The 41,785-nt window shown below is 69.7% G+C and carries 50 protein-coding genes (1 of these 50 only partly in view); 10 read left to right on the top strand and 40 right to left on the bottom strand.

Annotation, left to right across the window (positions count from 1 at the left end):
- Positions 1-193: 193 nt before the first annotated feature.
- On the bottom strand, positions 194-1,816 hold the full coding sequence (locus KV205_RS11590) for an ABC-F family ATP-binding cassette domain-containing protein (RefSeq protein ID WP_265864061.1): 1,623 nt from the start codon (positions 1,814-1,816) through the stop codon (positions 194-196).
- A gap of 56 nt (positions 1,817-1,872) precedes the next feature.
- Between KV205_RS11590 and KV205_RS11585 the strand changes: the two genes are divergently transcribed.
- Positions 1,873-2,880 carry a hypothetical protein gene (locus tag KV205_RS11585; protein WP_265864060.1) on the top strand — a complete coding sequence of 336 codons (1,008 nt, stop codon included), beginning with the start codon at positions 1,873-1,875 and terminating at the stop codon, positions 2,878-2,880.
- A 128-nt stretch (positions 2,881-3,008) separates the two neighbouring features.
- On the opposite strand, the gene truA is transcribed toward KV205_RS11585, so the two are convergent.
- The 31 genes from truA to rpsJ all read right to left on the bottom strand — a co-directional run bounded on the left by truA (position 3,009) and on the right by rpsJ (position 20,266).
- Positions 3,009-3,866, bottom strand: a complete 858-nt coding sequence (gene truA, locus KV205_RS11580) for a tRNA pseudouridine(38-40) synthase TruA (protein WP_265864058.1) — start codon at positions 3,864-3,866, stop codon at positions 3,009-3,011.
- 82 nt (positions 3,867-3,948) lie between these two features.
- Positions 3,949-4,419, bottom strand: a complete 471-nt coding sequence (gene rplQ / locus KV205_RS11575; protein ID WP_265864057.1) for a 50S ribosomal protein L17 — start codon at positions 4,417-4,419, stop codon at positions 3,949-3,951.
- A gap of 79 nt (positions 4,420-4,498) precedes the next feature.
- Positions 4,499-5,521 (bottom strand): DNA-directed RNA polymerase subunit alpha, encoded by a 1,023-nt coding sequence (locus KV205_RS11570; protein ID WP_265864056.1) that lies wholly within the window; start codon positions 5,519-5,521, stop codon positions 4,499-4,501.
- Positions 5,522-5,751: 230 nt separating this feature from the next.
- Positions 5,752-6,156, bottom strand: a complete 405-nt coding sequence (gene rpsK, locus KV205_RS11565; RefSeq protein WP_003956432.1) for a 30S ribosomal protein S11 — start codon at positions 6,154-6,156, stop codon at positions 5,752-5,754.
- Between the two features lie 66 nt (positions 6,157-6,222).
- Entirely contained in the window at positions 6,223-6,603 is a 381-nt protein-coding gene (gene rpsM, locus KV205_RS11560) for a 30S ribosomal protein S13 (RefSeq protein ID WP_015035595.1), read from the bottom strand.
- Positions 6,604-6,808: 205 nt separating this feature from the next.
- Positions 6,809-6,922 (bottom strand): 50S ribosomal protein L36, encoded by a 114-nt coding sequence (gene rpmJ, locus KV205_RS11555; RefSeq protein WP_003956441.1) that lies wholly within the window; start codon positions 6,920-6,922, stop codon positions 6,809-6,811.
- A 63-nt stretch (positions 6,923-6,985) separates the two neighbouring features.
- On the bottom strand, positions 6,986-7,207 hold the full coding sequence (gene infA / locus KV205_RS11550; protein WP_003956442.1) for a translation initiation factor IF-1: 222 nt from the start codon (positions 7,205-7,207) through the stop codon (positions 6,986-6,988).
- A 315-nt stretch (positions 7,208-7,522) separates the two neighbouring features.
- Positions 7,523-8,374 carry a type I methionyl aminopeptidase gene (gene map / locus KV205_RS11545; RefSeq protein ID WP_265864055.1) on the bottom strand — a complete coding sequence of 284 codons (852 nt, stop codon included), beginning with the start codon at positions 8,372-8,374 and terminating at the stop codon, positions 7,523-7,525.
- Positions 8,375-8,485: 111 nt separating this feature from the next.
- Positions 8,486-9,133, bottom strand: a complete 648-nt coding sequence (locus KV205_RS11540; protein ID WP_265864053.1) for an adenylate kinase — start codon at positions 9,131-9,133, stop codon at positions 8,486-8,488.
- Complete coding sequence (gene secY, locus KV205_RS11535) at positions 9,133-10,452, bottom strand: preprotein translocase subunit SecY (RefSeq protein ID WP_265864052.1); 1,320 nt, start codon at positions 10,450-10,452, stop codon at positions 9,133-9,135. Before secY ends, KV205_RS11540 begins: the two co-directional genes overlap by 1 nt.
- Positions 10,453-10,619: 167 nt before the next feature.
- Positions 10,620-11,075 carry a 50S ribosomal protein L15 gene (gene rplO, locus KV205_RS11530; protein WP_265864051.1) on the bottom strand — a complete coding sequence of 152 codons (456 nt, stop codon included), beginning with the start codon at positions 11,073-11,075 and terminating at the stop codon, positions 10,620-10,622.
- 1 nt (position 11,076) lies between these two features.
- Positions 11,077-11,259 (bottom strand): 50S ribosomal protein L30, encoded by a 183-nt coding sequence (gene rpmD / locus KV205_RS11525; protein ID WP_005313525.1) that lies wholly within the window; start codon positions 11,257-11,259, stop codon positions 11,077-11,079.
- Positions 11,259-11,864 carry a 30S ribosomal protein S5 gene (rpsE, locus tag KV205_RS11520; protein ID WP_030201551.1) on the bottom strand — a complete coding sequence of 202 codons (606 nt, stop codon included), beginning with the start codon at positions 11,862-11,864 and terminating at the stop codon, positions 11,259-11,261. Before rpsE ends, rpmD begins: the two co-directional genes overlap by 1 nt.
- A 45-nt stretch (positions 11,865-11,909) precedes the next feature.
- Entirely contained in the window at positions 11,910-12,293 is a 384-nt protein-coding gene (gene rplR / locus KV205_RS11515) for a 50S ribosomal protein L18 (RefSeq protein WP_169088486.1), read from the bottom strand.
- Between the two features lie 3 nt (positions 12,294-12,296).
- Positions 12,297-12,836: a 50S ribosomal protein L6 gene (gene rplF / locus KV205_RS11510; protein WP_265864050.1), complete on the bottom strand. Its 540-nt coding sequence runs from the start codon at positions 12,834-12,836 to the stop codon at positions 12,297-12,299.
- 20 nt (positions 12,837-12,856) lie between these two features.
- Complete coding sequence (gene rpsH, locus KV205_RS11505; RefSeq protein WP_041130779.1) at positions 12,857-13,255, bottom strand: 30S ribosomal protein S8; 399 nt, start codon at positions 13,253-13,255, stop codon at positions 12,857-12,859.
- 222 nt (positions 13,256-13,477) lie between these two features.
- Positions 13,478-13,663 carry a type Z 30S ribosomal protein S14 gene (locus KV205_RS11500; protein ID WP_003956452.1) on the bottom strand — a complete coding sequence of 62 codons (186 nt, stop codon included), beginning with the start codon at positions 13,661-13,663 and terminating at the stop codon, positions 13,478-13,480.
- Positions 13,664-13,668: 5 nt separating this feature from the next.
- Positions 13,669-14,226 (bottom strand): 50S ribosomal protein L5, encoded by a 558-nt coding sequence (gene rplE, locus KV205_RS11495; RefSeq protein ID WP_265864084.1) that lies wholly within the window; start codon positions 14,224-14,226, stop codon positions 13,669-13,671.
- Positions 14,223-14,534 (bottom strand): 50S ribosomal protein L24, encoded by a 312-nt coding sequence (rplX, locus tag KV205_RS11490; protein ID WP_030494259.1) that lies wholly within the window; start codon positions 14,532-14,534, stop codon positions 14,223-14,225. Before rplX ends, rplE begins: the two co-directional genes overlap by 4 nt.
- Positions 14,535-14,536: 2 nt before the next feature.
- Positions 14,537-14,905 carry a 50S ribosomal protein L14 gene (gene rplN / locus KV205_RS11485; protein WP_003956455.1) on the bottom strand — a complete coding sequence of 123 codons (369 nt, stop codon included), beginning with the start codon at positions 14,903-14,905 and terminating at the stop codon, positions 14,537-14,539.
- A 103-nt stretch (positions 14,906-15,008) separates the two neighbouring features.
- Positions 15,009-15,284: a 30S ribosomal protein S17 gene (gene rpsQ, locus KV205_RS11480; protein WP_265864048.1), complete on the bottom strand. Its 276-nt coding sequence runs from the start codon at positions 15,282-15,284 to the stop codon at positions 15,009-15,011.
- On the bottom strand, positions 15,284-15,508 hold the full coding sequence (gene rpmC, locus KV205_RS11475; protein ID WP_265864047.1) for a 50S ribosomal protein L29: 225 nt from the start codon (positions 15,506-15,508) through the stop codon (positions 15,284-15,286). Before rpmC ends, rpsQ begins: the two co-directional genes overlap by 1 nt.
- Complete coding sequence (gene rplP / locus KV205_RS11470; protein ID WP_030494257.1) at positions 15,508-15,927, bottom strand: 50S ribosomal protein L16; 420 nt, start codon at positions 15,925-15,927, stop codon at positions 15,508-15,510. Before rplP ends, rpmC begins: the two co-directional genes overlap by 1 nt.
- A gap of 5 nt (positions 15,928-15,932) precedes the next feature.
- Positions 15,933-16,760 carry a 30S ribosomal protein S3 gene (rpsC, locus tag KV205_RS11465; protein ID WP_128985132.1) on the bottom strand — a complete coding sequence of 276 codons (828 nt, stop codon included), beginning with the start codon at positions 16,758-16,760 and terminating at the stop codon, positions 15,933-15,935.
- Positions 16,760-17,107: a 50S ribosomal protein L22 gene (rplV, locus tag KV205_RS11460; RefSeq protein WP_030359020.1), complete on the bottom strand. Its 348-nt coding sequence runs from the start codon at positions 17,105-17,107 to the stop codon at positions 16,760-16,762. The genes rpsC and rplV overlap by 1 nt, the downstream gene beginning before the upstream one ends.
- A 44-nt stretch (positions 17,108-17,151) precedes the next feature.
- Positions 17,152-17,433, bottom strand: coding sequence for a 30S ribosomal protein S19 (gene rpsS / locus KV205_RS11455; protein WP_265864046.1), 282 nt, complete (start codon positions 17,431-17,433; stop codon positions 17,152-17,154).
- A 12-nt stretch (positions 17,434-17,445) separates the two neighbouring features.
- Entirely contained in the window at positions 17,446-18,282 is an 837-nt protein-coding gene (gene rplB / locus KV205_RS11450) for a 50S ribosomal protein L2 (RefSeq protein ID WP_030494254.1), read from the bottom strand.
- Positions 18,283-18,321: 39 nt separating this feature from the next.
- Positions 18,322-18,645: a 50S ribosomal protein L23 gene (rplW, locus tag KV205_RS11445; protein ID WP_265864044.1), complete on the bottom strand. Its 324-nt coding sequence runs from the start codon at positions 18,643-18,645 to the stop codon at positions 18,322-18,324.
- Entirely contained in the window at positions 18,645-19,295 is a 651-nt protein-coding gene (rplD, locus tag KV205_RS11440; RefSeq protein WP_265864043.1) for a 50S ribosomal protein L4, read from the bottom strand. Before rplD ends, rplW begins: the two co-directional genes overlap by 1 nt.
- A gap of 4 nt (positions 19,296-19,299) precedes the next feature.
- On the bottom strand, positions 19,300-19,944 hold the full coding sequence (gene rplC, locus KV205_RS11435) for a 50S ribosomal protein L3 (protein ID WP_265864042.1): 645 nt from the start codon (positions 19,942-19,944) through the stop codon (positions 19,300-19,302).
- A 13-nt stretch (positions 19,945-19,957) separates the two neighbouring features.
- On the bottom strand, positions 19,958-20,266 hold the full coding sequence (gene rpsJ, locus KV205_RS11430) for a 30S ribosomal protein S10 (protein ID WP_003948644.1): 309 nt from the start codon (positions 20,264-20,266) through the stop codon (positions 19,958-19,960).
- 496 nt (positions 20,267-20,762) lie between these two features.
- On the opposite strand from rpsJ, the gene KV205_RS11425 reads away from it, so the two are divergent.
- The 4 genes from KV205_RS11425 to KV205_RS11410 all read left to right on the top strand — a co-directional run bounded on the left by KV205_RS11425 (position 20,763) and on the right by KV205_RS11410 (position 25,448).
- Positions 20,763-21,200 carry a hypothetical protein gene (locus KV205_RS11425; RefSeq protein ID WP_265864041.1) on the top strand — a complete coding sequence of 146 codons (438 nt, stop codon included), beginning with the start codon at positions 20,763-20,765 and terminating at the stop codon, positions 21,198-21,200.
- Complete coding sequence (locus KV205_RS11420; protein WP_265864040.1) at positions 21,197-21,892, top strand: hypothetical protein; 696 nt, start codon at positions 21,197-21,199, stop codon at positions 21,890-21,892. Before KV205_RS11425 ends, KV205_RS11420 begins: the two co-directional genes overlap by 4 nt.
- Positions 21,892-23,976, top strand: a complete 2,085-nt coding sequence (locus KV205_RS11415) for a putative T7SS-secreted protein (protein WP_265864039.1) — start codon at positions 21,892-21,894, stop codon at positions 23,974-23,976. Before KV205_RS11420 ends, KV205_RS11415 begins: the two co-directional genes overlap by 1 nt.
- A 320-nt stretch (positions 23,977-24,296) precedes the next feature.
- A complete protein-coding gene (locus KV205_RS11410) occupies positions 24,297-25,448 on the top strand; it encodes an ADP-ribosylglycohydrolase family protein (RefSeq protein WP_265864038.1) in 1,152 nt (383 codons plus the stop codon).
- A gap of 8 nt (positions 25,449-25,456) precedes the next feature.
- On the opposite strand, the gene KV205_RS11405 is transcribed toward KV205_RS11410, so the two are convergent.
- Both KV205_RS11405 and KV205_RS11400 read right to left on the bottom strand, forming a co-directional pair.
- A complete protein-coding gene (locus tag KV205_RS11405) occupies positions 25,457-26,410 on the bottom strand; it encodes a hypothetical protein (RefSeq protein ID WP_265864037.1) in 954 nt (317 codons plus the stop codon).
- A gap of 11 nt (positions 26,411-26,421) precedes the next feature.
- The gene (locus tag KV205_RS11400) at positions 26,422-27,600 is read right to left on the bottom strand and encodes a hypothetical protein (RefSeq protein WP_265864036.1); all 1,179 of its coding nucleotides are present in this window, start codon (positions 27,598-27,600) and stop codon (positions 26,422-26,424) included.
- A gap of 133 nt (positions 27,601-27,733) precedes the next feature.
- Between KV205_RS11400 and KV205_RS11395 the strand changes: the two genes are divergently transcribed.
- Entirely contained in the window at positions 27,734-28,543 is an 810-nt protein-coding gene (locus tag KV205_RS11395) for an RNA repair domain-containing protein (RefSeq protein ID WP_374214657.1), read from the top strand.
- Positions 28,544-28,661: 118 nt separating this feature from the next.
- The gene (locus KV205_RS11390) at positions 28,662-30,623 is read left to right on the top strand and encodes a PIG-L family deacetylase (RefSeq protein ID WP_265864083.1); all 1,962 of its coding nucleotides are present in this window, start codon (positions 28,662-28,664) and stop codon (positions 30,621-30,623) included.
- A gap of 105 nt (positions 30,624-30,728) precedes the next feature.
- Here the strand turns inward: KV205_RS11390 and KV205_RS11385 are convergent, their stop codons facing one another.
- The 3 genes from KV205_RS11385 to KV205_RS11375 all read right to left on the bottom strand — a co-directional run bounded on the left by KV205_RS11385 (position 30,729) and on the right by KV205_RS11375 (position 34,718).
- Positions 30,729-33,413 carry an N-acetylmuramoyl-L-alanine amidase gene (locus KV205_RS11385; protein ID WP_265864035.1) on the bottom strand — a complete coding sequence of 895 codons (2,685 nt, stop codon included), beginning with the start codon at positions 33,411-33,413 and terminating at the stop codon, positions 30,729-30,731.
- A 132-nt stretch (positions 33,414-33,545) separates the two neighbouring features.
- On the bottom strand, positions 33,546-34,349 hold the full coding sequence (nshR, locus tag KV205_RS11380) for an NshR/TsnR family 23S rRNA methyltransferase (protein WP_265864034.1): 804 nt from the start codon (positions 34,347-34,349) through the stop codon (positions 33,546-33,548).
- Positions 34,350-34,373: 24 nt separating this feature from the next.
- Positions 34,374-34,718: a hypothetical protein gene (locus tag KV205_RS11375; RefSeq protein ID WP_265864033.1), complete on the bottom strand. Its 345-nt coding sequence runs from the start codon at positions 34,716-34,718 to the stop codon at positions 34,374-34,376.
- Between the two features lie 154 nt (positions 34,719-34,872).
- Between KV205_RS11375 and KV205_RS11370 the strand changes: the two genes are divergently transcribed.
- Positions 34,873-36,084: a cytochrome P450 gene (locus KV205_RS11370; protein ID WP_265864032.1), complete on the top strand. Its 1,212-nt coding sequence runs from the start codon at positions 34,873-34,875 to the stop codon at positions 36,082-36,084.
- Between the two features lie 20 nt (positions 36,085-36,104).
- On the opposite strand, the gene KV205_RS11365 is transcribed toward KV205_RS11370, so the two are convergent.
- The 3 genes from KV205_RS11365 to KV205_RS11355 all read right to left on the bottom strand — a co-directional run bounded on the left by KV205_RS11365 (position 36,105) and on the right by KV205_RS11355 (position 40,130).
- Complete coding sequence (locus KV205_RS11365) at positions 36,105-37,052, bottom strand: lantibiotic dehydratase C-terminal domain-containing protein (protein WP_265864031.1); 948 nt, start codon at positions 37,050-37,052, stop codon at positions 36,105-36,107.
- Between the two features lie 94 nt (positions 37,053-37,146).
- On the bottom strand, positions 37,147-39,834 hold the full coding sequence (locus KV205_RS11360) for a lantibiotic dehydratase (RefSeq protein WP_265864030.1): 2,688 nt from the start codon (positions 39,832-39,834) through the stop codon (positions 37,147-37,149).
- Between the two features lie 152 nt (positions 39,835-39,986).
- Positions 39,987-40,130, bottom strand: a complete 144-nt coding sequence (locus KV205_RS11355; protein WP_265864029.1) for a thiocillin/thiostrepton family thiazolyl peptide — start codon at positions 40,128-40,130, stop codon at positions 39,987-39,989.
- Positions 40,131-40,317: 187 nt separating this feature from the next.
- Between KV205_RS11355 and KV205_RS11350 the strand changes: the two genes are divergently transcribed.
- Both KV205_RS11350 and KV205_RS11345 read left to right on the top strand, forming a co-directional pair.
- A complete protein-coding gene (locus KV205_RS11350) occupies positions 40,318-41,406 on the top strand; it encodes a hypothetical protein (protein WP_265864028.1) in 1,089 nt (362 codons plus the stop codon).
- A gap of 34 nt (positions 41,407-41,440) precedes the next feature.
- Positions 41,441-41,785 carry the 5' portion of a YcaO-like family protein gene (locus tag KV205_RS11345; RefSeq protein WP_265864027.1) on the top strand. 1,017 nt of this gene lie beyond the right edge of the window, so the window shows 345 of its 1,362 coding nt (coding positions 1-345); its start codon is at positions 41,441-41,443; the stop codon falls past the right edge of the window.

Here is a 41,785-nt window from a genome sequence, read left to right as displayed (position 1 = left end):
TAGGACTCCAGGCCGTCCTGGAGGGCCTCCGCGGACTCCAGGTCCAGGTTGTCGGTCGGCTCGTCGAGCAGCAGGGCGGTGGTGCCCGCCAGCTCCAGGAGGAGGATCTGGCCCCTCCTTCTGGGGGACACCCCCAGACCCCCAGGGCCTGCTGGCGGCTACCGAGCCCGCCCGTCCCGCCGACCGCCCGAGGTCACCGCGCTCGCTCGACCCGCCGCTCGTCCCACACCGGCTCCGTCGTCTCCCGCACCACGCCATCCGAGCCGAAGACCAGATAGCGATCGAAGGAGCGGGCGAACCAGCGGTCGTGGGTGACGGCCAGGACCGTGCCCTCGTAGGACTCCAGGCCGTCCTGGAGGGCCTCCGCGGACTCCAGGTCCAGGTTGTCGGTCGGCTCGTCGAGCAGCAGGGCCGTGGTGCCCGCCAGCTCCAGGAGGAGGATCTGGAAGCGGGCCTGCTGGCCGCCCGACAGCTTGTCGAAGGGCTGGTCGCCCTGGCGCTCCAGCTCGTACCGCCGCAGCATCGACATCGCCGCGCCGCGGTCCTTGGCGTGCTCCGTCCACAGGATGTCGACGAGCGGGCGGCCCTGGAGCTCGGGGTGGGCGTGGGTCTGGGCGAAGTGGCCGGGGACGACCCGGGCGCCGAGCTTCCACAGACCCGTGTGGGCCACCGACGCGTCGCCCGCGAGCAGCCGCAGGAAGTGCGACTTGCCGGAGCCGTTCGAGCCGAGGACGGCGACCCGCTCCCCGTAGAAGATCTCCAGGGAGAAGGGCTTCATCAGCCCGGTGAGCTCCAGGTTCTCCGCCGTCACCGCCCGCACACCGGTCCGGCCGCCGCGCAGCCGCATCCGGATGTCCTGCTCGCGCGGCGGCTCCGGCGGCGGGCCCGCCTCCTCGAACTTCCTCAGCCGGGTCTGCGCCGCCGCGTACCGCGAGGCCATCTCGTGGCTGACCGCGGCCGCCTGCCGCAGGTTGACCACCAGCTTCTTCAGCTGCGCGTGCTTCTCCTCCCAGCGCCGCTTCAGCTCCTCGAAGCGCGCGAAACGCTCCCGCCGCGCGTCGTGGAAGGTGTCGAAGCCGCCGCCGTGCACCCACACGTCCGACCCGGCCGGACCCGGCTCCACCGCGACGATCTTCTGCGCCGCCCGGGAGAGCAGCTCCCGGTCGTGGGAGATGAAGAGCACGGTCTTACGGGTCTCCCGCAGCCGCTCCTCCAGCCAGCGCTTGCCCGGCACGTCCAGATAGTTGTCCGGCTCGTCGAGCAGCAGCACCTCGTCGCCGCCCCGCAGCAGGTACTCCAGGACCAGCCGCTTCTGCTCGCCGCCGCTGAGCGTGCGCACCTGCCGGAACTGCGCCTTGTCGTACGGCACGCCCATCGCGGCCATGGTGCAGATGTCCCACAGGGTCTCGAACTCGTACCCCTGCACCTCGGCCCAGTCGCTGAGCGCCTGCGCGTACGCCATCTGCGCGGCCTCGTCGTCGACCGTCATGATCCGGTGCTCGGCCTCGTCGACCGCCTTCGCGGCCGTACGGATCCGGGCCGGCGCCACCGAGACCAGCAGGTCACGGACGGTGGACTCGTCCCGCACGGAGCCCACGAACTGCGGCATCACGCCGAGCCCGCCGCTGACGGTGACGGTGCCGCCGTGCGGCTGCAGCTCCCCGGAGATCAGCCGGAGCAGGGTCGTCTTCCCCGCGCCGTTGGCGCCGACGAGCGCGACGACGCTGCCCTCGCCGACCCGGAAGGAGACATCCCCGAGGAGGACCCTCCCGTCGGGCAGGTAGTACTCAAGATGCGCGGCTTCGACGTGTCCCATGAGGGGCATTGTCACCGCCGCACCCCCCGTATCCCAAGCGGATTAGGATGCGCGGCATGAGCTTTGGGGGACCGCAGCCGGGCGGCGAGCAGCCGGGACAGCAGCACGGACAGCAGGGTTACGGGTACGGGTACGGGTACCCGCAGCAGCCGCAGGGCCAGCCGGGATACGGATACCCGCAGCCGCCGGTCCAGGGCGGGCAGGGGTACGGCTACCCGCAGCAGCCCGCGCAGCCGAACCCCTTCCCGGGCGCCCAGGACACCGGCACCCCCGACTGGGGCGCCCTCGCCGACGCCTCCGCCGCCCGCAACAAGCGCAAGCGCTGGCTCGTCGTCGGCGGCGGCGCGGTCGCCGCGCTCGCCGTGGGCGCGGTGGTCGCCACCGCGATCGTCTCCACCAACAAGGACAACGAGCAGGCGAAGAACGGCGGCGGCACGCCGACCGGCTCGGCCGCCCCCACGGACACCGCGAGCCCGGCCCCGACCTTCTCCTCGGTGGCCCCGCCGCCCCCGCCGAACCCGAAGGACTACATCTCCGACCCGAAGAAGGACAAGGCCCCGCTGACCCCCGAGGGCCTCTTCCCGGGCAAGAAGCTCACCATGAGCGGCCGGGTGTACGCCAAGGGCGCCACGTCCTCCACGACGAACTGCGCCGCACCCACCGAGAACGGCCTCGGCACCGTCCTCAAGGCCCAGGGCTGCCAGCGGGTGCTGCGCGCCACCTACGTCAAGGACGGCGTGGCGATCACCGTCGGCGTGGCGGTCTTCCCGTCCGAGCCGGCCGCGATCAAGGCCAAGAACCAGGCCCAGGGCAACATCGCCCCGCTCGCCGGCGCCGGCGTGACGGACTTCTGCCACGGCAAGACGGTCTGCCTGCGCCGCACCAATTCCATCGGCCGGTACGTGTACTTCACCTACGCCGGCTTCACCAACGGCAAGAAGGTCACCAAGTCCGACCAGCCCGTCTTCAAGGCCTCCGACGACCTGGGCACCTTCGCCTTCAACCAGATCTACGCCCGCGGCCGCACCCAGGCGTCGGCAGCAGCCGCCGCTCCCCGGCAGTGACACCCGGCCCACCGCCCGGCGGACGGAGTCCGGCGCAGCAGCCCGAAGCCTGCGAGGCGCCCCAGGCGCCGAGCCCGCGAGGGCAGCGTCAAAGAGAACAGCTCTACACCCGCGGCCGCACCCAGGCCTCAGCAGCAGCCGCCGCTCCCGGGGAGTGACCGCTTGTTGCGGGCCTCGCGGCTGCGGGCGGCGAGCTGGTCGTCGGCCGGGTAGCCGACCTCTTCCAGGGTGAGGCCGTGCGGCCGTACGACGTGCACGGCCGAGTCCCGCACACCGGCGGCGAGCACCTTGCCGGGCCACTCGACCGGGCGGTGCCCGTCGCCGACGAACAGCAGCGCGCCGACCAGCGAGCGCACCATGTTGTGGCAGAAGGCGTCGGCCTTGACGGTGGCCTCCAGGATCCCGTCGGGGCGGCGCTCCCAGCGCAGCTCCTGCAGGGTCCGGATGGTCGTCGCGCCCTCGCGCTTCTTGCAGTACGCCGCGAAGTCGTGCTCGCCGACGAGCCGCTCGGCGGCGGCGTTCATGGCGTCCATGTCGAGCGTCCAGTCGTGCCACAGGACGTGGCCGCGCAGCAGCGGGTCGACGCCGCCGGGGTGGTCGGTGACGCGGTAGGCGTAGCGCCGCCAGATCGCCGAGAAACGCGCGTTGAAGCCGGCCGGGGCCTCGGCGACCTTCCAGATCCGCACGTCGTGCGAGAGGCGCCCGGCGAGCCGCCTGAGCAGCTTCTCGCGGTGCTCCTCCCACAGCGCGACCGGCAGGTCGACGTGCGCCACCTGGCCGCGCGCGTGCACCCCGGCGTCGGTGCGGCCGGCGACGGTCAGCTCGTACGTCTCCGAGGACCGGGTCACGGTCTTCAGCGCGTCCTCGATCTCAGCCTGGACGGTCCGCTGCCCGCGGGCCTGCTTGGCCCAGCCGGAGAAGTCCTTGCCGTCGTACGAAAGGTCGAGCCGTACCCGTACGAACCCGGGCTGCACGTCATCACTCACCTGGAAATCCTCTCAGACACACGGGAGCGGGCCCGCACCCCAGGGGGTACGGGCCCGCTCTCGAGAAACGTCGGCAGAACGCTTACGCGTCCTTCGCCTCGTCCTCGGTCGCCTCGACCGCGGCGGCCTCGTCGGCCTCCTTGACGGCGCGCTTGGTGGCGGCCTCGGCCTCGGCAACGGTCGCCTTCTTGGCGATCTCGCCCTCGACCAGCTCGATCACGGCCATCGGGGCGTTGTCGCCACGACGGTTGCCGATCTTGGTGATACGGGTGTAACCACCCGGACGCTCCGAGTAGCGCGGGGCGATCTCGGTGAAGAGGGTGTGGACGACGCCCTTGTCGGTGATCGTCTGCAGCACCAGGCGACGGTTGTGGATGTCGCCCTTCTTCGCCTTGGTGATCAGGCGCTCGGCGACCGGACGCAGGCGGCGGGCCTTGGCCTCGGTCGTCGTGATGCGGCCGTGCTCGAAGAGCGACTTCGCCAGGTTGGCGAGGAGCAGCTTCTCGTGCGCGGCGGAGCCGCCGAGGCGGGCGCCCTTGGTGGGACGCGGCATGGTGTTTCTCCTTGGATCTGCACCGGCCGTATCAGGTACCGGTGTCAGGGCCCCGCAGGCGGATGCCTACGGGCAGCTATCAGTACTGCTCGGTCTCGACGAAGCCGGCGTCGGCGTCGTCATCCGCGCCGAACGCGTCGGCGGCGGCGGTCGGGTCGAATCCGGGCGGGCTGTCCTTGAGGGCCAGGCCCATGCCGGCCAGCTTCGCCTTGACCTCGTCGATCGACTTCGCACCGAAGTTGCGGATGTCGAGCAGGTCCGCCTCGGAGCGGGCGACGAGCTCACCCACGGAGTGGATGCCCTCGCGCTTGAGGCAGTTGTACGACCGAACGGTGAGCTCGAGCTCCTCGATCGGCAGCGCCAGGTCGGCGGCCAGGGCGGCGTCCGTCGGGGACGGGCCCATGTCGATGCCCTCGGCGTCGATGTTGAGCTCGCGGGCCAGACCGAACAGCTCGACCAGGGTCTTGCCGGCGGACGCCATGGCGTCACGCGGGCGCATGGCCTGCTTGGTCTCGACGTCGACGATGAGCTTGTCGAAGTCGGTGCGCTGCTCGACTCGGGTCGCCTCGACCTTGTAGGTGACCTTCAGCACGGGGCTGTAGATGGAGTCGACCGGGATACGGCCGATCTCCTGGCCCACCTGCTTGTTCTGGACGGCGGAGACGTAGCCGCGACCGCGCTCGACGGTCAGCTCCATCTCCAGCTTGCCCTTGCCGTTGAGCGTGGCGAGGACCAGGTCGGGGTTGTGCACCTCGACACCGGCCGGCGGCGCGATGTCGGCGGCGGTGACGACACCCGGGCCCTGCTTGCGCAGGTACATCACGACCGGCTCGTCGTGCTCCGAGGAGACGACCAGCTGCTTGATGTTCAGGATGAGGTCGGTGACGTCCTCCTTGACGCCCGGCACGGTGGTGAACTCGTGCAGGACACCGTCGATGCGGATGCTGGTGACAGCAGCGCCGGGGATCGACGAGAGGAGGGTGCGGCGGAGCGAGTTGCCGAGGGTGTAGCCGAAGCCCGGCTCCAGCGGCTCGATGACGAACCGGGAGCGGAACTCGTCGACGACCTCTTCGGTCAGCGAAGGACGCTGAGCGATAAGCATGTCTGTGATTCCTTCAGTCGTGGACGCCCACTATTTGACGCCCGACGGGTACTGCGTACTGCAAGGGTACGGGCGGTACGCCCCGAAAAGGGGCGCACCGCCCGGAAACCCAGGTCAACGACCGTGCGTCAGACGCGGCGGCGCTTCGGCGGACGGCAGCCGTGCTGCGAATTCCCGGGGGATAACCCCCGGACCCCCAGCAGACCGCCGGTCCGTGGCCTAGCCGTGCGTCAGACGCGGCGGCGCTTCGGCGGACGGCAGCCGTTGTGCGGGGTGGGGGTGACGTCCTGGATCGAGCCGACCTCGAGACCGGTGGCCTGGAGGGAGCGGATCGCGGTCTCACGGCCGGAGCCGGGACCCTTGACGAAGACGTCGACCTTGCGCATGCCGTGCTCCTGCGCGCGGCGGGCGGCCGACTCGGCGGCCATCTGCGCGGCGAAGGGGGTGGACTTGCGCGAGCCCTTGAAGCCGACGTGGCCGGCGGAGGCCCAGGAGATCACGTTGCCGGACGGGTCCGTGATCGAGACGATCGTGTTGTTGAACGTGCTCTTGATGTGCGCGTGGCCGTGAGCGACGTTCTTCTTTTCCTTGCGGCGCACCTTCTTGGCAGCGCCCTGACGACCCTTGGGGGGCATCTATAACTCCTACGGGAGGTGGTCGGTCCTACAGCGAAGACCGTGTGGTCAAGCGTCCGCTGAGGACTACTTCTTGCCCGGCTTCTTCTTGCCGGCGATGGCGCGACGCGGGCCCTTGCGGGTACGAGCGTTCGTGCTGGTGCGCTGACCGCGGACGGGCAGGCCACGACGGTGGCGCAGACCCTGGTAGCAGCCGATCTCGACCTTGCGGCGGATGTCGGCGGCGATCTCGCGGCGGAGGTCACCCTCGGTCTGGAGGTTGGCGTCCACGTACTCGCGGATCTTGACGAGGTCTTCCTCGGCAAGGTCGCGGACACGGGTGGACGGGTTCACGCCGGTCGCGGCGAGGATCTCCTCGGACCGGGTACGCCCGATGCCGAAGACGTAGGTGAGTGCGACCACCACACGCTTTTCGCGCGGGATGTCAACACCGGAAACGCGTGCCATTCAATGGCTCCTGTGTTCTCGGGGGTCTGCTGCAGAACCGCTCCCGGCTGCCGACCCCTCTGTTGCCAGAAGAGTGGTACAGCCGGGTCCCCGGCCCCCGCCGGAGGTGTCGTCAACCGTGCATCACGGCCGGACGGGCCCTGCTTATGTACGTATTGCTATGCGTCGCGCGAAGAACTGCGAAATGCAGGTCGGTCGGCGTGCGTCAGCCCTGGCGCTGCTTGTGGCGCAGGTTGTCGCAGATGACCATGACCCGACCGTGGCGGCGGATCACCTTGCACTTGTCGCAGATCTTCTTGACGCTCGGCTTGACCTTCATGGGATGTGAGGTTCTCCGGGTCAGTGCCACCACCCGCGCGGAGTGCGGGGGTGCAGGCAAGATCTACTTGTACCGGTAGACGATCCGGCCACGCGTCAGGTCGTACGGAGACAGCTCCACGACGACCCGGTCGTCCGGGAGGATTCGGATGTAGTGCATCCGCATCTTGCCGGAGATGTGCGCGAGGACCTTGTGACCGTTCTGGAGCTCCACCTTGAACATGGCGTTCGGCAGGGACTCGATCACGGTGCCCTCGATTTCGATGGCACCTTGCTTCTTGGCCACGCTTCGCCCTTCGAATCGGCTACCTTGATCGACTCTCGCCTCCGGGTGCAGACACACGGGTACACGAGAGCCGACGCATCAGTCTACGTCAGGCCCCTGGAAAAGACGAATCCGGGGAGTTTGCCCACCGCAGAAGATCGTTACGCTACGACTCAGGCGAGCGGGGCTGTCCCCTCGACCGCAGCCCTCGCGGGCTCGGCGCCCGGGGCGCCTCACAAGCTTCGGGCTGCTGCGGCGGACTCCGTCCGCCGGGCAGTGGGCCGGGGGGCAGGGGCCGAAGGCCCCGCCCAACGGCGCCGGCCTCCGGGGCAGCGGCTACGCCAGCGGATCCGGCGCCGCCACGATGCCCATCTCCGCCAGCTTCGCCTTGCCGCCGTCGACCGCCGTGAGGACCAGCGGGCCCTCCTCGGTCAGCGCCACGCTGTGCTCCCAGTGGGAGGACCAGGTGCCGTCCGTCGTGATGACGGTCCAGTCGTCGGCGAGGACCTCCGTCTTCGGCGTACCGAGGGAGACCATGGGCTCAATGGCCAGGCAGAAGCCGGGGACCAGCTTCGGGCCCTTGCCGCGCTTGCGGGAGACGTAGTTCAGGAGGTGCGGGTCCATGTGCATCTCGGTGCCGATGCCGTGGCCGCCGTAGTCCTCGATGATGCCGTAGCGGCCCAGGCTGTGGTCGCCCACGGCCGGCCGCGGCTGGCGCTTGATGTACGTCTCGATCGCCTTGGAGATGTCGACGAGCCGCGCGCCGAGCTTCATGGCCGCGATACCGGCCCACATCGACTCCTCGGTCACCCGGGAGAGCTCGATCAGCTCCGGCGCGTGGCCGGTGCCCACGAAGCAGGTGTACGCGGCGTCGCCGTGCCAGCCGTCGACGATCGCGCCCGCGTCGATCGAGATGATGTCGCCGTCCTTGAGGACGGTCTTCTCGTCCGGGATGCCGTGGACCACGACCTCGTTGGCCGAGGTGCAGATGGTCGCGGGGAAGCCGCCGTACCCGAGGAAGTTCGACTTCGCGCCGTGGTCGGCGATCACCTTGCGCGCGACCTCGTCCAGGTCCCGCGTCGTGGCGCCCGGCACGGCCGCCTCGCGGGTGGCCGCGTGGATGGCCGCGACGACCAGCCCCGCCTCACGCATCTTCGCGATCTGCTCGGGGGTCTTGAGCTGCACCATCGTGGTCGGGGCCTTTCCTCTACGCGTACCGGGGACAGAACAACGATACGGCCGCGGCGCCCTCACCGGGCACCGCGGCCGTGTCGTACGAAACCGTGGTTACTGCTTCGGTTACTTCTTCAGCGCGGCCATGGCCTTCGCCGTGACCTCGTCCACCTTGCCGAGCGCCGAGATCGTCTCCACCAGGTTCTGCGCCCGGTAGTAGTCGATGATCGGCTCGGTCTCCGCGTGGTAGACCGCCAGACGCTTGCGGACGGTCTCCTCGTTGTCGTCCTCGCGCTGGTACAGCTCGCCGCCGCAGGCGTCGCAGACGCCCTCGGTCTTCGGGGCGTTGTACGTCACGTGGAAGACGTGCGCGGAGTCGTTGCGGCAGATGCGGCGACCCGCGATCCGCTTCACGACCTCGTCCTCGGGGACCTCCAGGTCCAGGACCGCGTCCAGCTTGATGTCCTCGCCCTTGAGGAAGGCGTCCAGGGCCTCGGCCTGGGCCACGTTCCGCGGGAACCCGTCGAGCAGGAAGCCGCCCTCGGCGTCCGCCTGGCGCATGCGGTCCTCGGCCATCCCGATCGTCACGGAGTCCGGCACCAGCTGGCCGGCCTTCATGTACGACTGCGCCTCCACACCCAGCGGCGTGCCCTGCGAGATGTTGGCACGGAACAGGTCGCCGGTGGAGATGTGCGGGATACCCAGGTTCTTGGCGAGGTACGCGGCCTGCGTGCCCTTGCCCGCACCGGGCGGTCCGACGAGGACGATTCGCATCAGCGGAGGAACCCTTCGTAATTGCGCTGCTGGAGCTGGCTCTCGATCTGCTTCACGGTCTCGAGACCGACACCCACGATGATGAGGATGCTGGTGCCACCGAACGGGAAGTTCGCGTTCGCACCACCGAAGCCCGCCAACGCCATCGTCGGCACAAGAGCGATCAGACCCAGATACAGCGAGCCCGGCCAAGTGATCCGGTTGAGCACGTAGCTCAGGTACTCGGCAGTAGGTCGACCAGCCCGGATACCCGGGATGAAGCCACCATACTTCTTCATGTTGTCGGCGACTTCCTCGGGGTTGAACGAGATCGCCACGTAGAAGAAGGCGAAGAACACGATCAGAAGGAAGTACGCGGCGATGTAATACGGGTGGTCACCCTTGACGAAGTGGGCTTCGATCCAGGTCTTCCAGCCGGCCGTGGAGTTCGAGAACTGCGCGACGAGCGCCGGAATGTAGAGCAGCGACGAGGCGAAGATGACAGGAATCACACCTGCCTGGTTCACCTTCAAAGGGATGTAAGTGGACGTACCGCCGTACGACCGCCGGCCGATCATCCGCTTCGCGTACTGCACCGGAATGCGGCGCTGGGCCTGCTCGACGAAGACGACGAGGCCGACCATCACGAAGCCGATGAGGATGACGGTGCCGAACTCGATCCAGCCCCCGGCGAGGTCGCCGCTCTTCTTGATGGCCCAGAGAGCGCCCGGGAAGCCGGCGGCGATCGAGATGAACATGAGGATCGACATGCCGTTGCCGATGCCGCGGTCGGTGATGAGCTCGCCGAGCCACATCACGACGCCGGTGCCCGCGGTCATGGTGATGACCATGGTGGCGGTGGTGAAGATCGACTGGTCGGGAACGACCTGGCTCGCGACGGTGCAGCCGCTGAACAGCGCGCCGGTACGGGCGGTGGCGACGAGGCCGGTGCCCTGGAGGATGGCGAGGGCGACCGTCAGATAACGCGTGTACTGCGTGATCTTCGTGGTGCCCGACTGCCCCTCCTTCTTGAGGGCTTCCAGGCGCGGGATCACCACGGTCAGCAGCTGCAGGATGATGCTCGCCGTGATGTACGGCATGATGCCGAGCGCGAAGATGGTGATCTGCAGCAGCGCCCCGCCACTGAACATGTTGACCAGGCCGAACAGGCTGTTGTTGCCCTGGCTCGCCTGATCCACACACTGCTGGACGGCTTCGTAGCTGACGCCGGGGACGGGGATGTGTGCCCCGAGCCGGTACAGCACGATGATGCCGAGCGTGAAGAGCAGCTTCTTGCGCAGGTCGGGCGTCTTGAACGCCCGGGCGAACGCGGTGAGCACGGTGCCTCCTGCGACCCCCGCGCACGTGCGTCAGAGGTGACGGTCTTGAGGTAAAGGACAGAGTTGCAGGCCACCTTACCGGCGAGCATGCCCCCCTAGGAACGACCAACCGGGGATGCCCCTTTTGAGAGGCATCCCCGGTCGGATGTTCAGGCCATCGAGTCGTCTCAGACGAGCTCGGTGACGGTGCCGCCGGCGGCGGCGATCTTCTCCTTGGCGGAGCCGGAGACGGCGTCGACCGTCACCTGCAGCGCCACGGAGACCTCGCCGGTGCCGAGCACCTTGACGAGCTGGTTCTTGCGAACCGCACCCTTGGCGACCAGGTCGGCCACCGTGACCTCGCCACCCTGCGGGTAGAGCGCGGCCAGCTTGTCCAGGTTCACGACCTGGAACTCGGTGCGGAAGGGGTTCTTGAAGCCCTTCAGCTTCGGGAGGCGCATGTGGAGGGGCATCTGGCCACCCTCGAAGCGCTCCGGAACCTGGTAACGGGCCTTCGTGCCCTTCGTACCACGACCGGCCGTCTTACCCTTCGACGCCTCACCACGACCCACACGGGTCTTGGCGGTCTTGGCGCCCGGGGCGGGACGGAGGTTGTGGACCTTCAGCGGGTTGGTCTCCGCCATGTCAGTCGACCTCCTCGACCGTCACGAGGTGGCGGACGGTGTGCACCATGCCGCGGAACTCGGGGCGGTCCTCCTTGACGACCACGTCGTTCAGGCGCTTGAGCCCGAGCGAACGCAGGGTGTCGCGGTGGTTCTGCTTGCTGCCGATGTACGACTTCGTCTGCGTGATCTTGAGGCGAGCCATTACGCACCCGCCCCGGCACGCGCACGAAGCAGAGCCGCGGGGGCGACGTCCTCGAGGGGCAGACCGCGGCGGGCCGCGATCTCCTCGGGACGCTGCAGGCCCTTCAGGGCCTCCACGGTCGCGTGCACGATGTTGATCGCGTTGTCGGAGCCGAGGGACTTCGACAGGATGTCGTGAACGCCGGCGCACTCGAGCACGGCGCGCACCGGGCCACCGGCGATAACACCGGTACCGGGGGAAGCCGGCTTGAGCAGGACGACGCCCGCGGCCTTCTCACCCTGGATCGGGTGCGGGATGGTGCCCTGGATACGGGGGACCTTGAAGAAGTGCTTCTTGGCCTCCTCAACACCCTTGGCGATGGCGGCCGGCACCTCCTTGGCCTTGCCGTAACCGACACCCACGGTGCCGTCACCGTCGCCCACCACGACCAGCGCGGTGAAGCTGAAACGACGACCACCCTTGACAACCTTGGCGACGCGGTTGATCGCGACTACGCGCTCAACGTACGCGGTCTTCTCGGCGGCGGCAGCGCCACCGTCGCGGCCCTTCCGGTCCCGCCGCTCGCCGCCACCGGCACCGCTTCCGCGGCGCTGGGGTCCAGCCATTGGAATACCTCTCTCTGTTACGTCCGTTAGTCCCGGAACCGGGGCTTAGAACTTCAGCCCGGCTTCGCGGGCGGCGTCAGCCAGAGCGGCAATGCGCCCGGCGTACCTGTTGCCACCACGGTCGAACACGACGGCCTCGACACCGGCGGCCTTGGCGCGCTCGGCGACCAGGGCGCCGACCTGCTGGGCCTGCGAGGACTTCGAGCCCTCGCCACCGCGGACGGAGGCGTCCAGGTGGGACGCCGACGCCAGGGTGTGACCCTTGAGGTCGTCGATGACCTGCGCGGTGATGCCGCGGTTCGAACGCGTCACGACGAGGCGCGGACGCTCCGCCGTACCCGACACGTTCTTGCGGATGCGCAGGTGACGGCGCGCCTTCGCAGCGCGCTTGTAAGCGTCGCCCTTGGCGATCTTGACACCGTATGCCATGGCTTACTTACCAGCCTTTCCGACCTTGCGGCGGATGACCTCGCCCGCGTACTTGACACCCTTGGCCTTGTACGGGTCGGGCTTGCGCAGCTTGCGGATGTTGGCGGCGACCTCGCCGACCTTCTGCTTGTCGATGCCCTCGACCGAGAACTTGGTCGGCGACTCGACCTTGAAGGAGATGCCCTCGGGGGCCTCCACCAGGATCGGGTGGCTGTAGCCGAGCTGGAACTCCAGGTTGGAGCCCTTCGCGGCAACGCGGTAACCGACACCGCTGATCTCGAGCGCCTTCGTGTACCCCTGGGTCACACCGGTGATCATGTTGGCCACCAGCGTGCGGGACAGGCCGTGCAGGGCCTTGTTCTGACGCTCGTCGTTCGGACGGGTGACGTTGAGAACGCCGTCCTCGCCCTTAACGATCTCGATCGGAGCGGCGACGGTGTGCGTCAGGGAGCCCTTGGAGCCCTTGACGGTGACCGTGCGGCCCTCGATGGTGACGTCCACGCCGGCGGGAACCGGGATGGGGAGCTTGCCAATGCGAGACATAGCTTTTCCTCCGTTCCCGACTACCAGACGTAGGCGAGGACTTCCCCACCCACGCCCTTCTTCTGCGCCTGCTGGCCGGTCAGGAGACCGTGGGACGTGGAGATGATCGCCACGCCCAGGCCGCCGAGGACCTTCGGCAGGTTGGTGGACTTCGCGTAAACCCGGAGGCCCGGCTTCGAGATCCGCTTGATGCCCGCGATGGAGCGCTCACGGTTCGGACCGAACTTGAGGTCGAGCACGAGGTTCTTGCCGACCTCGGCGTCCTCGACCTTCCAGCCGGTGATGAAGCCCTCCTGCTGGAGGATTTCCGCGATGTGCGACTTGATCTTGCTGTGCGGCATCGTCACGGAGTCGTGGTACGCCGAGTTCGCGTTACGCAGACGCGTGAGCATGTCTGCGATCGGATCAGTCATGGTCATGAATTGGCCTTCGGCCTCTCTCGCCGGGGTTTCCTGGTGCACCATCCCTCTCCCCGATCCGAGACGGGGCGGGTGCGGTGCGGTGGACCTACGGCGTAGTAAGTCGTACGGGCGGCGGACGCCCAACCCTTCAAGCCTACGGCATGAAGAGAAGGGCCTCCGCCAGCCCAATGCTTACCGAGAGACTCCGGTGTTCTCCAACGCCCAGTGGGCGAAGGGGAATTACCAGGAGCTCTTGGTCACGCCCGGCAGCTCGCCACGGTGAGCCATCTCACGAAGGCACACGCGGCAGAGGCCGAACTTGCGGTACACGGAGTGAGGGCGGCCGCAGCGCTGGCAGCGGGTGTACGCACGCACACCGAACTTGGGCTTGCGGGCAGCCTTCGCGATGAGAGCCTTCTTCGCCATCTCGCTTACGCCTCCTTGAACGGGAAGCCGAGGTGACGCAGAAGGGCACGGCCCTCGTCGTCGTTGGTCGCCGTGGTGACCACGGTGATGTCCATACCCCGGACGCGGTCGATCTTGTCCTGGTCGATCTCGTGGAACATGACCTGCTCCGTGAGACCGAAGGTGTAGTTGCCACGGCCGTCGAACTGCTTCGGGGACAGGCCGCGGAAGTCGCGGATGCGCGGCAGCGCGAGCGACAGGGTGCGGTCCAGGAACTCCCACATGCGGTCGCCACGGAGCGTGACGTGGGCACCGATGGGCTGGCCCTCACGCAGCTTGAACTGCGCGATGGACTTGCGGGCCTTGGTGACGGCCGGCTTCTGGCCGGTGATCGTGGTGAGGTCGCGGATCGCGCCCTCGATCAGCTTCGAGTCACGGGCGGCGTCACCGACACCCATGTTGACCACGATCTTCACGAGGCCGGGGATCTGCATGACGTTCTCGTACTTGAACTCGTCACGCAGCTTGCCCGCGATCTCCTCGCGGTACTTCGTCTTGAGACGCGGAGTGGTGGTAGCCATCAGATGTCCTCACCCGTCCGCTTGGCAACGCGGATCTTGTTGCCCTCGTCGTCGAAGCGGTAACCGACACGCGTGACGACCTTCTTGCCGTCCTTCTCCACGACCAGCTGGACGTTGGAGACGTGGACCGGAGCCTCGGTGGTCACGATGCCGCCGGCCTGGTTCGGGCCGGCCTTGGTGTGCTTCTTGACCCGGTTGACACCCTCGACCAGGACGCGGTTCTCAGCCGGCATGGCCGCGATGACCTTGCCCTGCTTGCCCTTGTCCTTGCCGGTGATGACCTGAACCAGGTCGCCCTTCTTGATCTTCATGCTTACAGCACCTCCGGCGCGAGCGAGATGATCTTCATGAACTTCTTCTCGCGCAGCTCACGGCCGACCGGGCCGAAGATACGGGTGCCGCGAGGGTCGCCGTCGTTCTTCAGAATGACAGCGGCGTTCTCGTCGAAGCGGATGTACGAGCCGTCCTGGCGGCGGCGCTCCTTGACGGTGCGAACGATGACCGCCTTGACGACGTCACCCTTCTTCACGTTGCCACCGGGGATCGCGTCCTTGACGGTGGCGACGATGACGTCACCGATGCCCGCGTAGCGGCGACCCGAACCACCGAGAACACGGATGCAAAGGATCTCCTTGGCACCAGTGTTGTCGGCGACGCGAAGTCGCGACTCCTGCTGGATCACGTCTATCTCCTGATTTGTCTGCCGGTTCCCCGCCGGGGGCCGATCTCTCGGACCCCGGCGGAGCCTGGCGGAACGAACCCGAGGGGGAAGCCCCTCGGATTAATTACTTGGCCTTCTCGAGGATCTCGACGACGCGCCAGTGCTTCGTGGCGGACAGCTTGCGCGTCTCCATGAGGAGGACGCGGTCGCCGACGCCGGCCTGGTTCTGCTCGTCGTGAGCCTTGAGCTTGTTGGTACGGCGGATGATCTTGCCGTACAGCGCGTGCTTGACGCGGTCCTCGACAGCGACGACGACGGTCTTGTCCATCTTGTCGCTGACGACGAGGCCCTCACGGACCTTGCGGGCGTTGCGCTCTTCAGTCACGTTGTTCTCGCTCATCAGGCGTTCTCCACCGTCTCGATGCCCAGCTCGCGCTCACGCATCAGGGTGTAGATCCGGGCGATGTCCTTACGGACGGACTTGAGCCGACCGTGGTTCTCGAGCTGGCCCGTCGCCGCCTGGAAGCGGAGGTTGAACAGCTCTTCCTTGGCCTCGCGGAGCTTGCCAACAAGCTCCTCGTTGCCCAGCTCGCGCAGCTCGGACGCCTTGGTACCGGCCGACATCACAGCTCACCTGCCTCGCGCTTAACGATCTTGCACTTCATCGGCAGCTTGTGAGCCGCACGAGTCAGAGCCTCACGCGCGATCTTCTCGTTCGGGTAGGACAGCTCGAACATCACCCGACCGGGCTTGACGTTCGCGATCCACCACTCCGGGGAACCCTTACCGGAACCCATGCGGGTCTCGGCAGGCTTCTTCGTGAGCGGACGGTCCGGGTAGATGTTGATCCAGACCTTGCCGCCACGCTTGATGTGGCGGGTCATCGCGATACGCGCGGCCTCGATCTGGCGGTTGGTCACGTAGGCCGGGGTGAGGGCCTGAATGCCGTACTCGCCGAACGCAACCTGCGTGCCACCCTTGGACATACCGTTGCGCTTCGGGTGGTGCTGCTTGCGGTGCTTGACCCTACGGGGGATCAGCATTTCGGTCAGGCCTCCGTTCCGGTGCTCTCAGCAGCCGGAGCGGCGGCGGCGTCGGCCTTGGGGGCCTCGGCAGCGGGAGCCTGCTGCGGCTTGCGACCGCGACCGCCACGCTCGCCACCGCGGCCACCACGGGCCGGGCGGTCGGCGCCGCCACGGGCCGGGCGGTTGCCGGCGCGGGCAGCAGCGTTCTCGGCGCGGACCTCGGCGATGTTCTTGACGTCGCCCTTGTAGATCCAGACCTTCACGCCGATGCGGCCGAAGGTCGTCTTGGCCTCGAAGAAGCCGTACTCGACGTTCGCGCGCAGCGTGTGCAGCGGCACACGACCCTCGCGGTAGAACTCCGAGCGGGACATCTCGGCGCCGCCGAGACGGCCACCACACTGGATCTTGATGCCCTTGGCGCCGGCCTTCATGGCGGACTGCATGCTCTTGCGCATGGCCCGACGGAAGGAGACGCGGGAGGACAGCTGCTCGGCGACGGCCTGGGCCACCAGCTGAGCGTCGACCTCGGGGTTCTTGACCTCGAGGATGTTCAGCTGAACCTGCTTGCCGGTCAGCTTCTCCAGCTGGCCGCGGATCTTGTCGGCCTCGGCGCCACGGCGACCGATGACAATGCCCGGGCGAGCGGTGTGGATGTCCACGCGGACACGGTCACGGGTGCGCTCGATCTCAACCTTCGAGATGCCGGCGCGCTCCATGCCGGACGTCAGCATCCGACGGATGGCGACGTCTTCCTTGACGTAGTCCTTGTACAGCTTGTCGGCGTACCAGCGGGACTTGAAGTCCGTGGTGATGCCGAGCCGGAACCCATGCGGGTTAACCTTCTGGCCCATTACCGGGTTCCTTCCTTGCTGCTGACGACCACGGTGATGTGGCTGGTCCGCTTGCGGATCCGGTAGGCACGGCCCTGGGCACGCGGACGGAACCGCTTCAGGGTCGGACCCTCGTCGACGAACGCCTCGCTGATGAACAGCGAAGAGGCGTCCGTGTGGTCGTAGTTGTGCGCGGCGTTGGCGATGGCGCTGTCGAGCACCTTGCCGACCGGCACGGAGGCTGCCTGCGGAGCGAATCGCAGAACAGCCTGAGCCTCCGTGGCGTCCATGCCACGGATAAGGTCCACCACGCGGCGGGCCTTCATGGGCGTAACGCGGATGTACCGCGCCTGGGCCCTGGCTTCCATGGTTGTCCCTCTCAGTTACTTACGTGTCTGAATGCGATCCGCTACTAGCGGCGCTTCGACTTCCGGTCTTCCTTGACGTGACCCCGGAAGGTGCGCGTCGGCGAGAACTCGCCGAGCTTGTGCCCGACCATCGACTCGGTGACGAACACCGGGACGTGGGTCTTGCCGTTGTGCACCGCGATCGTGTGGCCGAGCATGGCCGGGACGATCATCGAGCGACGGGACCAGGTCTTGATGACGTTCTTGGTACCGGCTTCGTTCTGGGCGTCCACCTTCTTGATGAGGTGGCCGTCGACGAAGGGTCCCTTCTTGAGACTGCGCGGCATCTAAACCCGCTCCTAGCGCTTCTTGTTCGTCTTGCGGCGGCGGACGATGTACTTGTTCGAAGCCTTCTTCGGCGAACGAGTACGACCCTCCTTCTGACCCCACGGGGAGACCGGGTGACGACCACCGGAGGTCTTGCCCTCACCACCACCGTGCGGGTGGTCAACCGGGTTCATCGCCACACCGCGAACGGTCGGGCGGACGCCCAGCCAGCGCTTGCGGCCGGCCTTGCCCCAGTTGATGTTCGACTGCTCGGCGTTGCCGACCTCACCGATGGTGGCGCGGCAGCGGGCGTCGACCAGACGGATCTCGCCGGACGGCATGCGGAGGTGGGCCATGGTGCCCTCCTTCGCAAGCAGCTGCACGGAGGCACCGGCGGACCGGGCGAACTTGGCGCCGCCACCGGGACGGAGCTCGATCGCGTGGATCGTGGTACCGACCGGGATGTTGCGGAGCGCCAGGTTGTTGCCGGGCTTGATGTCCGCGCCCGGGCCGTTCTCGACGCGGTCACCCTGCGTCAGACCCTTGGGAGCGATGATGTAGCGCTTCTCGCCGTCCGCGTAGTGGAGCAGCGCGATGCGCGCGGTGCGGTTGGGGTCGTACTCGATGTGAGCGACCTTGGCCGGCACGCCGTCCTTGTCGTGGCGACGGAAGTCGATCACACGGTAGGCGCGCTTGTGGCCACCGCCCTGGTGACGGACGGTCACACGACCGGTGTTGTTACGGCCGCCCTTGCTGTGCAGGGGGCGGACCAGCGACTTCTCCGGCGTGGACCGCGTGATCTCGACGAAGTCGGCTACGGAGGAGCCACGACGGCCCGGCGTAGTCGGCTTGTACTTGCGGATACCCATTTCTCAGTCCTCGTCCGATATCGGACGACTCGACCGCCGTCAGGCGGTCGGGCCGCCGAAGATGTCGATTCGGTTGCCCTCAGCGAGGGTCACGATGGCGCGCTTGGTGTTCGCACGCTTGCCGAAACCGGTGCGGGTGCGCTTGCGCTTGCCCTGGCGGTTGATCGTGTTGACCCCGGTGACCTTGACCGAGAAGACCGCCTCGACGGCCTGCTTGATCTGGGTCTTGTTGGCGCCGGGCGCGACGATGAACGTGTACTTGTTCTCGTCGAGCAGCGCGTAGCTCTTCTCGGAGACAACCGGCTTGACGAGGACGTCGCGCGGGTCCGTGAAGGTCTTGCTGGTGATCGTGGCCTCGGACATCAGGCCTCGCTCCCTTCGGTCTCAACGGCCTTGGGGCCAGACACGAAGGACTCGAGGGCGGCCTGGGTGAAGACCACGTCGTCGGATCGCATCACGTCGTACGTGTTCAGCTGGCCCGGCTCCAGGATGTGCACCTGGGGCAGGTTGCGGGCGGACAGCCACGCGGCCTCGTCGGAGCGCTCGACGACCAGGAGCAGGTTCTTGCGCTCCGAGATCTTGCCGAACAGCGTCTTGGCGGCCTTGGTGGAGATGCCACCCTCGACCACGCCGGTGACGACGTGGATACGGGAGTGGTTCGCCCGGTCGGAGAGGGCACCGCGGAGGGCGGCGGCCTTCATCTTCTTCGGGGTCCGCTGCGAGTAGTCACGCGGCACGGGACCGTGCACGACGCCACCACCGGCGAACTGCGGGGCGCGGGTCGAACCCTGACGGGCGCGGCCGGTGCCCTTCTGGCGGTAAGGCTTCTTGCCACCACCACGGACCTCGCCACGCGTCTTGGTCTTGTGCGTGCCCTGACGGGCCGCGGCCAGCTGCGCGACGACGACCTGGTGGATCAGCGGGATGCTGATCTTGGCGTCGAAGATCTCGGCCGGGAGCTCGACGGTCCCGGTCTTGTCGCCGGAGGGCGACAGAATGTCAATGGTGCTCATATCCTCAGGCCCCCTTGGCCGCGGTGCGGACCAGGACGAGGCCGCCGTTCGGACCAGGAACCGCGCCCTTGATGAGCAGCAGGCCCTTCTCCGCGTCAACGGCGTGAACGGTCAGGTTCTGGGTGGTCACGCGCTCGTTGCCCATGCGGCCGGCCATGCGCATGCCCTTGAAAACGCGGCCCGGGGTGGCGCAGCCACCGATCGAACCCGGCTTGCGGTGCACACGGTGGGCACCGTGGGACGCCTTGCCACCACGGAAGTTGTGGCGCTTCATGGCACCGGCGAAGCCCTTGCCCTTGCTCTTGCCGGTCACGTCGACCTTGATGCCCGCCTCGAAGACCTCGGCGGTGATCTCCTGGCCGAGGCTGTACTCGCTGGCGTCAGCGGTACGGATCTCGACGAGGTGACGGCGCGGGGTGACGTCGGCCTTGGCGAAGTGGCCCTTGAGGGGCTTGTTCACCTTGCGCGGGTCGATCTCGCCGAAGGCGATCTGGACCGACTCGTAGCCGTCGACGTCGTTCGTACGCACCTGGGTCACGACATTCGGGCCGGCCTTGACGACGGTCACCGGGACGACCCGGTTGTTCTCGTCCCAGACCTGCGTCATGCCGAGCTTCTCGCCCAGGATGCCCTTGATGTTCTTAGCCATCTCGCGCGTCACCTCAGAGCTTGATCTCGATGTCGACGCCAGCCGGCAGGTCGAGACGCATCAGCGAGTCAACCGTCTTCGGCGTGGGGTCGAGGATGTCGATGAGGCGCTTGTGCGTGCGCATCTCGAAGTGCTCGCGCGAGTCCTTGTACTTGTGCGGCGACTTGATGACGCAGTACACGTTCTTCTCAGTGGGCAGCGGCACCGGGCCCGCGACCGACGCACCAGTGCGGGTCACCGTCTCGACGATCTTCTTCGCCGAGGAGTCGATGACCTCGTGGTCGTAGGCCTTGAGCCGGATGCGGATCTTCTGTCCCGCCATGGCTACTCAGTAGTCCTTTGTCGTAGTAACGCTCTGGAACCCGGCGGTCCAGCGCTCTGTCTCCGACCCACGCGGTCGGGCGTGTCGCGCTCCCTCTACGAAGATCTCCCATAGGGATTTCCCAACCAAGGGGGTGCGGGCCATACCGCGTGGCGGGTGCAGAACACCACCGGGCGCCTGGCTGAGGCCCCGCCCACGCTTCCCGGAAGATTCCCGTACGTCCGACCCGCAGGGGGTCGACGAGTACTGTGGGACTCGCTTCCGGTCCTCCCGGCGGGAGGCGCGCAGCATCGGTACTCAACCGAGCAACCCCGACAGTCTGCCATACGGGGCCTTCCGGCCGCCAATCGGGGCGAAGACTGTACCCCGGACGTGACGCAGATCAAACCCGGGGTCGGGCGCGCCGCCGCGCCTGTGCCAGGGTGGCGCGGTGATCAACTCCGGGGGCGCCCCGGACACGCCGAAACGGCGGTCCCGGCTGGCCGACATCGCAGACATGACCTCCGCACCGCAGGGTGTGCGGGCACCGGCCCGGCAGGGGTCCTCCCCACCTGACGGGGAATCCCTTCGGCGCGAGTTCGCCGCGGTCCTCGGTCTCTTCCGGGAGACGGCGGTGCTGGTGCCGCGCCGGGACGGCTCCTGGCTGACCGTCGACTTCGGCGGCGTGCGCTGGATCCTCGCGTTCTCCGACGAGCCGGCGCTGGCCCGGTACGCGCTCGCCAGGGGCGAGGCCGGCACGGCGTGGGAGTACGAGACGGTGCCCGGGGCGCGGTTGCTGGACGCGGCCGTGCCGCGTGCGGGGGTGCCGTGCGGCGTGGCCCTGGACGTGGCGGACGGCGCGGAGCACGCGGTGCTCTTCCCGCCGGTGGCCGGGGTCGTTCCGGACGCGGCGGCGCTGGACGGGGACGCGGGCGTCACCGGAGCGGCACGGTGAGCGGGGGCGGCGACGGCGTGGGCGGGGGCCAGGGCGGCGAGGAGCTGGCCGCGAGCGGTCTCGACGAGATCGCGAAGGGACTGACGCTGGCCCTGAGCGAGCTCAGGGAGCTCGGCTCGGTCGGCACGGCGGGGGCGGGCCGCGGCTTCGGCGAGATCGAACTGTCCGGTCTGGATCTGGGCCACGAGGGGCTGACGGAGAAGTTCTCGTCGTTCTGCGAGCGCTGGGAGTGGGGCGTGCGCGCCCTGATCGCCGAGGGCAACGGGTTCGCCGTGAAGGCGGGACTGTCGGCCGGTACGTACCACGAGAACGAGCAGTACGTGGAGGGCACGTTCAAGATCGTGACCAACGCGGCCATCGGGAACCCGTACGCCTCCGAGGACGAGGTCACACAGCAGGGCTGGCGCGACATCGCCTCGTCCGGGGCGTACGGCGGGGCCGACTACAGCCGTGAGTCCTTCGAGCAGGCGTGGGACAACTCGGCCCAGGGGTGGAAGGACGCCGGGCGCGATGTGATGACCTCCAGCACGGTCGGCGTGCCCGGCGTGAACCCGCAGAACGTGCACTCCTCCCTCGGGGTCTCCGATGCCGAGTACGAGCAGATGCTCGACGACACGTTCGGCCCGTCCGCGGAGGAGCGGGCCGCCGCCCAGCAGCAGGTGCCGCCGCAGCAGAGCGGCGGAGCGGGCTGATGGGCGGGCTGCTCGACGGACTCGGAGACCTCGGCAAGGGCATCAAGGACGGCGTCGACGGCGGCCTCGGGGCCATCGAGGACGGCGTCGACTCCGGCAAGAGGGCGCTGGGCGAGACCGTCGATTGGGTGACCGACCAGACCGGGGAGCGCCTCGACGCGTACGGCCTCCACAAGGCGGCCGACGTGGTCACCGACTGGGGCGACGGCTTCGCGTCGGACCTCGGCGCGACCCCCGGCGAGAAGCAGCTCGGCCAGACGGAGGACGCGAACGAGCTCGTCCGCGGCGACCCCGCGAAGATCCTCGCGAGCGCGGCCCACCTCAAGGACTTCCGGGCGGCCTTCGAGAAGGTCGGCCAGGGCATGCGGAAGGTCGACTCCTCGCGCTGGAAGGGCCTGGGCGGCGACGCCTTCCGCGAGAAGTTCGGCGTCCACCCCACGAAGTGGCTGCACGCGGCGGACGCCTGCGAGACGGCCGCCGCGGCCCTGGAGGCCTATGCCGACGCGGTGCGGTGGGCGCAGGGCCGGGCGAGCGAGGCCGTCGAGATGTACCGGGAGGGCCGACGCGTCTCGGACGAGGCGAAGGCCGCCGCGGCGGCCAAGGGGGCCACGGACGCGACGGTCACCGCGGCCCACGAGGCCGGCAAGGCCGCCGAGACGGTCATCGCGGAGGCCAGGGCCCGGCTCTCCGACGCCCGCGAGCAGCGGAACACCGCCGCGACCGAGGCCGAGGCCAGGGTCGAGCGGGCCCTGGCCCACGCCCCCGCCGAACCGCCACCGCTCGACCGCCTGGGCGGCGACCTGGCGGACGGCTTCCAGGCGTACAACCTGGAGCTGAACCATGTGGTGGGCGGCGCCCTCAAGGGGACCGCGGGGCTGCTCAACTTCGTCCGGGGCCTCAACCCCATGGACGCCTACAACGTGACGCACCCCGCCGCGTACCTGCAGAACGTCTCGATGACGCTCTCCGGTCTGGTGTCCACCGCGGCCCACCCCGATCGCGCGGTGACGGCCGCGGTGGAGAGCTTCAACAAGGACCGTGGCGAATTCTTCGGCCGCCTCATCCCCGAGCTCTTCGGCACGAAGGGCACCGGCCTCGCCCGCGGCGGCCTGCGCCTCGCGGCCAAGGAGGGCCTGGAGACCGGGGCGACGAACCTGGCGACGAAGGGAGCGAAGTACGGCGACGACCTCGCCACCACCCCGCCCCACCCGCCCCACCCGCCGTCCCCGCCCTCCTGGGCGGACAACGCGGCCGCCCACCCGCCGCCCACCGCCGGGCCGGCCGAGCAGGCGGTCTCCGGTCTGCCCAAGAGCTGGACGATCGACACCCCGGGTCCGACCGGCCTGCTGGACGACGTCCCGGCCGCCAACAAGTGGGACGACCTGGCTGCGGGACACGGCAACGGCGGCTTCACGTACGAGCCCCATGTCTCGGCGGACGAGTTCCGCACACTCAGCCCCGCGGAGCAGCACAACGTAGCAGTAGCGGAGCTCGGCGACGGGGCGGTGAAGTTCCCGGACAACGATGCGGCGATTGCCTACGGCAGAGAGAACTGGAACGACTACGCGGAGAGCCTTCCGGAACCGACCCGTAAATCAGTCCTCGACTACACCCGGGAGCCCGGGGGGATTTCCCCGGATCCCCATTACGCCACCTACAGGGAGATCAACGGATACCTCCGGGGTGATACCGAACTGGGAACGCCCGACGTCCTCCGCAACATCGAAGAGATGGACAGGGCGCTGGCAGGCCGCCCGCTGTCGGAGGATGTCATGGTCGCGCGCGGGCAGGGAGTGAGCCACCTGGGCGTCGAACGTCATCACAAGCTCGTCGGGGAGGTCATGACCGAACCGGCCTACATGTCCACCTCACTCGGCAATGCCGCCTTCGGGAGCAAGCCGGGGATCCTGTACTTGCGCGTCCCCAAGGGAACCCCCGCACTGTGGGTGGAGAAGGTCGGCTATTTCGGCATGGGCGAGCGAGAGCTGGTGCTGGGGCGCGGCATTCAGTACAAGGTGACGCGGGGATTCGAGGACGCAAGCGGCCAGTGGCACATCTACGGAGAAGTCCTGCCCGGTAATTGAGAAGGGATCCTGGAATGAACACCGGAAAAGAAGAACGTCGATTCGTGAATCGGAGGGTGAGCCCGAGCTACGAGGACGAAGGTCCCCTGATTTCGTCAGGAGGACGTCCGCGATACGCCACTCAAACGAATAAGCCCGTCCAAAGTGTCACTGTCTCCGATGCCACCGGCAAGGTGATCGGCTATCTGTGGATCAACGACGCGGAGTCGGCGGCACGCTGGGTTCCGTTGAGGGCCGATCCCCATCAGGGTGGCTGGTGGGACGACCGGCTGGATGACGCCAGGGCGCGTGACCTCACTCCGTCGGAGGCGCTGATCGAGATGATCGGAAACCCTCCCGGCTCCAGCGACATCGTCCCGGGCTCGCTCTCCGTGGCTCCCAATTCCGGCGCGATCGACGACCTCGCCGGTTACGCCCCTCGGGAGCGTCCCTGGCGCGCCTCGGCCGCGGTGCTGCTCGGCCTGGCCTTCGGTGACGCCATGGGTTACCCCACCGAGTTCATGACCATGGAGCAGATCAAGACCACGTTCGGCCCCTGGCACAGGATGGAGATGCCCCTCTCCTCGGACGGCGTCGTACGGGTCACCGACGACACCCAGATGACGCTGGCCGTCGGGGAGGCCCTGGCGGAGATCACCACGAGTCCCCGCGTGACAGGCGGAGCCTGGGGAGCGGCACAGTCCCTCACCCCCGCCCAGGTCGAAGCGGCCCTGCGCAGGCACCTGGTGACCTGGCTGCACTCGCCGGACAACAACCGGGCCCCCGGGCAGACCTGCCTGAACGCCTGTGCCGCACTGGAGCGGGGCATCCCATGGCAGGACGCCACGGTGATCAGCTCCAAGGGCTGCGGCGCGAACATGCGGGTGGCCCCGGTAGCGCTCGTACCCGGTCTGACGGCCGAGCAGCGCTCGGGCATCGCCCAGTTGCAGGCGGCCATGACGCACGGCCACCCGACCGCGCTCGCGGCCAGCGACCTGACGGCCCACGCCGTCTGGCTGCTCGCCCACGGCTGCGCCCTGGACGACCTCCTCACTCAGCTGCGCCTCTACGCGCTGCAGTCGCGCCGGAAGTACCACGGCGACTGGCTCGGGGACCTGTCACGCAAGGCAGGAGCTCCGGACCCCGCGACGTACATCGCGTTCGGATGGGACGAATGCCTCGGCGCCCTCGACAAGGTGGCCGAAGCACTCCGCGCCCCTGACCGGGACATGGACCCGAGCCAGGCCGTCGGGGCCGGCTGGGTGGCCGAAGAGGCCCTCGCGACGGCTCTGTACTGCCTCCTCGTCGTCGACGGCTACCGCCGCGCCCCGATCCAGCGAGGGGCACACTCCTCCGGCGACTCCGACTCGATCGCCGCCCTCGCCGGCGCTTTCGCCGGAGCGCTGAACGGGCCCAAGTTCTGGCCGGACGAATGGACCGAGGTGCTGGAGTACCGCGACCGCCTCCTCGCGCTCGGCCGCCTCTGGGACTGAGTGACGAGTCAGGTGCGGGACACGGTGCCGCATTCCTGGGAGGCGTCGCCCAGGTCCTTGCTCCGGTCGTACGGGTCCTGCTCCGGGCCCGCCGGGGTCGCGTCCGGGTCGGTCGCGAGGTCGGAGTCGAACTGGGGGTGGAGGAAGCCGTCGAAGACGTCGCAGGCGCTGTTGCCGAGGTCGGCGTTCCACTCCCAGAGCGACAGCTTGCCCGGGGTCGCCTCGAACTTCTCCGGGTCCGGCAGCGCCACGACCAGGGTGCGGCGCACGATCGTGCGGGCCACCTCGTCGGAGCCCGGCGCGGTCTTCACCACCGGGTAGACGAAGGTGTAGTCGGTGCGGACGATCACGTTCCCGGCGTCCTTGCCCTTGCCCTCCTCGACGGTCATCCGGCCCCGGGTCTTCACGACCGTGCCGACCGGGCGGATCTCGCCGGGGCCGAAGCGGGTGAAGAGCGAGGTCGGGTCGTTCGTCTCGGTCGGCGCCGTCAGCGATTTCTCCAGCTCGGCCCGGACGTCCGGCTGCTTCGGGTCGATCAGCCGCAGCGCCGCGGCCGGCTTGCCGCCCTTGAGGACGGCGGGGTCCAGGTTGGCGGCGACCAGGAACTCCTTGGTCCGCCGCAGCGCGGCCTCGACCTGCGCCTTCGACATCCAGCCGGTGGCCCTGGCGGCCGGCGGCTCGATCCCGGCGGCCCCGTCCGCCCACCGCACCGCCGGGGAGCCCCGGAACGGCTCCCGGAGCGTCGGCAGGTCCGGGAACGCCTCCGCGGAGGGCGCGGCGCTCGGCCGGCCGGTCTCGGCGGCCAGCGGAGTCGTGTCCTCCGCGTCCCGCCACGGCATCAGCTCGGGCCGCAGCACCAGCACGGCGAGGCCGGCGGCCACGACGATGCCGACGGCGCCGGAGGCGATGCGGGCGGCGGGGCTCTGGTTGCCGCCGTTGTGCCCGTCGTAGTCCCATCCCATGGTGTTCCCCCTCAGGAACGCGTGACGGTGCCGCAGCCGGCAGTCCGATGGCGGTCGATCGGCTTGCTGCGGTCGTACGGGTCTGTGGCCGGGCCCGTGGTGCCGGGCACGGGGCCGGTCCGGAGGTCGGACTCGAACTCCGGGTGAAGGAAGCCGTCGCCGTCCCGCTCGCAGGAGCTGTTGCCGTAGTCCGACATCCAGTCGCCGATGACGACCTTGCCGCTGCTGACCTGGTAGCGCGCGGGGTCGTAGAAGACGAAGGTCATCTCGCGGCGGACGATCGTACGGGCGACCTCGTCCGCGCCCGGCCCGGCCTTCAGGAGCGGGTAGACGAAGGTGTAGTCGGCGCTCACCTCGACCGTGCCCGCCTTCTTGCCCTTGCCCGCCGCCACGCTCATCCGGCCCCGGACCTTCACGACGGTGCCGGCCGGCTTGACCTCCACCGGGCTGAAGCGGCTGAACACCGTCTTGGGGTCGTTCGCGTCGGTCGGCTTGGCCAGCCAGCCCTCCAACTGGGTACGGACACCCTTCTGGGTCGGGTCGATCAGCTTCAGCGCCGCGTCCGGCCGGCCGCCCTGGAGCACCTTCGGGTCCAGGTTCGCCGCGACCAGGAACTCCCTGGACTTCTTCAGGGCCGCCTCGACCTGCGTCTTCGACATCCAGCCCGTCGCCTTCGCCGGCGGAAGCTCGATACCCGCGGCCCCGTCCGCCCACCGCACCGCCGGGGAGCCCCTGAAGGGCTCCTTCAGGGTCGGGCGGTGCGGGTCGACCGGCTCCGGGGGTGCGGTCGGGGCCGCCGTCTCCGCCGCCAGCGGTGTCGTGTCCTCCGGGTGGTCCGTCCAGGAGGACGGCAGGGCGGAGGTGACGTCGTCCGGGAGGAGGGCGGTGACCAGCTGGGGGCGTACGGCGACGAGGGCGAGGGCTGCCACCAGGGCGACGCCGAGGACGGCCTTGGCCTTGCGCTTGCGGGCGGCGCGGCCGTTCATCTCCTGCCAGGCCGGGCCGGTGCGCCAGCCCGCCGGCTCCTGGCGCTTCGGCGCCTTCGGCCGCTTCGGCGGCTTCGGCGGCTTCGCCTTGCGCAGGGCCCGGGCCTGGGCCTCCGTGCCGAGGCCCTGTTCCTTCGCGGCCTCCACGAAGGAGGCCCATTCCTCGTCCGAGACCGACGGTCTGTCCGACGGCTTGTCGCTCATGTTCTGTTCCCCACCCCTGTACTGCGTGACGCGTGATGCGATCCGGACGTTCTCACGCCGCCCGACGGGCGGAAGAGGCAGGTCAGGCCTCTTGATCAGTTCGTGACCGGGGGAATCCGGGCAGAGGCGGAGTATGCGCACCAGCGACGACGTCTACCACCGGGTGGTGTGGGACCCGCGGCTCGACGCCGAGCGGTTCGTGATGGGGATCGCCGAGCGGGGCGGCGCGGGCCCGAAGCGCATGGACCTCGTGGACTTCGTGCCCGGCGGGGAGATCCCGTGGCACCGGGTGGTGTTCTTCGAGGCGGACGGGGAGCTCGTCTGGGACCGGGCGACCGGGCTCGACCGGCTCGGCACGTCCGCGGCGGGCCGGGTCCACGCCGAGGTGCTGGCCGTGCCGCCCACGTACCGGACGGCCGTGGCCTGGCTGCCGCCGCACGGGCTGTGGGAGCCGATCCAGAGCATCCGGCGGGTCCACGACCGGCAGATCGGGCGCTGGCCGCCGCACGTCAACGTCGTGTACGGGTTCGTGCCCGAGTCCGACTTCCTGCGGGCGATCCCGCTGGTCGCGGCGGCCCTGCGGACCGTCCCGCCGTTCCGGGCGCGGCTGCACGGGGTGCGGTGGTTCCGGCACCGTACGGACGCCACCGTGTGGCTCGACCCGGCCGCGCGCGGTTCGGAGCCGTGGCTGCGGCTGCGGGAGGCGCTGGAGGAGCGGTTCCCGCGGTGCGTCGACTCCCGCCCGTACACCCCGCATCTGTCCCTCGGCCGCAGCCGCGACCCCGCAGCCCTGGCCACGAGCTGCGAGGAGCTGCTCGGGACGATGAGCGTCCGGATCACCGAGCTCGTGCTGCTCGCCCGGCGCGGCGACGGGCCGATGGAGGTACGGGCGACGGTTCCGCTGGGCGACGACAACCACGGCGATTCCGCCGGCTCGCACTGAACCCGCGCGCTCGAAAATCCGTCTAGCCGCACGGCACAGGCACGACGGTGAAGAGTCACGCACGGGGGACGCACGACCGGTGGACGAGAACGACAACAGCAGACCGACCCGGCGCAGGATGCTCGCCACCGCCGCCGCGGCGGCGGCCCTCGCCGGCTGCTCCGTACCCGCCCCGCCCGGCCACACCGCCGCGGCCGATCCGGCCCCGGGCCGCCCGATCGCCACCGGCCGTCGGGCGCTGCTCATGCAGTTCGCCGCGCACCCGGACGACGACCTGTACTTCATGAACCCGGACACCCAGCGGCTGCTCGACGCCGGGGTGCCGCTGGTCTGCGTGTACGTGACGGCGGGCGAGCACAACGGCAAGAACCTGATCAAGGGCATGCCCAAGACCCCGCCCGACCGGGCCGCCTACTCCTCCGCCCGCCACCAGGGCCTGCGCCAGGCGTACGCGGAGCTGCTCGGCACGGACCGGTTCACGGCCTGGCAGAAGGGGACCGCCGAGCTCGCGGGCGGCCGGCACGCCGAGCGCGACGTCCTCGAACACGGCGGCCGCCGGGTCGAGCTGATCTTCCTCAACCTGCCGATGCACACCCCGCGCCGCTACATGGCGCTGCCCGCCCTGTGGCAGGACCGGGCCCTGGAACTCACCACCCATCTGTCCGCCGGCTCGCCGGTCACCCGCTCCGACACCTACGACCACGGGCAGCTGATCGAGGTCCTGGCCGGGCTGCTCGCCACCTACCGGCCCACCGTCGTGCACACCCTCGACCCTGACCCGGACATCCAGCACAGCCCCGAGGCCACCCGGCAGCGGGACAGCGAGCAGCCGGGCTACTCCGACCACGGCGACCACACCGCGGTGGCCTGCTTCACCTGGGCGGCGCTGCTGCGCCGGGTCGCCGACGCCACGGCGGACGGCGGGCCGGTGCCGGCCTTCACCGCGACCGCCTTCCGCGGCTACTACAACCGGCACTGGCCGAAGAACCTGCCGCCGCGGGTGCTCGCCGAGAAGGCCGCCCACCTCGTCCCGTACGGCGGCGATCCGTCCTGGGACTGCGGCAACCCCTCCGGCTGCGGCGACTACGGCGTCGGCGGGGACCGCCCGCTGACCAACTGGAAGGGCTGGGTGCGCGCCACCCACTACCGCTGGCCGGCCGCCGGCCCGGCCGTCGCCGAGGAGACGGACGGGCGGCTCGCCGCGTACGGGGTGCTCGGCCTGCGCGCGGTCCGCTGGCGCGAGGACGCGCGCGGCAGCGGGGTGTTCGGGGAGCCGGAGGACCTGGGCGGCGGCCCGCTGGCCCCGGCGCTCGCCCCGGCGACGCTCCCCGACGGGCGGCTCCTGCTCTTCGGCGTACGGCTCGCCGCACTCAGCGGCCGCGGCGGTGCGAACCGGCGCGAGGTGGTGCTCCTGGAGCAGCGCTCCCCCGGCGGCCCGTTCCTCGCCTGGCGGGGCCTGGGGAATCCGGAGCGCGGGGACGACCGGGGCCGCCGGATCGGCGCGCCGGTGGCGGTCGCCGCCCCGGACGGCCGGGTGCATCTCTTCGTACGGAACGCGGACCAGGGCGTGTCCACGCGGGTACGGGCGGCGGACGGCACCTGGGGCCCGTGGCGCCCGCTTCCTCACCAGGAAGAGGTGCAGGACGGGCTGACCGCGCTCGTCGACACCGCGGGCCGGGTGCGTCTGCTCGCGGCGGGCCGCCAGCACGTACGGCACTGGGTCGACGGCTCCCCCGCCGCGCCGCTCCCGCTGTCCGGCGACCCGGTCGCCGCCGTCCCCGCGCCCGGCCCGGCCGGTGTCGAGGTCTTCTACCGCGCCCCCGCCGACGGCCGGCTGCGCTCCTCGGCCGGCCCGGCGCCGCGCTTCGAGGGGTACGGGCCGCTGGCCGCCGCACCGGGTCCGCGCGGCCCCGTGCTGCTCGGCCGCGACCCGCGCGGCCGGGTCCAGCTGCTGCGCGACGGCCGCCTCGCGGTCCGGGACCGGGGCACCGCCCCGGCCGGTGCCGCGCCCGTCCTGCACGGCCCGGGCACGGTCGTCGGCCTCGGCGCGGACGCCCGGCCGTGGGTGTGGCGGCCGTAGAAAGGCTTCCGCAGGGTTTCCGCAGGGCTTCCGCAGGGCTTCCGCAGAAGCCGAAGGGCCCGCCTCCCGGAAGGGAGACGGGCCCGAACGCGGCCTGGAATCAGGTCACTTGACGAAGTAGCCCGTGACGTCGGCGAGCAGGTCCACCGAACCGGACTTGTTGTAGAAGCTGACCTTGCCGTCCGCGCCGACCGGCACGACGACGAGGTTCGGGATGGTCAGCCCGGCGGTGAAGTTGAGGTTCGACGCGCTCGCCCGGGTCGTACCGCTCGGGTAGACGGAGACGAAGCTGGTCGCCGTCGGGGCGGTCGCGGTCACGTTCAGGACCACGGCCGTCACACCGCTCGCCGGCACCCCGTTGGCGCCGGTGATCTGCAGCGACACGACGCCGTCGGGGCCGACCTTGGCCTTCGGCACGCCGAGGCCGGAACGGGTGTCCATCAGCCGCAGCGGACCGAGGTTGATGTGCGAGGCACCCGCCGTGTCGGCGCTGAAGTAGCCGGTGATGTCGGCGAGCAGGTCCACCGAACCGGACTTGTTGTAGAAGTTCACCTTGCCGTCCGCGCCCACCGGGACGATCACGAGGTTCGGGATCGTCTGGCCGGCGAGGAAGTTCAGGTTCGAGGCGCTCGCCCGGGTCGTACCGCTCGGGTAGACGGAGACGAAGCTGGCCGCCGTCGGGGCGGTCGCGGTCACGTTCAGGACCACGGCCGTCACGCCGGTGGCCGGGACGCCCTGGACGCCGGTCACCTGGAGCGACGCGACGCCGCCGGGGCCGACCTTGGCCTTCGGCACACCGAGACCGGAGCGGGTGTCCATCAGCCGCAGCGGACCCAGGTTCTGGTGGGTCGAGCCGGTGGTGTCCTTGACGTAGTAGCCGGTGATGTCGGCGAGCAGGTCGACGGAACCGTTCTTGTTGTAGAAGCGCACCTTGCCGTCGACGACGGGGACGGTCACCAGGTTCGGGATGGTGACGCCGGCCGCGAAGTTGAGGTTCGAGGCGCTCGACCGGTTGGTGCCGTTCGGGTAGACCGAGACGAAGCTGGGCTCCGTCGGGTTGGTCGCGGTCACGTTGAGCACGACCGCGCCCACGCCGGTGGCGGGGATGCCGTTCGTGCCGGCGACCTGGAGGACGACCTCCTGGCCGGGGCCGACCTTGGCCTTCGGCACGCCGAGACCGGCGCGGGTGTCCATCAGACGGGTCGGGGCGACCGGCTTGAAGGTCTTCGGCCCGGGCACGGTCACGGTGACCGCCGGCGAGGTGGTGACCTTGCCGGAGGTGTGGGTGCCGCGCACGGCGAGGGTGTGGTCGCCGTAACCGGTGAGCGTGGTCGACCAGCTGCGGGCGGACCCGGCGGTGGTGGCCGCCGGCTGCCCGTCGACCAGGAGCTCGAACTTGTCGATGAACGTGTTCGCGGTGCTCGTCGTCCAGTTCAGCGCGACCGGGCCGGGCGTCTCGTACCCCGTGCCGGCCTTCGTCGCGCCGCCGGCCACCGAGGTGATCGACAGACCGCTGACGGAACCGGTCGCGTAGCCGCGGATGGTGGGCAGCTGCGGGTAGAGCATGTTGCCCGGGCACTGGGTGTTGAAGCCGTTGCGGTGGCCGGAGACCGCGTCGAACGAGTAGGTCTGCGTGGCCGTGAACGACTGCCCGAAGAAGTTGGTCTGCGTGGCGCCGGCGGTCAGCGTGGCCTTGCCGGCCGGGTTCACCCCGTACTGGCCGAGCTTGTACGCGATGACCTTGGAGGCCGAGGCGAGCGCGGCGTCCGGGGCGGCCTGGTTCGTGAAGTCGCCGAGGAAGGCGACGCTGGTCGACTCCGCGTTCCAGCCGTAGGTGTGTGCGCCGTACACCGGCTGGTCGATGCCGCCCTTGCGGCCCTCGAAGACGGTGCCGCACTTGTCGACGAGGAAGTTGTAGCCGATGTCGCGCCACTTCTCGACGTCCACGTGGTAGTCGAGGATGCTGCGCACCACGGTCGCCGACTGGGCGCAGGTGTAGTCCGCGCTCGTCGTGTGGTGGACGAAGGCCGCCTTGATCGCCCCGCCGGGCAGGTACTGCGGCGGCTCGGGCGTCTTGTCCTCGATCGCCTGGCCGCCCCACTCGGCGCGGGTGACGATCTTCGGCTGCGGCGCGGTGGACGGCGGGCCGGGCACGCTCGGCGGCGTGGTCGGCGGGTCCTCGACGGCGAAGGCGGCCGGGGCCGCGTCCAGGTCGCCGCTCTTCTTGGCGACCGCGCCGGCTCCGCCGGGGTCGACCATGTTCAGCTTGAGGCCCGCGGGCAGGGTGCCGCGGGCGGCACCGTCGCTGATCCGGACCTCGGCGCCGTCGGAGGCACCGACCCAGACCGGCTCGGTGGAGCCGGGGGCGCCGGCGCGGTGGCCGTCCATGCCCGCCGGGTGCTGCTCCAGCTCGATCCAGTCGGACCACTCACCGGTCTCGATGCTGCGGGTGCGGGCCTCGATGGTGCCCTTGATCTTCGCGCTCTGGTTCGTCCAGGACACACCGAGCAGACCGAACGGCTCGGTGGAGCGCTGCGAGAGCACGGCTTCGCCGCTGCCCTTGTCGGTGAGCGCGAGCTTGTGGAGTTCGCTCGCGCGGGCGGCGCCCTTGGCGGCCGCGTTGCTGTACAGACCGGGGGCCGCGGCCCCCTCGTCGTTCCCGGCACCGGCTCCGGCGCCGTTCGCCGCCGCCTGGAAGGCGAGGACCGTGGCACCCGCGAGGGCGGCGCCGATCGCCGTACGGCGTATTCGAGTCCCCGTCTTACTGCGTGCTCGACGTCTCGATCTCAAGTTGTCCCCACCCCTAATCCGTGGTCATGACACCTGACCGACCGCACAGTACCCGAGGGGTCGGACAGGCGTTCGTACGGGGGGTGGGGATGGGAAAACGCTTGCTACGGCGCGGAGTTGACGATCCGTCGATCAGGCGCCGAGGTTGCGGCGGGCCCGCGCGTGCAGCGCGATGCCGGCCGAGACGGAGACGTTGAGCGACTCCGCCGCCGGGTTCATGGGGATCGACACCGATTCGGCCGCGATGTCCGTGAGCGCCCCGGAAGGTCCGGTCTTCTCGCTGCCGAACATCAGGACGATCCGCTCGTCGATGGCGCCGAGGTCGCCGACCGTGTGGTCGCCGTCGGCCTCGAAGACCATCGGGCGCAGGCCGCTCTCGCGCAGGTGCTGCAGCGCCTCGTCGCGGGAGGCGAGGACGATCGGCAGGGAGAACACGTAACCCCGGCTGGCCCGGATCAGGCGCCGGTCGGCGATGGTCGGCAGGTCGCTGTCGACGAGCACGATGCCGGCGGCGCCGAGCGCGAAGGCGGTGCGGACGATGGCGCCGATGTTGCCGACGATCTTCACGCCGTCGAGCAGGATGACGTCGCCCGTCTTCTCCGTCAGATCCTTGAAACGGCTGGGGCGCGGCACCTTGGCGATACCGAAAAGCTTCGGCTTCTTCTCGGCCTTGAACACCTGATTGGCGATTGCGGAGGCGAGCAGCCGGACCCGGATTCCGCGCTTCTCGCAGATGTCGAGCAGCTCGGCCGGCGGCGGCGCGGTGTCGAGACCGTAGACCTCGGTGAACTCGACACCGGCGCGAATGCTCTGCAGAAGGGGTTCGATGTCCTCGATCAGCACGGTCCGTACGACGGACCTCGAATGCTTCGTGACATCGATGATCCGCTGAACCGCGGGATCGGAACGTTCTTCGATGATGTCGAGATTGGCCACGGCGGAGACGTTAGCACGCGCGGATCAGGCCTCCCCGCCCTCCAGCGCGACGCCCAGACCGGCCAGAGTCTCGTGCACGCTCTTCCCCTCGGTGGTCGCTTCGAGCGTGAAGCCGCCGACCGACGTGGGCGGATAGCCGATGAGTTCGACGGCCTTGCTGACCTTGTAGAGGCCGGGCATCTGGTCGGCCCGGTCCCACAGATAGACGGCTCCCCACAACTGCCGCCGCGTGTCGGAGAACCAGGCCTTGAGCCGCATGCCGTCGAGCTCGGCGTACGCGTCGACGGCATAGTCCCGCAGATAGCCGCGGAGGCTCTCCACGGTGGCTTCCGACTTCTTCAGATCCCACATGACTATCGAAAGGTACATAGCCGGAAGACTAGTTCGGTGTGCGGCTCCCGGCAGAGAAATCGAAGCTATCCGGCCATTCATGTCCGGAAAGAACGCGCGCGGACTGAATCTCGCGCCGAATCCGCTTGGATGGACGGGTAATCGATTCCTTTGACGCTTCCGTGGAGACGCCGTGACCGAGCCCCTGGAAAGCACCTTTCCCCATCCCCGGACCTGTCCGCTCAGCCCGCCGCGGGAGTACGCCGTGCTGCGCGCGGAGCGGCCCGTCTCCCGGGTGACCCTCGCCTCCGGCCGGACCGCCTGGCTGCTCACCCGGCACGAGCACATACGCCGGCTGCTCGCCTCGCCCGAGGTGAGCTCGAACCTGGCCCATCCCGGATATCCGCTGCACTTCGACGTGCCCGCGGAGGTCATGGAGCAGATGCGCCCGGTGATGCTCGCCATGGACCCGCCGGTGCACACGGCCCAGCGCAGGTCCGTGATGGCGGAGTTCACCGTGAAGCGGGTGAACCTGCTGCGGCCACGCATCGAGGAGATCGTGGACCGGTGCATCGACGACCTGCTCGCCCGGGACCCCCAGGACGGGCCGGTGGATCTGGTCGAGGCACTCGCCCTCCCGGTGCCGTCCCTGGTGATCTGTGAGCTGCTCGGGGTGCCGTACGCCGACCACGGCTTCTTCCAGGACCGCACCCGGAAGATCGTCTCGGTGGACGCCGATCCGCAGGAGCGCGGCGCGGCGCACCAGGAGCTGCACGCCTACTTCGACCGGCTCGTCACCGCGCAGGAGGCCGAGCCGGGCGACAACCTGCTCGGCCGGCTCGTGGAGAAGAACCGGGAGACCGGCACCTTCGACCACGCGCAGCTGGTCGGGATGGCGAACGTCCTGCTGGTCGGCGGCTTCGAGACCACGGCGAACATGATCTCCCTCGGCGTCGTCGGCCTCCTCGAACACCCCGACCAGGCGGCCCTGCTCAAGGCCGACCCCGCGCTCGCGCCGCAGGCCGTCGACGAGCTGCTGCGCTTCTTCAGCATCGCCGACCAGGTGACGTCCCGGGTGGCCACCGCCGACCTGGAGATCGGCGGGGTACGGATCCGGGCGGGTGAGGGCGTCATCGGGCTCAGCGCCTCCGGCAACCACGACGAGGCGGTGTTCGCCGAGCCGGAGCGCCTCGACTTCACACGGGGCGGCAAGCACCATCTGGCCTTCGGGCACGGCATCCACCAGTGCATCGGGCAGCACCTCGCGAAGCTGGAGCTGGAGGTCGTGTTCAACGCCCTGCTCGCGCGAGTGCCCGGACTGAAGCTCGCCGTGCCCGTCGGGGAGCTGCCGTTCAAGGACCCGATGGGGGTGTACGGGCTGCACCGGCTGCCGGTGACCTGCTGAGACGCTCCGCGGTGAGGCCCTTACGCCACGTCGAGGGCCCTGCGGAGCAGATACGCCACCAGCCCCTCGGCCGCCGGGACCAGGCCGAGGCGGTTGTTGGCCGTGTGGATGTAGTTCGACAGGCAGCCGGGGTACGGCGTGCCGTCGAGGAGCAGTTCCCGGGCGTCGGAGACGGGCGCGGCGCCGCACACGGCCCGGGCGGCGGCAGTGGCCTCGGCGCTGATCGCGTGGAACACGTCGTCCGGGGCGCCGACGTCCGAGGTGCCGTCGTCCGGAGCGGCGCCGCCCGGGGCGCCGTCGCGCCATATCCCGGCGCAGAGGTGCGTGAGCTGCGCGGAGACTCCGTCGTACAGGCGCGGCCAGGCGTTCCGCATCTGCTCCGGCGCGTACGCGCTCCACCACTCCTCGTACTCCCGCAGGAACCGCACGGCCGCCTCCCGGCCGTAACCGGCCCCGTGCAGCGACATCGCCATGATCCTGGCGGCCTCGCCGATCGGGGCCCGGCGGCGCGCGACCCACTCGCGGGGCTGCCCGGCGAGCAGGTCGAGGACCGCGACGGACGAGCGGCGGAACACCTGCTCGGCGATCCGCACCCCCTCCGGTCCGCCGTACTTGCGGAACTCCGGCTCGTACGGGACCCGGTCGATGCTGCCGAGCGGCCGGCCGGCCCGGGAGGTCTCCTTCTCCAGGCGGGCGAGCTCGTCCTGGAGGGTCAGGCCGAGCGCGTACTCCTCCTCGGCCTCGGCGGTGAACTCGGGCAGGGCGCGGGCCAGGCCCTCGGTCACCCGTTCCGCCGCCTCCGGCGATCCGGCGCCCGGGCCGCACCGCATCCGGAGGCGCAGATGGGGGCCGCCCTGCCAGTAGCGGAGGAAGAAGAAGTGGTCCCACAGGCCCTCGGCGCGGAGCAGCGGGCCGACCGTGTCGCAGAGGAAGGGGGTGTGGAGGGAGTGCGGGAGGTACACGTGCACCGCCCGCCACTGCGCCGTGCCGGCGCCCGGTCCCGGTCCCGTACCCGTACCCGTCTCCGCGGCCGGCCCCGTCCCCGTGCCCGTGCCTGGTCCGCTACTTGTCCGTGCAAAGCTCAACGAAGAACTCCTCTGCCGCGGTCCAGCCCGTGTCCGGACCGTAGTCGTCCACCGAAGGAAGGCACTCGCGGATCGACACGAGCACATCGCCGCGCGACAGCGCGGACTTGGCGAAGCTCCGGACCAGATAGGGGTTCCGGAAGTCGACGTACATCGGCTTGTGGACGCTGGCCCGCCGCAGATGCGCGTAGTCCGCCCACTCGCGCGTCACCTTCCGGCTGCGGCCGGCCATCACGTCCCGCTCCTCCTGGGTCTGGCACAGCACGAAGGCGTGCCGGGGCAGTCCGCGGTCCCGGCGCCAGGCGTCGAAGGCGAGGAGCGCCTCGTACGAGTCCCGGCTCAGGTCCTGGAGCATGGGGATGCCGGCGGCGGCCACCTCCCAGCTGCGGCGCTCCGCCACCACGTCGCCGACGACGAGCCGGGGGGCCGCGGGGCCGCCGTGCTCCGCGGGGCCGCCGGCGGCACGGATGTCGGCCTGGATGTCGTCGAGCGGCTTCCACAGATAGCGGTTGGACGGGGACAGCGCTTCGAGCAACCGGTAGAGGAGGGGGACGCCGACCGGGGTCATGAAGTTCATGGGGACGAGGTCGAGGGTCTCGCCCGCCTCCGGGTCCCACAGGCGCAGCGCCCGGGTGCCGGGCTCGGCGCGGACCTCCAGGCGGCCGAGCGCGTACACCGTGCGGTCGGCGCCGAGCGACACCGCGCCGGGGTAGTCGACGACCCGGCGGGTGACGGGCGGGTGCAGATTGAAGTTGAAGCCGAGGACGGAGTTGAGGTCGACCTGGCCGGCGAAGCGGCGGGCGAGATGCGCGCGCTGCGCGGCCGGCAGGGACCAGTCGGCGCTGCCCGCGACGAACGAGCCGAACCGCGAGAAGTAGACGCCGTAACCGGTGAGCAGGCCGTTCACCACGAGGGTGCGGTCGTGGCCGGGCAGCACGCTGCGGGCGAACTGGGCCCGGAAGGTCACCGACTCGGTGTCCAGGAGGTCCTCCACCCCGGCGCAGGCCCGCTCGATGTCGGCGGGGTCGAGGTGGAGGGCGCCGTCCTCGGGCACGAGCCGGTCCCGGATCGCGCGCAGGGCCCCGGAGCGCTGTGCGAGGTACCGCCCAGCGGTCTCCACTCCGCGGCCCATGAAGACGTCGGCCTGTTCCTGATCGCTCAGCGCCGAGAACGCGCGGAAGAACTCGAGGAACGGCATGGACGTGCGGTCCCCGAGCACCCGGGTGGCGAAGGCGTGCAGGCCGAGCCGCTTCACCTGCCCGTTGTCGAGCATCGAGGCGAGCTGCCAGAGGCCAGTCAGGGCCGGAAGGGCGCGCTCGACGGTCGGCAGGCTCCACGAGCGGGGCGGGGCGGTGGTGGGGGCGGGGGTGTCCTCGAAGACCGGTGACTTCAGGACGTCCTCCGGGGGCGGGGACACCTTGCACAGCTCGGCGATCCCGCCGATCGCCCGGTAGGCGGCGTCGAGGAGGGTCTGGCGGTACTCGGCCGGAGCATCGGCGAAGTCGGTCTCCAGGCGCAGGAGTTCGGCGAAGTGACCGTGCAGTGCCGTCATCTCCGGGGTGCCGGCGGCGGCGAGTGCCCGCGCCAGCTTCCCCGAGTAGGCGGGGTCGTGGTCGTCGATGTGCGGGCGGAAGAAGAGGACACCGGCCCGGAGCAGGCCCTGGACGACCTTGCGGCTGGTGGCGTCGTCGCCGGTGACGGCGGTGAGCGCGGCCAGGACACCGGCCGCCGGGGCGGAGCCCTCGGGCAGCACGGCGAGCAGCGCGCTGAAGATCGCCTCGCGGCGGACCCGCAGGACCGTCTCGGTGGCGATCCTGCCCTCCTCGCGGGAGCCGGGGGCGACACCGGCGTACTCGACGGAGTCGGGACCGGCCCGCAGGGTCGAGTTGAGCACCAGGTGGCCGGATTCCAGGCCGCCGGGGAGGCGCGGGATCGCGGCGAGCACCCAGTTCACGAGGAGGCGGTTGAGCGTCGTGACCGAGGTCGCGTCCGCGCCGCCCGCCGGGACAGGGGCGTCCGGGGCCTCGTGGGCGTCCGGCGGGAACGCGCCGATCTCGGCGAACCGCCCGAACGGGGACGGCTTCAGACTCGCCCGGTAGGCGAAGTTGACCAGGGACGACTCCCGCAGCCGGGCCTTGCTGGGCTTGAGCGCGGCCGGGTCCTCGCCCAGGACGAAGTCGCGCAGGCCGCGGTAGAGCCGGTCGCCGGAGAGCTGGATGCTGCGGTTCATCGCGTCGTGCTCGAAGAGCGCGCGGAAGCCGTCGGCGGCCCGCGCCCGGTCGGCGTCGAGCGCCGCGGCGGCGGCGCGTTCGGCCTCCTCGGTACGGCGGCCGAGCGCGCACCAGTCCGCGATCTCGTCGGCGAGGGTGCCCGCCCGTGCGAGGGCCGGGCCGGGGCGAAGAGCGTCGAGCGCGGTCGCCGCCCGGTCGTGGCGGAGATTGTGCACGTCGCGCCGCAGCCGGATCAGCGGGGCGCGGCTGTCGTCGTCGGCGGCGGGTACGAGCTCACCGAGGCGGTCGGCGAGGCCGGCGGCCCGCTCGACCAACTGCGCGCGCAGGGCCCGGAGTTCATCGACGCGCGACCAGGTGGCGGTGAACGCCGTCCCGTCCAGCTCGCTCAGCGGCAGCCGGCTGCGCCGGTAGACGACGTACGGACTGATGGACACATCCAAGGGAATCCCCCAACCTCGCCGCACGGACCGGCCCGGCTTTTCGTACAGATTTGAATCACATAGAGATGTGCGCGCACAGCACACATAAAAGAATGGGCCGCCGCCGAGGTGCACCTCGGCGACGGCTCAACAGTTTCCGCGTCTGGTCAGGACGAGGACGACGACGAAGACGTCGAAACGCTGGTGGTCGTGCACGAGGCCGCCATCACCTGCGCGAGGTCCTCGTTCTCACCAGCACCGGCGATGAGATCCGAGATCTCGATGACGTCCAGCTCGATCTGCTGCTCCATTGTGAAACACCCCCTTTCGATCAGTGCCATTCGAACGTAACCCGCAAAATAAATCTTGAGCAAGGAGGCTTCGAGTGACATGGATCACACACCATTCCAAGCCCTTCCCTTGACGTCCGGAGTTACGGTCGATCCAAGATCATGTGACGACTCGACCGGCGCCGGCTCGCCATTGGGGGGCTCATACGTGCACCTTTTCGCCACCATCCCGCAGCCCGATGGCTCGAAATACACCGACACATTCACGCCACTCCTTCGCGCATTGTTCGCGCCCGCGCGGACCAGCGGTCACGGCCCCTACTACTTCGTCCGGACCTGGGACGGGGCGACCGGCTCGGAGACCCTTCAGATCAGCATCGACGAGCTGCCGGATCCAGCCAGAACCCGTGATGACCTGCTGGAACTAGCCAACCGTCAGGGGTGCGAGGCACGGGTCGAGATCAGGCCGAGGGACACGGCGCCCTCACCCCTGTGGAACGCGGGATTCGCCGGAAGCGGATTCACAGAGTCCTCACAGCGCCTCTTCCAGCGCGCCGCACCGACCCTCATAGGATTGCTCGAACGGTCCGCGGAAGGCGGCGATCAGCTTTCCGCCGCACTTGACGTACTACGCCTCATGGCCACGCATTCGCGCGCGACTCTACTGAACTCACCGCAGCGTGGACTTGACGGATATGAATTCCGCGACTTGCTCGCGCTACGCCTCCTGAGCTATCGCTCTCATTTCGAGGCCGTGTATCTCCGCACGAAGAACCCGGAATCATTCGAGGCCGCCTGCGCCCGTTTCTACGAACAGGCCGGCCCGGCCGTACGGGATTTCATCAGGGCCTGCGGCGACCCGACCGGTGACGTGACCGGCGATCCGGGCGAGCGTACCCCGCTCCGCCAATGGACGGAGCTCGTCACGACCGAATCCGGCCACCTGGCCGACCGCTTTCTGAGCGGCGCCCTCGTCAACGCGGGAGAAACCCTCGCGGACCTGGAACGCAGGCGCGGCGGGCCGGTCGAGCCCACCCGATTCCATACGCCGCCCATTCCGGAGCTGGACCGGCTGATGCACCGCGACGCCGATTTCCTGGCCTTCCGGCTGCTCACCAGCCTGCTCTACAGCAGCCTGCACACCCTCGGTCTCAGCCTGGCCGAAAGGTACGTCTACTGCTACGTCGTCGCGCGGGCGAGCGAAGAGGTCGCCGGCCGGTCGGTGAAGGAGCTCCAGGACGAACTCGACGGCCTGGCCAAGGCCATGGCGGCGGTCCCCTCCGCAGCCGTCGAGTGACCCGACGGCCCCCGTAGAGAGAAGGCCCATGCCCATGCACACCCAGCCCCCCGGCCCTCAGGAGCGGATCCCCGCCGAGCTGCGCCGTCTCGAAGACCTGGTCTCGCCGTACGGGCTCGTCTCCCGCACGGCGCCGCTGCCGGTGCGCGAGGGCGAACCGCCCTTCGCCGTCCAGCTCGCCCACCTCGGCGTACCGTCCCGCGCCCTGCCCAACCTGCGGACCTGGGCCCACGACAGCGACACCGGCAACTCCGACGGCGCCGGCACCGGCCTCACTGCCGAGCGCGCCAGGCTGCTCGCGATCGCGGAGGCCCTGGAGCGCTACTCCACCTGCGCGTGGAACGACGACGAACTCCTCGTCGCCTCCGAGGACGAACTC

Source organism: Streptomyces sp. SKN60 (assembly GCF_026236535.1).
Taxonomy (GTDB): domain Bacteria; phylum Actinomycetota; class Actinomycetes; order Streptomycetales; family Streptomycetaceae; genus Streptomyces.
Note: the sequence above shows the minus strand (reverse complement) of the source record. Positions and strands in the feature narration are given on the sequence as shown.

Coding starts and splice junctions, on each gene's coding strand:
- KV205_RS11590 (WP_265864061.1), bottom strand. CDS start 1,816: ATGGGACACGTCGAAGCCGCGCATCTTGAGTACTACCTGCCCGACGGG.
- KV205_RS11585 (WP_265864060.1), top strand. CDS start 1,873: ATGAGCTTTGGGGGACCGCAGCCGGGCGGCGAGCAGCCGGGACAGCAG.
- rplQ (WP_265864057.1), bottom strand. CDS start 4,419: ATGCCGCGTCCCACCAAGGGCGCCCGCCTCGGCGGCTCCGCCGCGCAC.
- KV205_RS11570 (WP_265864056.1), bottom strand. CDS start 5,521: ATGCTTATCGCTCAGCGTCCTTCGCTGACCGAAGAGGTCGTCGACGAG.
- rpsK (WP_003956432.1), bottom strand. CDS start 6,156: ATGCCCCCCAAGGGTCGTCAGGGCGCTGCCAAGAAGGTGCGCCGCAAG.
- rpsM (WP_015035595.1), bottom strand. CDS start 6,603: ATGGCACGCGTTTCCGGTGTTGACATCCCGCGCGAAAAGCGTGTGGTG.
- rpmJ (WP_003956441.1), bottom strand. CDS start 6,922: ATGAAGGTCAAGCCGAGCGTCAAGAAGATCTGCGACAAGTGCAAGGTG.
- map (WP_265864055.1), bottom strand. CDS start 8,374: ATGGTGCAGCTCAAGACCCCCGAGCAGATCGCGAAGATGCGTGAGGCG.
- KV205_RS11540 (WP_265864053.1), bottom strand. CDS start 9,133: ATGCGAATCGTCCTCGTCGGACCGCCCGGTGCGGGCAAGGGCACGCAG.
- rplO (WP_265864051.1), bottom strand. CDS start 11,075: ATGGCGGAGACCAACCCGCTGAAGGTCCACAACCTCCGTCCCGCCCCG.
- rpmD (WP_005313525.1), bottom strand. CDS start 11,259: ATGGCTCGCCTCAAGATCACGCAGACGAAGTCGTACATCGGCAGCAAG.
- rpsE (WP_030201551.1), bottom strand. CDS start 11,864: ATGGCTGGACCCCAGCGCCGCGGAAGCGGTGCCGGTGGCGGCGAGCGG.
- rplR (WP_169088486.1), bottom strand. CDS start 12,293: ATGGCATACGGTGTCAAGATCGCCAAGGGCGACGCTTACAAGCGCGCT.
- rplF (WP_265864050.1), bottom strand. CDS start 12,836: ATGTCTCGCATTGGCAAGCTCCCCATCCCGGTTCCCGCCGGCGTGGAC.
- rpsH (WP_041130779.1), bottom strand. CDS start 13,255: ATGACCATGACTGATCCGATCGCAGACATGCTCACGCGTCTGCGTAAC.
- KV205_RS11500 (WP_003956452.1), bottom strand. CDS start 13,663: ATGGCGAAGAAGGCTCTCATCGCGAAGGCTGCCCGCAAGCCCAAGTTC.
- rplX (WP_030494259.1), bottom strand. CDS start 14,534: ATGAAGATCAAGAAGGGCGACCTGGTTCAGGTCATCACCGGCAAGGAC.
- rpsQ (WP_265864048.1), bottom strand. CDS start 15,284: ATGAGCGAGAACAACGTGACTGAAGAGCGCAACGCCCGCAAGGTCCGT.
- rpmC (WP_265864047.1), bottom strand. CDS start 15,508: ATGTCGGCCGGTACCAAGGCGTCCGAGCTGCGCGAGCTGGGCAACGAG.
- rplP (WP_030494257.1), bottom strand. CDS start 15,927: ATGCTGATCCCCCGTAGGGTCAAGCACCGCAAGCAGCACCACCCGAAG.
- rpsC (WP_128985132.1), bottom strand. CDS start 16,760: ATGGGCCAGAAGGTTAACCCGCATGGGTTCCGGCTCGGCATCACCACG.
- rplV (WP_030359020.1), bottom strand. CDS start 17,107: ATGGAAGCCAGGGCCCAGGCGCGGTACATCCGCGTTACGCCCATGAAG.
- rpsS (WP_265864046.1), bottom strand. CDS start 17,433: ATGCCGCGCAGTCTCAAGAAGGGACCCTTCGTCGACGGCCACCTCATC.
- rplB (WP_030494254.1), bottom strand. CDS start 18,282: ATGGGTATCCGCAAGTACAAGCCGACTACGCCGGGCCGTCGTGGCTCC.
- rplW (WP_265864044.1), bottom strand. CDS start 18,645: ATGTCCGAGGCCACGATCACCAGCAAGACCTTCACGGACCCGCGCGAC.
- rplD (WP_265864043.1), bottom strand. CDS start 19,295: ATGAGCACCATTGACATTCTGTCGCCCTCCGGCGACAAGACCGGGACC.
- rplC (WP_265864042.1), bottom strand. CDS start 19,944: ATGGCTAAGAACATCAAGGGCATCCTGGGCGAGAAGCTCGGCATGACG.
- rpsJ (WP_003948644.1), bottom strand. CDS start 20,266: ATGGCGGGACAGAAGATCCGCATCCGGCTCAAGGCCTACGACCACGAG.
- KV205_RS11425 (WP_265864041.1), top strand. CDS start 20,763: ATGACCTCCGCACCGCAGGGTGTGCGGGCACCGGCCCGGCAGGGGTCC.
- KV205_RS11415 (WP_265864039.1), top strand. CDS start 21,892: ATGGGCGGGCTGCTCGACGGACTCGGAGACCTCGGCAAGGGCATCAAG.
- KV205_RS11410 (WP_265864038.1), top strand. CDS start 24,297: ATGATCGGAAACCCTCCCGGCTCCAGCGACATCGTCCCGGGCTCGCTC.
- KV205_RS11405 (WP_265864037.1), bottom strand. CDS start 26,410: ATGGGATGGGACTACGACGGGCACAACGGCGGCAACCAGAGCCCCGCC.
- KV205_RS11400 (WP_265864036.1), bottom strand. CDS start 27,600: ATGAGCGACAAGCCGTCGGACAGACCGTCGGTCTCGGACGAGGAATGG.
- KV205_RS11395 (WP_374214657.1), top strand. CDS start 27,734: ATGCGCACCAGCGACGACGTCTACCACCGGGTGGTGTGGGACCCGCGG.
- KV205_RS11390 (WP_265864083.1), top strand. CDS start 28,662: ATGCTCGCCACCGCCGCCGCGGCGGCGGCCCTCGCCGGCTGCTCCGTA.
- KV205_RS11375 (WP_265864033.1), bottom strand. CDS start 34,718: ATGTACCTTTCGATAGTCATGTGGGATCTGAAGAAGTCGGAAGCCACC.
- KV205_RS11355 (WP_265864029.1), bottom strand. CDS start 40,130: ATGGAGCAGCAGATCGAGCTGGACGTCATCGAGATCTCGGATCTCATC.